The organism is Actinoplanes sp. KI2 (assembly GCF_025630775.1).
In the GTDB taxonomy this organism is placed as follows: Bacteria; Actinomycetota; Actinomycetes; order Mycobacteriales; family Micromonosporaceae; genus Actinoplanes.
In genome coordinates, this window is record NZ_JAOSZE010000003.1 from 224,112 (window position 1) to 281,782 (window position 57,671).

Annotated in this window: 52 protein-coding genes and 1 tRNA gene (1 of these 53 only partly in view); 41 read left to right on the top strand and 12 right to left on the bottom strand. The window is 71.8% G+C overall.

All coding sequences use genetic code 11. The annotated features are described in order from the left end of the window. The first annotated feature begins 141 nt into the window (after positions 1–141). Positions 142–861 (top strand): hypothetical protein, encoded by a 720-nt coding sequence (locus ODJ79_RS04420; RefSeq protein WP_263022008.1) that lies wholly within the window; start codon positions 142–144, stop codon positions 859–861. Positions 862–970: 109 nt separating this feature from the next. Here the strand turns inward: ODJ79_RS04420 and serA are convergent, their stop codons facing one another. Further along, positions 971–2,188, bottom strand: coding sequence for a phosphoglycerate dehydrogenase (gene serA / locus ODJ79_RS04425; protein ID WP_263022009.1), 1,218 nt, complete (start codon positions 2,186–2,188; stop codon positions 971–973). Positions 2,189–2,354: 166 nt separating this feature from the next. Next, the gene (locus tag ODJ79_RS04430) at positions 2,355–3,269 is read right to left on the bottom strand and encodes an aminoglycoside phosphotransferase family protein (RefSeq protein WP_263022010.1); all 915 of its coding nucleotides are present in this window, start codon (positions 3,267–3,269) and stop codon (positions 2,355–2,357) included. 207 nt (positions 3,270–3,476) lie between these two features. On the opposite strand from ODJ79_RS04430, the gene ODJ79_RS04435 reads away from it, so the two are divergent. Further along, on the top strand, positions 3,477–4,364 hold the full coding sequence (locus tag ODJ79_RS04435; protein ID WP_263022011.1) for a DMT family transporter: 888 nt from the start codon (positions 3,477–3,479) through the stop codon (positions 4,362–4,364). A gap of 17 nt (positions 4,365–4,381) precedes the next feature. Here ODJ79_RS04435 and ODJ79_RS04440 read toward each other — a convergent pair whose 3' ends face one another. Both ODJ79_RS04440 and ODJ79_RS04445 read right to left on the bottom strand, forming a co-directional pair. Beyond that, a complete protein-coding gene (locus tag ODJ79_RS04440; protein WP_263022012.1) occupies positions 4,382–5,518 on the bottom strand; it encodes a sensor histidine kinase in 1,137 nt (378 codons plus the stop codon). Further along, positions 5,515–6,171, bottom strand: a complete 657-nt coding sequence (locus tag ODJ79_RS04445) for a response regulator transcription factor (protein ID WP_263022013.1) — start codon at positions 6,169–6,171, stop codon at positions 5,515–5,517. The genes ODJ79_RS04440 and ODJ79_RS04445 overlap by 4 nt, the downstream gene beginning before the upstream one ends. Positions 6,172–6,283: 112 nt before the next feature. Here ODJ79_RS04445 and ODJ79_RS04450 point away from each other — a divergent pair, with 112 nt between their 5' ends. The 14 genes from ODJ79_RS04450 to ODJ79_RS04515 all read left to right on the top strand — a co-directional run bounded on the left by ODJ79_RS04450 (position 6,284) and on the right by ODJ79_RS04515 (position 24,608). Next, complete coding sequence (locus tag ODJ79_RS04450; protein WP_263022014.1) at positions 6,284–6,871, top strand: hypothetical protein; 588 nt, start codon at positions 6,284–6,286, stop codon at positions 6,869–6,871. Next, positions 6,868–7,920 (top strand): efflux RND transporter periplasmic adaptor subunit, encoded by a 1,053-nt coding sequence (locus tag ODJ79_RS04455; RefSeq protein ID WP_263022015.1) that lies wholly within the window; start codon positions 6,868–6,870, stop codon positions 7,918–7,920. Before ODJ79_RS04450 ends, ODJ79_RS04455 begins: the two co-directional genes overlap by 4 nt. Positions 7,921–8,014: 94 nt before the next feature. Beyond that, complete coding sequence (locus ODJ79_RS04460) at positions 8,015–8,674, top strand: ABC transporter ATP-binding protein (RefSeq protein WP_263022100.1); 660 nt, start codon at positions 8,015–8,017, stop codon at positions 8,672–8,674. Next, positions 8,667–9,860 carry an ABC transporter permease gene (locus ODJ79_RS04465; RefSeq protein ID WP_263022016.1) on the top strand — a complete coding sequence of 398 codons (1,194 nt, stop codon included), beginning with the start codon at positions 8,667–8,669 and terminating at the stop codon, positions 9,858–9,860. The genes ODJ79_RS04460 and ODJ79_RS04465 overlap by 8 nt, the downstream gene beginning before the upstream one ends. Before the next feature lie 133 nt (positions 9,861–9,993). Then, on the top strand, positions 9,994–10,644 hold the full coding sequence (locus ODJ79_RS04470; RefSeq protein WP_263022017.1) for a response regulator transcription factor: 651 nt from the start codon (positions 9,994–9,996) through the stop codon (positions 10,642–10,644). Then, on the top strand, positions 10,616–11,674 hold the full coding sequence (locus tag ODJ79_RS04475) for a sensor histidine kinase (protein ID WP_263022018.1): 1,059 nt from the start codon (positions 10,616–10,618) through the stop codon (positions 11,672–11,674). The genes ODJ79_RS04470 and ODJ79_RS04475 overlap by 29 nt, the downstream gene beginning before the upstream one ends. A gap of 86 nt (positions 11,675–11,760) precedes the next feature. Next, positions 11,761–16,872, top strand: coding sequence for a hypothetical protein (locus ODJ79_RS04480; RefSeq protein ID WP_263022019.1), 5,112 nt, complete (start codon positions 11,761–11,763; stop codon positions 16,870–16,872). Continuing rightward, the gene (locus ODJ79_RS04485) at positions 16,872–18,113 is read left to right on the top strand and encodes a multicopper oxidase domain-containing protein (protein WP_263022020.1); all 1,242 of its coding nucleotides are present in this window, start codon (positions 16,872–16,874) and stop codon (positions 18,111–18,113) included. The genes ODJ79_RS04480 and ODJ79_RS04485 overlap by 1 nt, the downstream gene beginning before the upstream one ends. A gap of 10 nt (positions 18,114–18,123) precedes the next feature. After that, positions 18,124–20,073, top strand: coding sequence for a multicopper oxidase domain-containing protein (locus ODJ79_RS04490; protein WP_263022021.1), 1,950 nt, complete (start codon positions 18,124–18,126; stop codon positions 20,071–20,073). Positions 20,074–20,082: 9 nt separating this feature from the next. Then, a complete protein-coding gene (locus ODJ79_RS04495) occupies positions 20,083–20,994 on the top strand; it encodes a multicopper oxidase domain-containing protein (protein ID WP_263022022.1) in 912 nt (303 codons plus the stop codon). An 8-nt stretch (positions 20,995–21,002) separates the two neighbouring features. Next, complete coding sequence (locus ODJ79_RS04500) at positions 21,003–21,470, top strand: hypothetical protein (RefSeq protein ID WP_263022023.1); 468 nt, start codon at positions 21,003–21,005, stop codon at positions 21,468–21,470. Next, positions 21,454–22,338: a hypothetical protein gene (locus ODJ79_RS04505; RefSeq protein WP_263022024.1), complete on the top strand. Its 885-nt coding sequence runs from the start codon at positions 21,454–21,456 to the stop codon at positions 22,336–22,338. Before ODJ79_RS04500 ends, ODJ79_RS04505 begins: the two co-directional genes overlap by 17 nt. A 35-nt stretch (positions 22,339–22,373) precedes the next feature. Next, complete coding sequence (locus ODJ79_RS04510) at positions 22,374–24,158, top strand: S8 family serine peptidase (protein WP_263022025.1); 1,785 nt, start codon at positions 22,374–22,376, stop codon at positions 24,156–24,158. Positions 24,159–24,200: 42 nt separating this feature from the next. Then, the gene (locus tag ODJ79_RS04515) at positions 24,201–24,608 is read left to right on the top strand and encodes a DUF3224 domain-containing protein (RefSeq protein ID WP_263022026.1); all 408 of its coding nucleotides are present in this window, start codon (positions 24,201–24,203) and stop codon (positions 24,606–24,608) included. A 91-nt stretch (positions 24,609–24,699) separates the two neighbouring features. On the opposite strand, the gene ODJ79_RS04520 is transcribed toward ODJ79_RS04515, so the two are convergent. Continuing rightward, the gene (locus tag ODJ79_RS04520) at positions 24,700–25,902 is read right to left on the bottom strand and encodes an MFS transporter (RefSeq protein WP_263022027.1); all 1,203 of its coding nucleotides are present in this window, start codon (positions 25,900–25,902) and stop codon (positions 24,700–24,702) included. A 61-nt stretch (positions 25,903–25,963) separates the two neighbouring features. On the opposite strand from ODJ79_RS04520, the gene ODJ79_RS04525 reads away from it, so the two are divergent. Both ODJ79_RS04525 and ODJ79_RS04530 read left to right on the top strand, forming a co-directional pair. Continuing rightward, positions 25,964–26,551: a sugar O-acetyltransferase gene (locus ODJ79_RS04525; RefSeq protein ID WP_263022028.1), complete on the top strand. Its 588-nt coding sequence runs from the start codon at positions 25,964–25,966 to the stop codon at positions 26,549–26,551. Positions 26,552–26,794: 243 nt separating this feature from the next. Then, a complete protein-coding gene (locus ODJ79_RS04530; protein ID WP_263022029.1) occupies positions 26,795–27,124 on the top strand; it encodes a hypothetical protein in 330 nt (109 codons plus the stop codon). A gap of 742 nt (positions 27,125–27,866) precedes the next feature. On the opposite strand, the gene ODJ79_RS04535 is transcribed toward ODJ79_RS04530, so the two are convergent. Continuing rightward, the gene (locus tag ODJ79_RS04535) at positions 27,867–28,553 is read right to left on the bottom strand and encodes a maleylpyruvate isomerase family mycothiol-dependent enzyme (protein ID WP_263022030.1); all 687 of its coding nucleotides are present in this window, start codon (positions 28,551–28,553) and stop codon (positions 27,867–27,869) included. Positions 28,554–28,671: 118 nt separating this feature from the next. Between ODJ79_RS04535 and ODJ79_RS04540 the strand changes: the two genes are divergently transcribed. The 3 genes from ODJ79_RS04540 (at position 28,672) to ODJ79_RS04550 (ending at position 29,855) form a co-directional block, all read left to right on the top strand. Then, complete coding sequence (locus tag ODJ79_RS04540) at positions 28,672–29,046, top strand: hypothetical protein (protein ID WP_263022031.1); 375 nt, start codon at positions 28,672–28,674, stop codon at positions 29,044–29,046. 210 nt (positions 29,047–29,256) lie between these two features. Continuing rightward, positions 29,257–29,550, top strand: coding sequence for a hypothetical protein (locus ODJ79_RS04545; RefSeq protein ID WP_263022032.1), 294 nt, complete (start codon positions 29,257–29,259; stop codon positions 29,548–29,550). A gap of 179 nt (positions 29,551–29,729) precedes the next feature. Then, positions 29,730–29,855, top strand: a complete 126-nt coding sequence (locus tag ODJ79_RS04550) for a hypothetical protein (RefSeq protein ID WP_263022033.1) — start codon at positions 29,730–29,732, stop codon at positions 29,853–29,855. A gap of 158 nt (positions 29,856–30,013) precedes the next feature. On the opposite strand, the gene ODJ79_RS04555 is transcribed toward ODJ79_RS04550, so the two are convergent. Next, positions 30,014–30,086, bottom strand: a tRNA-Arg gene (locus tag ODJ79_RS04555). A 14-nt stretch (positions 30,087–30,100) separates the two neighbouring features. Beyond that, on the bottom strand, positions 30,101–31,120 hold the full coding sequence (locus tag ODJ79_RS04560; protein WP_263022034.1) for an alpha/beta hydrolase: 1,020 nt from the start codon (positions 31,118–31,120) through the stop codon (positions 30,101–30,103). A 168-nt stretch (positions 31,121–31,288) separates the two neighbouring features. Between ODJ79_RS04560 and ssb the strand changes: the two genes are divergently transcribed. The 10 genes from ssb (at position 31,289) to ODJ79_RS04610 (ending at position 41,601) form a co-directional block, all read left to right on the top strand. Continuing rightward, entirely contained in the window at positions 31,289–32,035 is a 747-nt protein-coding gene (ssb, locus tag ODJ79_RS04565; protein ID WP_263022035.1) for a single-stranded DNA-binding protein, read from the top strand. Between the two features lie 91 nt (positions 32,036–32,126). Continuing rightward, positions 32,127–32,576 (top strand): hypothetical protein, encoded by a 450-nt coding sequence (locus ODJ79_RS04570; RefSeq protein WP_263022036.1) that lies wholly within the window; start codon positions 32,127–32,129, stop codon positions 32,574–32,576. A 35-nt stretch (positions 32,577–32,611) separates the two neighbouring features. Then, positions 32,612–33,553: a cobalamin biosynthesis protein gene (locus ODJ79_RS04575; protein WP_263022037.1), complete on the top strand. Its 942-nt coding sequence runs from the start codon at positions 32,612–32,614 to the stop codon at positions 33,551–33,553. Next, positions 33,550–35,079: a cobyric acid synthase gene (locus ODJ79_RS04580; protein WP_263022038.1), complete on the top strand. Its 1,530-nt coding sequence runs from the start codon at positions 33,550–33,552 to the stop codon at positions 35,077–35,079. Before ODJ79_RS04575 ends, ODJ79_RS04580 begins: the two co-directional genes overlap by 4 nt. A gap of 32 nt (positions 35,080–35,111) precedes the next feature. Next, positions 35,112–35,714, top strand: coding sequence for a uridine kinase (locus tag ODJ79_RS04585; protein ID WP_263022039.1), 603 nt, complete (start codon positions 35,112–35,114; stop codon positions 35,712–35,714). After that, positions 35,711–36,766: a M48 family metallopeptidase gene (locus ODJ79_RS04590; protein WP_263022040.1), complete on the top strand. Its 1,056-nt coding sequence runs from the start codon at positions 35,711–35,713 to the stop codon at positions 36,764–36,766. The genes ODJ79_RS04585 and ODJ79_RS04590 overlap by 4 nt, the downstream gene beginning before the upstream one ends. A gap of 24 nt (positions 36,767–36,790) precedes the next feature. Further along, the gene (locus ODJ79_RS04595) at positions 36,791–38,137 is read left to right on the top strand and encodes a dipeptidase (protein ID WP_263022101.1); all 1,347 of its coding nucleotides are present in this window, start codon (positions 36,791–36,793) and stop codon (positions 38,135–38,137) included. Between the two features lie 15 nt (positions 38,138–38,152). Continuing rightward, positions 38,153–39,631 carry an FAD-dependent monooxygenase gene (locus ODJ79_RS04600; RefSeq protein ID WP_263022041.1) on the top strand — a complete coding sequence of 493 codons (1,479 nt, stop codon included), beginning with the start codon at positions 38,153–38,155 and terminating at the stop codon, positions 39,629–39,631. Between the two features lie 100 nt (positions 39,632–39,731). Further along, complete coding sequence (locus ODJ79_RS04605; RefSeq protein ID WP_411267257.1) at positions 39,732–39,980, top strand: hypothetical protein; 249 nt, start codon at positions 39,732–39,734, stop codon at positions 39,978–39,980. 85 nt (positions 39,981–40,065) lie between these two features. Continuing rightward, positions 40,066–41,601: an ATP-dependent DNA ligase gene (locus tag ODJ79_RS04610; protein ID WP_263022042.1), complete on the top strand. Its 1,536-nt coding sequence runs from the start codon at positions 40,066–40,068 to the stop codon at positions 41,599–41,601. A 267-nt stretch (positions 41,602–41,868) separates the two neighbouring features. Here the strand turns inward: ODJ79_RS04610 and ODJ79_RS04615 are convergent, their stop codons facing one another. Together ODJ79_RS04615 and ODJ79_RS04620 are read right to left on the bottom strand one after the other, a co-directional pair. Beyond that, positions 41,869–42,366 (bottom strand): hypothetical protein, encoded by a 498-nt coding sequence (locus ODJ79_RS04615; protein WP_263022043.1) that lies wholly within the window; start codon positions 42,364–42,366, stop codon positions 41,869–41,871. 40 nt (positions 42,367–42,406) lie between these two features. Next, the gene (locus ODJ79_RS04620; protein WP_263022044.1) at positions 42,407–43,594 is read right to left on the bottom strand and encodes an SURF1 family protein; all 1,188 of its coding nucleotides are present in this window, start codon (positions 43,592–43,594) and stop codon (positions 42,407–42,409) included. Positions 43,595–43,714: 120 nt separating this feature from the next. Here ODJ79_RS04620 and ODJ79_RS04625 point away from each other — a divergent pair, with 120 nt between their 5' ends. Continuing rightward, a complete protein-coding gene (locus tag ODJ79_RS04625) occupies positions 43,715–45,415 on the top strand; it encodes a cobyrinate a,c-diamide synthase (protein WP_263022045.1) in 1,701 nt (566 codons plus the stop codon). A gap of 133 nt (positions 45,416–45,548) precedes the next feature. Continuing rightward, positions 45,549–46,139, top strand: a complete 591-nt coding sequence (locus ODJ79_RS04630; protein ID WP_263022046.1) for a TIGR03086 family metal-binding protein — start codon at positions 45,549–45,551, stop codon at positions 46,137–46,139. Between the two features lie 480 nt (positions 46,140–46,619). Here the strand turns inward: ODJ79_RS04630 and ODJ79_RS04635 are convergent, their stop codons facing one another. Continuing rightward, on the bottom strand, positions 46,620–48,752 hold the full coding sequence (locus tag ODJ79_RS04635; RefSeq protein ID WP_263022047.1) for a transglycosylase domain-containing protein: 2,133 nt from the start codon (positions 48,750–48,752) through the stop codon (positions 46,620–46,622). An 85-nt stretch (positions 48,753–48,837) separates the two neighbouring features. Here ODJ79_RS04635 and cobC point away from each other — a divergent pair, with 85 nt between their 5' ends. Genes cobC through cobA form a run of 3 tightly spaced genes read left to right on the top strand, consistent with a single transcriptional unit; the run spans position 48,838 to position 52,120 of the window. Next, complete coding sequence (gene cobC, locus ODJ79_RS04640) at positions 48,838–49,890, top strand: Rv2231c family pyridoxal phosphate-dependent protein CobC (RefSeq protein ID WP_263022048.1); 1,053 nt, start codon at positions 48,838–48,840, stop codon at positions 49,888–49,890. After that, entirely contained in the window at positions 49,887–50,939 is a 1,053-nt protein-coding gene (cobT, locus tag ODJ79_RS04645; protein ID WP_263022049.1) for a nicotinate-nucleotide--dimethylbenzimidazole phosphoribosyltransferase, read from the top strand. The genes cobC and cobT overlap by 4 nt, the downstream gene beginning before the upstream one ends. Then, complete coding sequence (gene cobA / locus ODJ79_RS04650; RefSeq protein WP_263022050.1) at positions 50,936–52,120, top strand: uroporphyrinogen-III C-methyltransferase; 1,185 nt, start codon at positions 50,936–50,938, stop codon at positions 52,118–52,120. The genes cobT and cobA overlap by 4 nt, the downstream gene beginning before the upstream one ends. On the opposite strand, the gene ODJ79_RS04655 is transcribed toward cobA, so the two are convergent. Beyond that, positions 52,115–53,542 (bottom strand): trehalose-6-phosphate synthase, encoded by a 1,428-nt coding sequence (locus ODJ79_RS04655; protein WP_263022051.1) that lies wholly within the window; start codon positions 53,540–53,542, stop codon positions 52,115–52,117. The two genes, cobA and ODJ79_RS04655, sit on opposite strands and share 6 nt — an antisense overlap. Before the next feature lie 125 nt (positions 53,543–53,667). On the opposite strand from ODJ79_RS04655, the gene ODJ79_RS04660 reads away from it, so the two are divergent. The 5 genes from ODJ79_RS04660 to ODJ79_RS04680 form a co-directional block, all read left to right on the top strand. Then, positions 53,668–54,225: a hypothetical protein gene (locus tag ODJ79_RS04660; RefSeq protein ID WP_263022052.1), complete on the top strand. Its 558-nt coding sequence runs from the start codon at positions 53,668–53,670 to the stop codon at positions 54,223–54,225. 158 nt (positions 54,226–54,383) lie between these two features. Beyond that, positions 54,384–56,060, top strand: a complete 1,677-nt coding sequence (ettA, locus tag ODJ79_RS04665) for an energy-dependent translational throttle protein EttA (protein ID WP_263022053.1) — start codon at positions 54,384–54,386, stop codon at positions 56,058–56,060. Continuing rightward, positions 56,053–56,460, top strand: coding sequence for an acyl-CoA thioesterase (locus tag ODJ79_RS04670; protein WP_263022054.1), 408 nt, complete (start codon positions 56,053–56,055; stop codon positions 56,458–56,460). Before ettA ends, ODJ79_RS04670 begins: the two co-directional genes overlap by 8 nt. Next, positions 56,457–57,119: a hypothetical protein gene (locus tag ODJ79_RS04675; protein ID WP_263022055.1), complete on the top strand. Its 663-nt coding sequence runs from the start codon at positions 56,457–56,459 to the stop codon at positions 57,117–57,119. Before ODJ79_RS04670 ends, ODJ79_RS04675 begins: the two co-directional genes overlap by 4 nt. A gap of 131 nt (positions 57,120–57,250) precedes the next feature. Continuing rightward, positions 57,251–57,671, top strand: partial view of a YbjN domain-containing protein gene (locus ODJ79_RS04680; protein WP_263022056.1) — the 5' portion only. Its footprint extends 161 nt past the window's final position; only the first 421 of its 582 coding nucleotides appear in the window; it begins with the start codon at positions 57,251–57,253; its stop codon lies beyond the right edge, outside the window.

The following is a 57,671-nucleotide window of genomic DNA, read 5'->3' on the forward strand; positions in this document are numbered from 1 at the left end:
TCGCCGTGGGGTGAGCATCGGGGTGGCGATCGTCCGCCGGCCTCGTCGATGCGCGCGCCGTCGCGTGAGCATCGCGTAGCCGAGCGCGCCGGGGCCGAGACGCCGCCGCCGCGACAGTCGCGCGCCGTCACCGTCGGTATCGTGCTGCTCAGCGCGCTCGTGCTGGTACTCGGCTCGATCGCCGGGGTCGCCTACTTCGCCGGCGACGACAAGGACCTCACCAGCGTGCTGCAACTCGGGGCCGGCGGCGCCAAGACCCGTACGGTCTCCGCGCCGCTGGACAACCGCAGCAAGGCCAGCTTCGAGCTGCTGGCCGGCGCGACCTCGGTGCACGTGACGATCGGCGAGCTCGGCGACGACCTCTACCGGATCTCCACACCGGACGACGCCGGCATCCGGCCGAGCCCCACGATCCGCGACGACGCCGTGAAGCTGCAGGTCAGCAAGGACGGCGACGGCACCGGCGGGGAGATCGAGGTGGTGCTGGCCGCGAAGGTGCGCTGGCAGCTGCGCTTCTCCGGGTACGCCGAGAAGCAGCTCATCGACGTCAGCGGCGGTCAGGTCAGCGGCGTCGAGATGGTCGCCGGAGCGAAGCAGGTGCAGCTCACGCTGGCCCGCCCGACCGGCACCGTGCCGCTGAAGTTCAACGGGGCGGTGGACAACCTGGTGCTCAAGTCGCCGGCCGACAACCCGATGCGGATCAAGTTGGGCGGGGGCGCGCAGACCGTGGTGGCCGGCAGCCGCACGCTCAAGGACATGGCGGCCGGTTCGACGCTGACCCCCAAGGGCTGGAACACCACCGACCGGTACGACGTGACGGCCGGCGCCCGGATCACGGCGCTCACCGTGGAGAACGCGTGACCCGGGCCTGACCGGCGCTACCTGCTCAGGGGCCCCGGCACCACGTGCTTAGGAGCCCCGGCACCACGTGCTTAGGAGCCCCGGCGCTACGTGCTTGGAGCCCCGGCGGCTACGAAAGGACGCGCAGCCGGACCGTCTGCTCCATGCTGCGCAGCTGCTCGAGCACGTCGTCGGCGTACCCGCCGCTGATGTCGGTGATCAGGTAGCCGTACTCGCCGCGGGTGCTCAGCAGCTGGCCCTCGACGTTGACCTCGTGCTGGGCCAGGATGCTGTTGACCTTGGCCAGCACCCCGGGCGTGTTGATGTGGACGTGCACGATCCGGCTCATGCCGCTCTGCTCGGGCAGCGCCACCCCCGGCAGGTTGACGCTCAGCGTGGTGTTGCCGTCCTTGACGAAATGGGCCAGCTTGTTGGCCACGAAGTCGCCGATGTCGGACTGCGCCTCCTCGGTCGAGCCGCCGATGTGCGGGGTGAGGATGACGTTCGGCAGGCCGCGCAGCTCGGAGAGGAACTCGTCGCCGCGGCCCTTCGGCTCCGTCGGGAAGACGTCGACCGCCGCGCCCGAGATGTGCCCGCTGGTCAGCGCGTCGCGCAGGGCCCTGTGGTCGATCACGATGCCGCGCGACAGGTTGAGGAACAGCGCGCCCGGCTTCATCCGCTTGAACTGCTCGGCGCCGAAGAAGCCGGCGTTGCCCGGCCGGCCGTCGACGTGCAGGGTCACCACGTCCGAGGTCTCCAGCAGTTCCTCGATCGAGGCGCAGCGGTGCGCGTTGCTCAGCGCGAGCTTGTCGGCCGTGTCGTAGAACGAGACGTGCATGCCCAGGTTTTCGGCGAGCACCGAGAGCTGTGTGCCGATGTTGCCGTACCCGACGATGCCCAGCCGGCGGCCGCGGATCTCGTGCGCGCCCTCGGCCGATTTGTCCCACACGCCCTCGTGCATGAGCGCGTTCTTCTCGGTGAGCCGGCGGGTCATCGCGATGATCTCGGCGATGGCCAGCTCGACCACCGAGCGGGTGTTGGAGAACGGTGCGTTGAAGACCGCGATCCCGGCCGCGGACGCCGCGTGCAGGTCGATCTGGTCGGTGCCGATGCAGAACGCGCCGACCGCGACCAGGCTGTCGGCCGCTTCGAGGACCTTGGCGGTCACCTTGGTCTTGGAGCGGATGCCCAGCAGGTGTACGCCACGGATGCGCTCGAGAAGCTCGGACTCGTCGAGGGCGTTGCGGACGGACTCGACGCTGTATCCCTCGGCCTCGAGCCGGGACACCGCGTCGCGGTGGATGCTCTCCAACAGCAGGACTCGCACCTTGGCCTGGTCGCTCATCATGTTCCGTTTCGTGAGAATTTTGGCCGGTCCGGGCCGCCACGCCGAAGCCCAGACCCCCCAGCCTAGTGCGCGGCCGGGCCCGGTCCGGGCGGGTGTGCCGGACCTCCCATCTGGGGAGATCGCCGTAACCGCCCGCGGGTGGTCACGGCTCCCGGCGGCGGTCGGATCAGAGACGCTCGCGCAGCCAGGGGCGGATGGCGTCGGCGGCGCCCCGCTGGAACGCGCGAACGGTGGGGATGCCGGGCGGCGGAGGGAGCCGGCACACGTATTCGAACATGCCGTCGATCCCGGCGATCACGTCGGTGACCACGCCCGGATCGATGCCCTCGAACACCCTGGCCGGGTCGCCGCCCTTGACCATCACATCCAGCCCGAGCAGCAGCCGGTCGAGCCAGGCCGGCCCGACGCAACCCCACGGCCAGTCGACGATCATGACCCGCCCGTCCGGCCGGATCAGCATGTTGTCCGCCCGGATGTCGAAGTGCACCAGCGTGTCGCCGGTCGCGATGGCGGCCACCCCACGGTCGGCCGCGGCCCACAGGTCGTCGAGTCGCTCGGCGAGCCAGGGGTCGAGGTCGCCCGGCGGGTCGGCGGCGATCCGGTGCCACCCGGCGAAGTCGCCCGCCGCGGCGTCGACCGCGGTGGGCACGCCGGGCACCGGGGACGGGGTGACCGCGGCCGCCAGCTCGGCGAGAGCGCGCACGGCCGCGTCGATCTCGCTCTCCACCCAGGGGGTACGCGGGTTGGCGCCGTCCACGTCCTCGAGGATCAGCACAACCCACTCGCCGTCGTCGAAGCCGCCCAGCATGCGCGGCACCGGGGCGTGCTCGGGCAGCGCTGCGGTGATCCGCATCTCCTGCCGGGCGAGCTCGGCGGAGCGTACGTTGATCGCCGGGGTCACCGCCTTGACGAAGGCGCGGCGGCCGGAGTCGGTGACCACCCGGTCGGCCGTGCCGGGGGAGAAGCCGCCGGCCTGCGAGACGGCCGACACCACCCGGCCGTCGCCGATGATCTCCTCGGACCGGGAGCGGACGGCCTCGGGCAGGTCGTGCCAGCCGATTCGCACCCTCGCCTCAGTCATGGGGCCGATCGTGGCAGAGCGTCCGGCGAACGGCGACCGGGTTTCGTCGCGGAAGACGTCGCGGGAAGATCAAGCCGAATGGCGGCGTTCGGGGTAGATACCACATCCGGCGTACGGATCTTTTACCTCTGGGGGATGACGCCTGAATCGTGGGAAATCGCGAGCATGAGTGGTGGGTCGCTGAGGCAAGCTCGAAGAGGGGTGTGCATGGGGTCGCTTGCGTGGGCTGTCGCTCTCTCCGTGCTGTCCGCCGCGAGCTACGCGGGCGCGGCCGTCGCCCAGGAGCGGCTGGCCTGGAACCGCCATCGCGGCCTGGGGCGCTGGGCGGTCGCACTGGTGCTCACCGCCGGCGGCGTCAGTCTGCACGTGCTCGCGCTCAACTTCGGCACGCTCGCCGTCGTGCAGGCGCTGGGCACCCTGACCCTGCTGTTCGCGCTGCCGATCTCGGCCCTGCGCTATCGGGCGCGGATCGGCCTGCCCGCCTGGATCGACGCCGCGCTCACCGTGGCCGGCCTGGCCCTGATTCTGTCGCTCTCGGTGGAGTCCACCGAGCCGGCCCTGCTCGCCGAGGACGCCGGCCGGTACGTCAGCTTCCTCACCCTGGCCGGCGTCGGGGTGCTCACCACCGCGGCCGCGATCACCCACTCCGCCCGCTGGCGGGCCATGCTGCTGGCCACCGCGGCCGGCGTCGCCTTCGGCATCTCGTCGGTGCTGTGCAAGGCCCTGCTCACCGCGTTCCTGGAGCACGGCGTCCGGGCGGTCTCGGTGTTCCTCACCGGCATGGTGGTGCTGCTCTCCGCCGGCGGCTACCTCTTGGGCCAGCTCTCCTATCGCGGCGCCGGCCTGGCGACGCCGCTGGCCACGGTGAGCGTGGCCAACCCGATCGTGGCGGCCATCGCCGGCATCCTGCTGTTCGACGAGAGCTTCCGCTTCGGCGCCGCCGGCCGGGTGGTGGTCGCGGTCGCCGCGGTCGTGATGACGCTCGGCGTGATCGGCCTGTCCCGCCGCACGGCCACGCCGGCCGCATCGGCGGCCCCGGCCGAGCCGCTGGACTTTCCGCACGGCAACCGGCTGCGCGAGGCCAGCGAGTACTGAATCGAGGCCGGCGAGTACTAAATCGCGCGGGGCAGGGCGACCCGTACGGTCAGGCCGCCCTCGTCGCGCGCCTCCGCCTCGACGGCGCCGCCGTGGGCCTTCGCGATCGCCCGGACGATGGACAGGCCCAGGCCGGCGCCGGGGGAGTGGACGCGTTCGGCGTTGTAGCGGCGGAACGGTTCGAACAGGCCGGGGACCTCGTAGCGGGGAATGACCGGGCCGGAGTTGCTGACCTCGACCACGGCCCATCCGTCGGGGCGGGAGAAGCTGCGGACCTGCACCCAGCCGTTCGCGGGGAGATTGTGCCGGACGCCGTTCTCCACCAGGTTTTGCACGAGGCGTTCCAGCAGCTCCGGATTGCCGGCGACGGTCGCCTCGGCGGGCTCGGCGATCACCTTTACCGTGTCCGACACCGCCACGTGGTCGACGATGTCGGCCAGGTCCACAAAGGAGCGCTCGTGTACCGGGCGATCGGACTGCGCCAGCAGCAGCAGGCCGTCGATCAGCCGGCCGTGCCGGTCGTTGATCGCCAGCAGCGTGGTGCCCAGCTGGCGTACCTCCTCGGACGGTGACTCGGCGGCGAGCGCGACCTCCAGCAGCGTGCGGTTGAGCGTCAGCGGCGTGCGCAGCTCGTGCGAGGCGCTCGCGATGAAGCGGCGCTGACCGTCGAAGGCGTGGTCGAGGCGGTCGAGCATGACGTCGAAGGTGTCGGCCAGCTCCTTGATCTCGTCCTTCGGGCCGGTCAGCGCGATCCGTTCGTGCAGGCCGCGGTCGGCGTCGGGCGGTGCCGCGGCGATCCGGCTGGCGGTTGCGGTGATCTGGTGCAGCGGCTGGAGCATGCGGCCGGCGACCAGCCAGCCCAGCGCGATCGCGGCGGCGCTGACCACGGCCAGCGCGATCAGGCCCTGGGTGAGCAGGGTGTGCAGCGCGGTGGTCTGGGTGCCGTCCACCACCCGCTGCACGAACTGCTGCGGCTGGGTCTCCAGCGCCACGCCGGGCAGCGAGTCGGGCGAGACGTCCCCGCCGACCCGGCCGGCCGCGATCGGCAGGCGCTGCTGCACCAGGATGTACGTGGCGCCGAGCAGCACCATGCCGGCCAGCACGAACAGGCCGCCGTAGACGAGGGTGAGCCGGGCGCGGACGGTCAGTCTCATGGAATGCGATACCCCACTCCCGGCTCGGTGAGCACCACGGGCGGCTCGCCCAGTTTGCGGCGCAGCTTGAGGATCGTCATGCGGACCGCGTGGGTGAACGGGTCGGCGTTCTCGTCCCAGGCCTTCTCCAGCAGGGTCTCGGCGGAGACCGCCGTGCCGTCCGCCCGCAGCAGCTCGGCCAGCACCGCGAACTCCTTGCGGGACAGCGGCACGTAGCGACCGTCCCGGTGCACCTCGCGGCGGTGCGGGTCGAGGCTGATGCCGGCCCGGCGCAGCACCGGCGGCGCGGCCGGGCGAGCGCGGCGGCCGAGCGCGTTGACCCGGGCGGAGAGCTCGCGGAAGGCGAACGGCTTGGGCAGGTAGTCGTCGGCGCCCAGGGCGAGGCCGTCGACCCGGTCGTCGACGCCGGCCGCGGCGGTGAGCATCAGGACGCGAGTTTCCGACCCTTTCTCCGCCAGCCGGCGGCACACGTCGTCGCCGTGCACCACCGGCAGGTCGCGGTCGAGCACCACCACGTCGTAGTCGTTGACGTCGGTGCGTTCGAGGGCGGCGGCGCCGTCGTACGCGACGTCCACCGCGTGCGCCTCGTGCCGCAGGCCCTGCGCCACCGCGTCGGCGAGCAGGGGCTCGTCCTCGACCACCAGGATCCGCATGCCTCCATCCTGCCCCGCGCGCGTGTCAACTCGGCGTCACCACATTCGCTGACGGCCAGGAAACGGGGCGATCGGTCTACTTCCCCCGAGACGACTGAGGAAGGAGAAACCGATGCGAACCCGAACGGTCGGTCTGGTCGTGGTGCTGGCGCTGGCGCCTGCCGCGTGCGCCCGCGGCGGGACCAACGACCCGCAGGTGGCCAGCGCGCAGAACGCCACGCCCAAGGCCAGTGCGAGCGCGACGGCGAGCGCGAAAGCGGACGATCCGGACGCCCCGCTGAAGTTCGCCCAGTGCATGCGGGCCCACGGCATCTCGTGGTTCCCGGATCCGAACAACGGAAAGAGCTCGATCATGATCCCGAAGGGCCAGGACCACACGAAGTTCGACGCGGCCCAGGAAGCCTGCAAGCAGTACATGCCCGACGGCGGCGAGATGCACAAGCCCACCGCCGAAGAGCTCCAGCAGGCGCGCGACATGGCCAAGTGCATGAGGGCGAACGGCATCCCGAACTTCCCGGACCCGAACCCGGACGGCGGGATCTCGATCGACTCGAAGAAGCTGGGCACCGGGCCGGACGACCCGCTCTGGAAGAAGGCCGAGGCGGCCTGCACGCAGTACATGCCCAAGGGCGCGCAGCAACACACCGAGCACCTGGGCGGCGGCAGCGGGGGCCTCACGACCCAGGGGCACGGGGCGTGAGCGCGCGACGGACCGCCGGCGTGGTCGCCGGGGTGGTGACGGTCGGTGCGGTGGCCGCCGCGGTCACCGTCTTCAACCTGCCGGACGCCGAGAGCAGCAGCGGCTCGAACGGCACCACCGCGACGGACACGGCCGACATCGTCAAGGAGACGCTGATCGACCGGGAGTCGCACGACGGGACCCTCGGCCACGGCAACACCACGACGCTCGCCTCGCGGGGCAGCGGCACGGTCACCTGGCTGCCCGCCACCGGCTCGACCGTGAGCCGGGGCAAGGCGCTCTACCGGCTCGACAACAAGCCGGTGGTGCTGCTGTACGGCAGCCTGCCGGCGTACCGGACGCTGCAGAGCGGGGTGAAGGGCGCGGACGTCCGGCAGTTCGAGAAGAACCTCTGGGCGCTCGGCTACCGCGGCTTCACGGTCGACGACAAATACACGGCGTCCACCGCCGCCGCGGTCAAGGACTGGCAGGACGACCTCGGCCTCAGCAAGACCGGCACGGTGGACACCAGCCAGATCCGGTACGCGCCGACCGCGGTCCGGATCGACTCGTTGAGCTCGGAGAACGGCGCGACCGTCCAGCCCGGCGCGGACATCCTCAAGTACACCGGCACCGCGCTGGTCGCCACCGTCGACCTGACGATGGACGCGCAGCGGCTGGCCAACCAGGGCGCCACCGTGCAGATCGAGATGCCGGACGGCAAGACGGTCCCCGGCCGGATCGTCAAGGTCGGCACCACCGTGCAGCAGGGTCAGGGCGACGAGCCGGACACCACGCTGATCGAGGTGACGATCGCGTTCTCCGGCGCGCCCAAGGGCCTGGACGACGCCTCGGTCTCGGTCGGCTTCACCGCCGCCGAGCGCAAGAACGTGCTGACCGTGCCGGTCGCGGCGCTGCTCGCGCTCGCCGAGGGCGGGTACGGCGTGCAGGTCGTCGACGGCACGACCACGAAGATCGTCGCGGTGCAGACCGGGCTCTTCGCCGACGGCAAGGTCGAAGTATCGGGGGACGGCCTGGCCGCTGGAATGAAGGTCGGGATGCCGGTATGACCGCCTGCACCGAGCGGCACTTGCGCGAGTTGCGCGCTCAGGCCGCAGGCGAGGGCCAGAAGGGCATGCCAAAGGAGGGCACAGCATGAGCGAGGTGATCGAGCTGGCCGGTGTTACCAAGACGTACCCGGGCGGGGTCACCGCGGTGCGTTCGGTCGACCTCGCCGTCGAGTACGGCGAGCTGGTCGCGATCGTCGGCCCGTCCGGCTCGGGCAAGTCCACGATGCTGCATCTGATCGGCACGCTGGACCGCCCGAGCCGGGGCACCGTGCGGATCGACGGGCACGACGTGGCGACGCTCTCCGACCGGCAGCTGTCGGCGTTGCGGGCGCGCCGGATCGGCTTCGTCTTCCAGCAGTTCCACCTGGCCCCGGGCCGGAGCGCGGTCGCCAACGTGGCCGACGGACTGCTGTACGCCGGCGTACCCAGGAAGGAGCGGGAGTGGCGCGCGGAGGCCGCGCTGGTCCGCGTCGGCCTGGGTGACCGGCTCACCCACCGCCCGCACCAGCTCTCCGGCGGCGAGCGTCAGCGAGTCGCCATCGCCCGCGCGGTGGCGGGCGACCCGGCCGTGCTGCTCGCCGACGAGCCGACCGGCAACCTGGACTCGGTCTCCGGGGCCGGGGTGGTCGAGCTGCTGCGCGAGCTGAACGACAGCGGCACCACGGTGCTGGTGATCACCCACGATCACGAGATCGCGGACAGCCTGCCGCGGCAGGTGCCGATGCGGGACGGCGCGGTGGTCCCACATGTCTGAGAAATCGGTTATGCGGCCGGCCCGCCTGCGGGGATCGGACCTGCTGCGGCTCGGCGGCACCGGACTGCGGGCCAGGCCGTTGCGCGCGGTGCTCTCCGCCCTCGGCATCGCGATCGGCATCGCGGCGATGACCGCGGTGGTCGGGATCTCGTCGTCCAGCCGGGCCGACCTCGATCGTGCGCTGGCCGCCCTCGGCACCAACATGCTGACCGCCGCCCCGGGCCAGACCATGTTCGGCAAGAGCGCGAAGCTGCCGGACACGGCGGTCGCGATGGTCCGGCGGATCGGTCCGGTGCTGTCCGCCACGGCGACCGGGTCGCTGGACGACGCGCACGTGTATCGCACCGACAAGATCCCGACCGGGCAGACCGGCGGGATCGGCGTGCTGGCCGCGCAGCTCGACCTGCTCAAGACGGTCGGGGCCAGGATGGCGAGCGGTACGTGGCTGAACGCGGCGACCGACCGCTATCCGGCGGTCGTGCTCGGCGCGGACACCGCCCGGCGGCTCGGGAACGTGCCGGCGGTCTGGATGCAGGGCCGGTGGTGGACCGTGATCGGCGTCCTCGCCCCGGTGCCGCTCGCCCCGGAGCTCAACTCCGCGGTCCTGGTCGGCTGGCCGGCGGCGGGCAGCTACCTGGGGTTCGACGGTCATCCGACGACGCTCTACACCCGGGCGGTCGAGTCCCAGGTCGAGTCGGTGCGGGCCGTGCTGGCCGCCACCGCGAACCCGGAGAATCCGAACGAGGTGAAGGTGTCCAAGCCGTCCGACGTGCTGGCCGCCAAGCGGACGACGAACGCGACCTTCACCGCCCTGCTGCTCGGCCTGGGCGCGGTGGCGCTGCTGGTCGGCGGCATCGGGGTGGCCAACACGATGGTCATCTCGGTGCTCGAACGGCGGGGCGAGATCGGCTTGCGGCGATCGCTCGGCGCCACCAAGAGCCAGATCCGGGTGCAGTTCGTCACCGAGGCGCTGCTGCTGTCGCTGCTCGGCGGCCTGGGCGGCGTGCTGCTGGGATATCTGGTGACCGGGGCGTACTCGACCACCCAGCGGTGGCCCACGGTCGTGCCGCTCTGGGCGCTGGCCGGCGGTGTCGGTGCGACGGTCGTGATCGGCGTGATCGCCGGCCTCTACCCGGCCATCCGCGCGGCCCGGCTGGCGCCCACGGAGGCGTTGGCCACCGCCTGAGGCAATTCGCCCATTGTGGACTTCGGCCGTTCGGTCGCCTGGTGCGGCCGAACGGTCGAATCACTCGTGTCGATACGCCTCGTATTTTCATCGTTATCACCAACGGAGGTGGCCCGTGGGGCGGGTGCTCGTGGTGGAAGACGATGACCGGATCGCCGGGCTGGTGGCGCGGGCGCTGCGGGCCGAGGGCCATGCCGTCGACCGGGCCGCGACCGGGACCGACGCGCTGGAAGCGGCGCTGACCACCGAGTTCGACCTGATCATGCTGGATCTCATGCTGCCCGACCTCGACGGCACGGTCGTCCTGGACAAGGTCGTCCGTGCCCGGCCCGAGCAGCGGGTGTTCGTCCTGTCCGCGGTGCCCGAGATCGGCGCCCGGGTGGCCTGCCTCGAAGCCGGCGCCACCGACTTCCTCGGCAAGCCGTTCGCGGTCGCCGAGCTGGTGGCCCGGGTGCGCACCCGGATGCGGGCGCCGGCGCCCGGCGCCCAGCGGCGCTGGCTCGCCATCGGCCTGGTCCGGCTGGACCTGCGGCTGCACCGGGTGCTGGTCGGCGGCCGCGAGATCGACCTGTCCCAGCGGGAATACCTGCTGCTCCGGCACCTGATGGAGCGGGTGGGTCAGGCGTGCACGAGGTCGGAGCTGCTCGCCGACGTGTGGGGCATGATGTTCGACCCGCGCAGCAACGTCGTCGACGTCTACGTACGCCGGCTGCGCAGCAAGCTCGACGATCCCGATCGAGTGGAGACGGTGCGCAATGTCGGCTATCGCTTCCTCCCGGGTTAGCCCGCTGCTCATTCCGCTGCTGGTGGTCGCCGGAGTGATCAACCTGGTGCTCATGTACCTGCTGCCCGGCGCCGAGACCATCCCGTTCCACCTGGTCTGGATCGGTCTCTCGGTGGCGTACGGCCTGGTCACCTGGCCGCTGCGGCCGATGCTCTGGGTGCTTGGCATGGTCGCCGTGACTACCGGCTACGTGCTGTTCCACCATGCCGCCGTCGGGGCGATCGGCTGGGAGGAGACCACCGAGGTCCCGCTGATGACCGCCGTCTTCGTGGTCATGGTCTGGCACGTCCGCCGCCGCCAGCAGACCAACGCCGAGCTGGCCCGGCTGGCCGAGGCCGAGCACCGGCGGGCCGAGGCCCGGGACCACTTCGTCCGGCTCGCCTCGCACGAGCTGCGCACCCCGATCACCGTCGCCCGCGGCTACGCCGAGCTGCTGCGATCGGTGGCGGTGGACCCCACGGTGATCGCCGACAGCACGATCGTGCTCGAGGAGCTCGACCGGCTCGCCGGCATCACCCATCGGCTGGTGACGCTGGTGCAGCTGGAGGGTGCCGACGTACGGGAGGTCGCAGACGTCGACGACGCGCTGGTCGCCATCGTGGAGCGCTGGAAGCCGGCCGCCGACCGGCGATGGCGGGTGTGCTCGTCGATCGGCCGGGCATCGTTCAACCCCGAGCGGCTCAAGGCCGCGGTCGACTGCCTCGTGGACAACGCCATCAAGTTCACCGACCTCGGCGACGCGATCTCGGTGGAGGGCACGGGCACCCCGGAAACCTGGACCATCACCGTCACCGACTCGGGGCCGGGCATCTCCCCGGAGAACCTCAACCGGATCGCCGCGCTGGGCGCCGACGGCCTGGGCGTCACCGCCTCCGGCACCGGCCTCGGGCTGGCCACGGTGAACGCCGTCGTCCGCTCCTGGAACGGCCGGCTGGACATCACCGTGCCCTCGTCCGGCGGCACGGTGGTCCGGATGGAATTTCCCCGCCAGGCGTCCTTCCATGACGGTCACATGACAGTCCTGTCATGATCGCGTTACTCCCCGTGCCGACGGAACCATCATCGGCCTGATGCCCGGCACACCGCCGGCGTGTCACGCGTGGGAGGTGGGGTCCGATGCGGGATCGACGGTGGCGCGGAATTGCCGGGATGTCGGTCGTTGCGGTCGTCGTCGCCCTGCTGCCCCCGGTGGTGTTGGCCCAACCCGCGGCGGCCGCGACCGCATGTCCCGCCGGCGGCTGCGCCGTGACGGTCGACGTGCGCGACTACCCGACCGGGCAGCCGCTCGCCAACTTCAACTACCTGATCAACCTGGACAACACCAGGCTGCCCGGTGATCCGCTCGCGCTCAGCACCGAGAGCAACAGCCCCATCGTGGCCGAGGGCAACCAGGATCGGACGACGGTGAACCTGCCGGCCGGCCGCTACCTGATCTCGGCGCGGGCCCTCGACCACAAGATGTGGGGCGCCTACCTCACGCTGCCGAACCCGGCCACCGCGGACGGCTCGGCCACCGCACGCGTCGACCTCACCGTGGCGAGCGACGACCACCCGCTGCCGCTCGGCAAGATCCGGGTCTTCGCCTTCGACGACAACGCCTGGACCAACGGGGCGCCGGACACCGAGGAGGGCGGCCTCAACGGCTTCACGGTTGACCTCAAGGAGCAGACCCAGAGCGACGTCACCGTGGACTACCACAACAAGCCGCTGTGCGGCGGGCAGTGTCTCACCGACAGCGACGGCTTCACCCAGATCAACGACCTCGGCCCGGCTACGTACTACATCGAGGTGCACCCGCCGGACAAGCCGTGCAACGCCAACCCGGACAGCCGGTGGCACCAGACCACGACCATCGACGGCGGCCTGCAGCTGCTGGCACCGGTCGAGGAGGGCAGCGACGGCACCGGCGCGCCCGGCGAGCAGCTGTGGGAACCGCCGAACGCGCGCACCGCGTACTGGTTCGGGTTCGCCTGCTCGCCGCAGCCGTTCGCGCGCAGCGGGACCGGCGAGATCACCGGGCAGGCCCGGAACTGGGTGGAGTGGGCGCCGTACACCACCGGCACCTACAACGACCCGGTCGAGAACCCGTTCGTGGCGCTCTCCGACTCGACCACCGACCAGACCGTCTACGTCGGGCAGGGCGACGGCGCCGGCAACTTCGACATCCAGAACGTCCCGGCCGGCACCTACAACCTGGCCATCTGGGACGAGCAGCTGAGCTACATCATGCGGTTCAAACCGGTGACGGTGACCGCCGGGCAGACCGTCGACGTGAACGACACCGGCGACGACGGGCAGACCGGGATCGGGGTGTCCCGCTGGTTCGGCTGGCTGGACGGGCACGTCTACAAGGACACCAACGGCAACGGCAAGCTCGACCCCGGTGAGCCGCTGATCGCCAACACCGACATGGACCAGCGCTGGCGGGACGGCTCGATCAAGGAGGCCACCTTCACCGACGCGCACGGGTACTACCAGTACCCGACCGCCGAGGGCGGGCCGCTCGGCCGGTGGATCATCAACGAGCAGGGCTTCGCGCGGTTCTCGGCGTACCCCGGACCGTCCGTGCACGACGAGCACACCGGCGCGGTCACGCCGTCCTGCTCGGCGACCGCGCCCGCGAACCCGTGCATCCCCACCGACCAGGGCGGCGGCCTGCTCACCAACCAGAAGCTGCTGGAGGGGCACCGGGCGACCGTCGACTGGGGCAAGCGCGACTACCCGGCCGGCACCCCCGGCCAGATCGTCGGGATCACCTACTTCGCCACCACCCGCAACGAGTTCGACGCCCGCTTCCAGAACCACGAGGACTACGAACCGGCCATCCCCGGCGTGACGGTCTACCTCGAGGGGCCCGGGCCGGACGGCGTGGCGAACACCGCCGACGACGTGGTGCTCAACAAGTACGTGACCGACAAGTGGCAGCAGCCGGACGCGAGCCAGGACCCGCAGCAGCCGGCCGGCAACACGTTCACCCAGAACTGCAACCCGATCCGGGACTTCGCCGGTACGGACATCACCAGCCAGTTCAACGCGCGGATCGGGCCGAACTGCCTCGAGGTGCCGCTGGCCGGCCAGCCCACCAAGGACGGCGCCTTCGACGGCGGCTACGCGTTCGCCGACTACTGCCCGGGCGGCTACGACCTGGCCGCCGACGACGGCACCTGCGTCGGCGGCGGAGATCCGCAGCCGCTGGCGGCCGGCACGTACATCACGCACGCGGTCATGCCGACCGAGGCGACCGACACCCGCGCGTGCGGCGCGGCGGTCAGCGCGGCCAAGGGCAGCGTGCCCGGCGGCGGCGCCGGCTGCCTCTACCGGCCGGTCCGCGAGGAGGACGTCAACGTCGACCTCGGCAACGTCTTCACCCCGGCCCTCCCGCCACCGCCGTGCGCCGGCGACGACCACGTCATCGACCAGTCGACCCTGACCCCGCGCAGCGTCTACTACGGCGTGGCCGGCGCGCACGCGCCGCTCTGCGACAAGCGGCTCGTGGTGCTCACCAACGGGCAGAACGCCAACGCCGACTTCCACCTGATGACGAACTTCCGGACCGACCCCAACGGCACCGACCCCGCCGACCGGCGGGTCGGGGACGTGGCCGAGCCGGGCCGCTTCGTCGGCCAGGTGTTCAACGACATCTACTTCGAGCGCAACCCGCAGTCGCCGTGGTACGGCGAGCCCCGCCCGATCGCCGGCATCCCAGTCGGCATCTACGCCCGGGTGGACACCACCCCGAACGCCAACGCCCCCTTCGACGAGAACAACTGGCGCCTGATCACCACCGTCACGACCAGCCCGGACGGCTCGTTCGAGGCTCTGCTGCCGTCGACCGAGACGTTCAACTGCCCGATCCCGCAGGGGCCGTGCCCCGGCATGTACCTGGTCAAGGTGGACGACCCGGGCAGCAAGGCGCACCCGAACGCGAAGTACAACCCGAACCTGCTGACCGCCACCACGCCGGCCGAGTCGTGGCCGGGCCTGACCACCCAGCTCGACCTGCCGCTGGACCCGATCTCCGGAACGGCGTGCGAGGACCCCGCCGTCCCGGCCCGGCCCGAACTGCTCCAGGTCTCCAGCCCGGTCGTGCCGGCCGGCGGCAGCCGGCAGATCACCGTGCAGGCGGACTTCATCGGCACGACCGGCACGGCGACCGGGACCACCGGCGTCCGCGCCACGCTCACCGACAACCGCGACGGCCAGGTGCAGACCCTGACCCGGGCCAACGGCGGCATCGTGAGCTGGACGCCGGGCAGCGGCAGCACGCCGGACACGATCGTGCTCAACGTCCCGGCGCTCAGCACGACCTTCCGGCCGGGGCCGAAGCAGCTGACCCTCACCACGGCCAACGCCAACGGCGGAGTGTCCACGGTCAACGGCCTCACGGTGCACGTGCTGGGCACGAACGGCACGATCTCGTACAACCCGCCGGTGGTGAACGTCCCGGCGCCGGCGACGAACCCGCACGCCCTGCAGAACGCGATCGACGCGGCGGCGGCCGGCAGTCTGCTGGTGCTCTCGCCCGGCGTCTACAACGAGAACCTCCTGCTCTGGAAGCCGCTCAAGCTCCAGGGCCGCGGACCGGGCGGGATCGTGGCGGCGCACGAGTTGCAGTCGCGCGACCCGGAGGACCCGCGCTTCAACATCCCCGGGACGGTCATCGACGGCCGCTACTTCCAGCAGAACGCCACCGACTACGACGCCGCGGTCGCCGCGCACGCCCCGTACGCCGGGGTGAGCGCCGCCCACCCGGTGCTGCGCGGGGCCGACATCACCGTGCTGGCCAAGAGCACCACGGCGTACGACATCGGCACCAGCGCGACCGCGTCGTTCAACCGGGCCCGGATCGACGGCATCGGCCTGAGCACCGGGCAGGGCGAGGGCGCCGGCGGCATCCAGCTCCAGGCGTCGATCAACAACATTCAGCTGACCAACAACGTGCTCGAGAACAACGGCGGCGTGGTCGCCGGCGGCATCGGGGTCGGCCAGCCGTACGACGACGGGGTCAACCACAACTACAACGTGCGGATCGCGAACGACCGGCTGATCGGCAACGGCGGGCTCACCCAGGCCGGCGGCGTCGGGATCTTCAACGGCGCCAACGCGTACGAGGTGGCCGGCAGCATCGTCTGCTCGAACTTCAGCGTGAACTACGGCGCGGGCGTCTCGCACATCGGGCTCAGCCCGGGCGGGCGCATCCACGACAACCAGATCTACTACAACGACTCGGTCGACTCGGGCGCCGGCCTGGCCATCGAGAGCGAGCTGCCGGTCGGCGGCGGGTCGCTCGGCGCCGGCACCGGACCGGTCGACGTGGACCGCAACCTGATCCAGAGCAACTACTCGGGCGACGACGGCGGCGGCATCTTCGTGCTGGACGCGCTCACCGCCGCGATCAACGTGCGGAACAACCTGATCGACAACAACGGCGCGGCCGACCTCGGTGGCGCGATCACCCTCGACGACGCGTCCAACGTCCGCCTGGTCAACAACACCGTGGCGAACAACGTGTCGACCGGGTCGTCCGAGGACTCGGACGGCAACCCGCACGCGGCCGGGCTCGCCTCCGAGGCCAACGACCCGCTGTTCCAGGCCATGTTGCCGACCGGCGCGCCGGACTTCTCCCGGCCCGCGGCGCTGTTCAACAACGTCTTCTGGGACAACGACGCGTTCACGCTGAGCTCGACCGGCCCGGGCGCGACGCTGGTCGACCGCGGGTTCATCGACTTCGAGGTGCACGGGACGCCGCGGAACGCCGACACCTTCACGCCGCGGTACTCCGACCTGACCAACGGGCAGAACCTCGGCCCGGACGGCGTGCTGCGCGCGGTGCCCGGCGGCCAGGGCAACCTGATCGGCGTCAACCCCGGCTTCGTGACGCCGTTCGTGGACGAGCTGACCGTGTCCGGCTCGCGGCTCGACCCGCAGACCGCGGCGGTCACCATCACCGGCCAGGACCCGCCGGTCGGGCTCACCGGCAACTACCACCTCGCGGCCGGCTCGGCCGTGGTGGACCGCGGCGTGCGCTGCTCGAACACCCCGGTGCCGGCCAACCTCAACGCCTGTGCGGCCACCGCGGTGGCGGCGCCCACCGTCGACGTCGACGGCCAGACCCGGCCGAACCTCAGCACGTTCCTGCTCTCCACGCCGTGGGACCTCGGCGCGGACGAGCGGCCCGGCCTGCCGCTGTTGCTGCCCACGCTGTCCGTCAGCCCTAGGAGGCCGTAGTGACCACCCGCCGGGACTTCCTTTACGGCGTGGCCGGCACGCTCGCCGCCGGCGTGCTCGTCGCCGACACCGGACCGGCCACCGCCGCCACCACCGGGCTGTCGCTGATCGCCACGGACGGATACATCACGGTGCCCGGCCGGGAGGGCAACCCGCTCTACATCTTCGGGTTCGTGCCGGTCAGCCCGTCGCTCACGATCGCCCAGCTGGCGAGCACGTACAAGGGGCACGCGCAGCACACCGCGCCGACCCTCGACTTCCGGCAGGACGACGACATCAAGATCACGCTGACCAACCTGGGCTTCGTGCAGCGGCCGGACCTCGCCGACTCGCACACCGTGCACTGGCACGGGTTCGACCTGCCGACCCCGCTCAACGACGGCGTACCCGAGGTGTCGATCGCGGTGCCGCCCGGCAAGCAGTTCACCTACTTCTACCGGCCGCACCGCGAGGGCACGTACATGTACCACTGCCACTTCGAGGACGTCGAGCATGTGCAGATGGGCATGACCGGGATCGTCTTCGTGCGGCCCCGGCAGGACGGCACCACGATCGGCGGGTTCAGCCGGTTCGCGTACAACGACGGCGACGGGTCGACCGGCTACCACCGGCACTTCGCCATCCTGCTGAACGAGCTGTGGAGCGACTTCCACGACGGGGACCGGGACATCCAGGAGACCATCCCGACCGACTACGACCCGCACTGGTTCACCCTCAACGGGCGCTGCTACCCGCAGACCGTGCTGCCCAACGACGACCCGGCGCTCCCGGCCGCGATGCGGATCGGCACGCCGAACCCGAACTACGACGGCGCGGTCGACCACAGCCAGCCGAACTCGGCGCTGGTCCAGCTCAACCCGGGGGAGCGGGCGCTGCTGCGGCTGGCCAACCTCGGCTACCAGCAGCACAGCATGCAGCTGCCGGGCATCCCGCTGCACGTGATCGGGCAGGACGCGTCCCCGCTGCGTACCGCCTCGTACTGGACCAACACCCTCTACCTCGGGCCCGGTGAGGCACGCGACGTGCTCTTCGACGCGCCCGCCTACGACCCGGCGCGCCCGTCCGGCACGGACTCCTGGGGCGCCTACAACGTCTACTTCCTCAAGAACCGGGACTGGCGAAAGCTGCAGAACTTCGCCTCCCCGGCGCCGGGACCGGGCGGCATGATGACCGAGGTCCGGGTGTACGCCCCGGCCCGCCCCCTGCCCGCACAGACCGTCGTGAGCCAGACCTATGTCTGAGGGGGCCACCATGAGGTTCGCGGCCGCATTGCTGCTCGCCGCCGCCGGCTGCCTGCTGGTACCGGGCCGGGCCGGCGCGATCCCGGCCGACGCGCCACCTACCGGCATGGTCTGCTCGCCGGGCGCCGTCTCCGGCACGACCCACACCTTCGACCTGGTGGCGCAGACCGGCTACATCGACACCCCGGACGGCAACAGCGTCTTCATGTGGAGCTACGCCGAGGCCGGCGGCCACTTCCAGAGCCCCGGCCCGGTGCTGTGCGTGACCCAGGGGCAGACGGTCGTGGTCAACCTGACCAACAACCTGGCCGAGCCCGCCTCGATCGTCTTCCCCGGCCAGGACGCGGCGGTCGCCGCCTCGGGCGGGAGCGCGGGCCTGCTGACCACCGAGGCGGCGGCGAACGGCGGCACGGTCAGCTACTCGTTCGTGGCCGGCAGCCCCGGCACGTACCTGTACGAGAGCGGCACCGACATCGCCAAGCAGATCGAGATGGGCCTGTACGGGGCGCTGATCGTGCGGCCCGCCGCGGGACCCGGCTACGCGTACGGGACGAGCACCGCCTTCGACTCGTCCCGGGAGTACCTGCTGCTGCTCAGCGAGATCGACTCCGACCTGCACCACGCCGTCGAGACCGGCGCCGCGTACGACGTGAACGCCCGCCGCGACCGGTACTTCGCGGTCAACGGCCGGGAGTTCCCGGACACCATCCAGGACAACGGCTCGTCGCTGCTGCCCAACCAGCCGTACGGTGCGCTGGTCCGGATCCAGCCGACCACCCCGACGTCGGCGCCCGCACTCATCCGCATGATCAACGTGGGTGCGCTGAACCACCCGTTCCACCCGCACGGCAACCACACGACGCAGATCGCCCAGGACGGCCGGCTGCTGCCGGCGGCCACCGAGCACTTCGGCGAGACCATCGCCTCCGGCCAGACCCTGGACTTCCTGCTCCGCTGGGACGACCAGGACAAGTGGGACGCGGCCACGAACCCGCTGCCGGTGCCGCCGCCGAACTACCGGGACGTCTTCTTCAAGGACAGCAACACCTGGTACGGCGGCAATCCGTACCTGGGTAGCAAGGGCATCCTGCCGAGCGGCGTGGTGAGCCAGAACATCTGCGGCGAGTGGTACTTCCCGTGGCACAGCCACGCGCTCAACGAGTTCACGAACTACGACCAGGGCTTCGGCGGCATGGCGACACTGCTGCGGGTCGACCCGCCCGGCGGCTGCTTCGCGGCGCCCGCCACGGCCACCCCGCTCGGCAGCGTGCTGAAGTCCGGCTCGGTCGCCGGGCTGGCCGCCGACGACACCAGCTATTACGCGGTCAACCCGCGGACCACCACCCGGCCGACCGCCACCACCGCGGCACAGACGTCGATCACGGTCGCCTCGGCCACCGGGTTCCCGGCGACCAACGGCTACTACGTACGGATCGACAACGAGGTCCTGCGGGTCACCGCGGGAGCGGGCACCGCGACGTGGACGGTGCAGCGCGGGCAACTCGGCACCACCGCGGCCACGCACGCCACCGGCGCCGTGGTCACCGCGCTGGCCACCGACTTCACCGCCGGGTTCACCGGCGTCCCGGCCGGATCGCAGCACCTCAAGGTGACCTACAAGGGTGCGAACTGCGCCACCACCACCGCCACCACATGTACGGCGCTGACCGCCAACCTGCCGCAGCAGACCGTGAAGATCTGCGACTGGACGGTCGGCGGCGCGGCCGGCTGCTCGACGCCGACCTCGCCCGGCTGGGTCACGCTGCCGCCGCCACCCGCGCAGCCGCAGGGCGTCGGCTCCACCGCCGTCGGCGCGACGTGGTCACTGCCGACCTCGGCCGCCTACCTCAACGCGGGGCAGGTCCGGGTGCTGGTGCACACCGAGCGGTACACGTCCCCCTCCCCGGCAGCGTTCTCCACCTGGGGAAATCTGCTGGCGCTCACCTACGACGCCCCTTAGGAGACGGTGATGCACGTACGCAAGGGCGCGCTGGTGCTGGCGCTCGTCGCCGCAGGGCTCTGCGCCCCGAGCCCGGCCTCGGCCGCACCCGTGGCGATCACCCTGTGCGCGCTGCCGGGCGCGGCCACCATGGCCGGCGGCGCAAGCGTCCCGATCTGGGGCTTCGCCACCGGCTGCGCGAACCCGGGCCTGCCCGGTCCGGTGCTGTCGGTCAACGTCGGCGACACGGTCGCGGTGACCGTCACCAACGCGCTGCCCGCGGGGCACACGCTGACCTTCGAGGCGCCCGGCATCACCTTCGACCCGGGCCCGGACTCGGCGCCGCCCGGCGGGACGGTGACCCGCACGTTCACCGCGAGCGCGCCCGGCACGTACCTCTATGAGAGTGGCGGTGACGCGGGCCGGCAGGAGGCCATGGGCCTGTACGGCGCGCTGATCGTCCGGCCGGCGACGCCGTCCTGGGACGTGGAGGCCCCGCTCGTGCTCAGCGCGATCGACCCCGCCTTCAACGCCGCCCCGGAGACCTTCGATCTGCACGCCTACCGGGCCACCTACTGGCTGATCAACGGGAAGTCCTATCCGGACACCGCGCCCGGCATCACCGCGGCCGGCGGCCAGCGGCTGCTGCTGCGATACCTCAACGCCGGGTACGACAACACCACGATGACCCTGCTCGGCATGCACGAGCGGGTGGTGGCGCGGGACGCCCGGCCGATCGACGGCACTCTCGACGTGACCGCCGAGACCCTGCCGGCCGGCGCCACCGAGGACGTCATCGTGACCGTGCCGGCCGGCGCGGGGCCGAGCCCGCACGGGTTCCCGCTCTACAACCGCCAGCAGCACCTCACCAACGGCGCGCAGACCGGCGTGAGCCCGGCCCCGGCCACCGGCGGCGGCATGTTGATCTTCATTCACCACTAGGAGGCGCTGTGAAACGCCTGGCTAGCGTCGTCGCCGGGGTGGTGGTCGCCGCGGCGGCCCTGTGGATCTGGCACGTGGCCCGGACGCCGGCCGGCTCGGTCGCCGCCGCCGTCCCGGTGCCGGTCGGCTGGGCCCGTCCGGCGGTGGCCCCCGACGACCTCGGCCAGGCCAGCGGCGTGACCATCACCCGGGTCGCGGTGACCGCCGGGGGCGGCCTGGTCGACCTGCGGTTCCGGGTGGTCGATCCGGACCGGGCGCACGCGCTGCACGACCCGGCCACCCCGCCGGCGGTCGTCGACGAGGCGTCCGGGCTGGTGGTGCACGACCTGCTGATGAACCACGAACACACCGGCGACTTCCGGGCCGGCGCCACCTACTACCTGGTGTTCACCAACCCCGGCAACTGGGTGCGGCGCGGCGCCCGGGTCACCGTGCTGCTGGGGAACGCGCAGGTCGAGCATGTCGCAGTGGTGTGAGGCAGCCCCCGGCGGGCGGGCCGCGGACCAGCTCGGCGACGTCGCGCCCCACGGCGTCGCCCTCAACTGGCTGTATCCGTGCCTGCTCGCCGGGCTCGTCGGCGGCATGCTGCTGGCGTTCGTCGCGCTGCCCCCGCGGGCGGCCCGCCGCGTGGTGCTCACCTACGCGGCGGGCTCGGGCGCGCTGGCCGCGGTGCTGGCAGCCGCTCTCGGCCGGCCGTGGCCGCTGGTCGCGGCGCTGGCCGTGCTGGCCGGCCTGGCCCGCGACCGGCGGTGGCGCTGGCTGCCGGCGGCCGCGGCCGTGCTGGCGGCGGTGCTCGCCGTGGTGGAGCCCGCCACGGTCTTCGCACCGCTGGGCGGCCTCGCGGCGTACGCGATGGCCCGCCACGAGGGCGCCGCGGTGCGGGACCACGCCGCGCCCCTCGTGGCGGTGGCCCTGATCCTGGTGGCCACCGCGGGTTTCCCGGCGCCGCCCGCGGCCACGCCCGCGCCGGTCGTGCGCGCCGGGGCGGTCGCCGATCTCACCGTCTCGGTGAACCAGACCGGCCGCGCGGTCACCGTCCGCACGGCCAGCGCCCGCCGGCCGCCGCCCGCGCCGATCGACGACGTCGGCCTGGAGCTCGACGGCCACCCGGTCGCGCTGCTGCCGGCCGTGGCCGGGCGGTACTCCGGCGTGGCGGACCTGCCGTCGGCCGGCACGAGGGTGCTGGCCGTCGTCACCGTGCGGCGCTCGGGGGAGCGGCTGACCGTCCCGCTGGCGTGGGTCGCGCCGGCCGCCCCCGCCTCACCCTCACGTCTGCCGGGCGCCGGCCTGCTGGTGCTCGCGGTGCTGATGCTCGCTGCCCTGCAACGGAAGGACCTGCGGTGAGGCGTACGGCTGGATTTGCCTTGGTAATTTTGTTGGTGGCCCCGGCCGTTCCCGCGTCGGCCGCGCCCGCCCTCGAATCGGTCGTCGTGCGGCTGCGCACCCAGGTCGACCCGAGCGGCATCCACGGGCGGTCCCGGCACGAGCGGCAGGCCGCGCTGGTCCGGGCCCTGCGCGCGCGGGCCGGCGCCGACCAGCCCGGTCTGCTCGGTCTTCTCCGCCGGCGAAAGGCGCAGCGGCTGGTCACCGACGTGACCCCGCTGTGGGTGGTCAACGCCGTCGCGGTCACCGCCGCGCCGTCGGTCGTCCGGGAGATGGCGGCCCGGCCCGAGGTCGCCCGGATCGACCCCGACGTCGTCGCGGCGACCGTGCCGGCCCAGCCGAACGTCGCGGCCGTCGGCGCGCCCGCCCTGTGGGAGCTCGGTCTCACCGGCCAGGGAGCGGTGGTGGGCATCATGGACACCGGCGTCGACGTCACCCACCCCGACCTGGCCGCGAGCTGGCGCGGTGGCGCCGACAGCTGGTACGACCCGAACGGCCAGCACCCCACCGATCCGACCGACGTCAGCGGGCACGGCACCGCCACGGCCGGCGTGATCGTCGGTGCCACGACCGGTGTCGCTCCCGGTGCGAGCTGGATCGGCGTGAAGGTCTTCAACGACCGCGGCACCGCCTCGACCTCGGCGATCCACAAGGGATTCCAGTGGCTGCTCGACCCGGACGGCAATCCCGCCACCGCGGACGCGCCCGACGTCGTGAACGCCTCCTGGACCGGCTCGGCGGCCGGGTGCAGCCTGGAGTTCCAGCCCGACCTGCGCAACCTGCGGGCGGCGGGCATCCTGCCGGTGTTCTCGGCCGGCAACTACGGCGGCGCGGCCGGCACCGTGCTGAGCCCCGCCAACCTGCCGGAAGCGCTCGCGGTCGGATCGGTCGACAACACCGGCCTGGTCGATCCGTCGAGCAGCCGCGGGCCGTCCGCCTGCGACCAGCGGGTCGAGCCCCGGGTCGTCGCCCCCGGGGTCGGCATACACACCACCGACCTCTACGGCGGCTACCTCGACGCGACCGGCACGTCGGTCGCGGCACCGCACGTCACCGGCGTCGCGGCGCTGCTGCTGGGCGCCTACCCGGACCTGAACGTCGACCGCCTGCAGTCGGCGCTGGAGAGCACCGCCGACGACCTGGGCGCGCCCGGCCCCGACAACGCCTACGGTTACGGCCGGGTCGACGCGCCCGCCGCGCTGCAATGGCTGGCCACCGCGCCCGACTTCACCGTCGCCGTCGCGCCGTCGGCCCCGGCGGTCGCGCCGGGCGGGTCGGCCACGCTGGCGGTCACCGTGACGCCGGTGAACGGCTTCGCCGCGGGCGTCACGCTCGCCCTGGCCGGCCTGCCGGCCCAGGCGTCCGCGACCATCACCGGCACGACCCGGATCGCGATCACCACGACCGCCGCGATCGCGCCCGGCACCTATCCGCTGATCCTGACCGCGACCGGCGGCGGCCTCACCCGCACGGCCTACGCTCGGCTGACCGTCACGACGCCGCCCGGCTTCGCGATGACCGCGTCCCCGGCGTCGGTGACCGTCACCCGCGGCCAGACCGCCACGTACACCGTCGCGACCAGCTCGATCGGCAACTTCACCGGCCCGGTGACCCTCAAGGTGACCGGCGCGACCGCCACCATCACCCCGAACCCGGTCGCCACCCCCGGCTCGGCCACGCTGCGGGTCACCACGACCACCCGCGGCACCTTCACACTCACGGTGACCGGCACCGCCGGCACGATCCAGCACCAGGCGACGGTGACCCTGACCGTGCGCTGATGCTGACCGTTTCTGTCAGCCTTTACCGTTACCGTCGCAACCATGCGAGCCACCGGAACCTTCGAGGTTGCCAACTTCACCCCCGCTGCCGTCCCGTCCGGCGATGTCAAGACCGCCGTGCCGGTCGGCGTCGCCACCATGACCAAGACCTTCGCCGGCGACATCTCCGGCCGGTCGAGCACGCTCTTCACCGCCGCCTACGACCAGACGACCGGCGTCGGCACCTATGTGGCGATGGAGTCCTTCGAGGGCTCGATCGACGGGCTCGAGGGCGCCTTCAACTTCGCGCACTCCGCGACGACTCTGGGCGACAATCGGGAGGCGGAGTTCTTTGTCATCGTCCCCGGCAGCGGGACGGGCGACCTGACCGGCATCACCGGCACCGGCGGCCTCTCCATCGAGGCGGATGGCACCCACACCCTGTGGCTCAACTACGAAAAAACCTCATAAGGTACTGGATTGGGCCGAGTCCCCGTCGTGGCGGACCGGGCCGTGGGTGGTCACCCTCCGCGCCCGGCTGCCGGGTTGTCCTGCATGGCCTTCAGACGACCTCGAGGGCGTCCGCTTCCCGGACGGCGGGCCTCGGGGCCGGCGGGCGGACCGCGCCGGCGATCAGCATGGCCATGGTGAGCAGGGCGGCGACCACGATCAGGGCGCGCAACACGGTCAGGTGGTCGCCGAGGAAGCCGATGGTGGGCGGCCCGGCCAGGAACGCGCAGTAGCCGATCGAGGCGATCACGCTGACCCGGCCGGCGGCCTTCCGCGGGTCGTCGCCGCCGGCGCTCATCCCGACCGGGAAGCCGAGCGACGCGCCCAGTCCCCAGAGGAGCGTGCCCGCGTACGCGTAGGCCGGCGACGGACCGAACACGAACAGCGCCACCCCGGCGATGCCGATCAGCGCGAGCACCCGGACCACCGGGGTGCGCCCGTAGCGGTCGAGCAGCCCCGGCCCGAACCAGCGCCCGGCGGTCATCGCGGTCAGGAACGCGGCGAACGCCAGCGTCCCGTACGCGGCAGACACGTGGTGCCCGTCGATGGCCGCGACGCTGATCCAGTCGTTGCCGACCCCCTCGGCGAACGCGAAGGCCAGCACGAACACCCCGACCAGCAGGGTCCGCGGCTCCCGCCAGGCGGCCAGCGCGCCGGTCTTCGGGGCGTCGTCGTCCGCGAGCGGGCCGGACTCGTCGTGGTCCGGGATGAACCGCCGGGCGTGCCAGGCCACCCCGAGCACCACCACGATCGCGACCCCGGTCAGGTGCGCGGCGACCGGCACGTGCAGGGCCACCATCGCCGCGCCGGCCAGCGCCCCGGCCACCGTCCCGAGGCTGAACCCGGCGTGGAAGCGCGACATGATCGAGCGGCCGAGGTGGCGTTCCACGACGGTGCCCTGCACATTCATCGCCACGTCCCAGGCGCCGTTGGCGAACCCGAGCAGAAACAGGCCGATCACCACCGGCACGACACCGGCGAGCGAGCCGAGCGCGGCGACGGTCAGCCCGACGCCGAGCAGGACCGCCATCGAGATCACCGTGCGGGACGAGCCGATCCGGGTGACCACCGGCCCGGAGAGCGGCAGGGCGAGCAGCGAGCCGGCCGCGATCGCGAGCAGCACCAGGCCGAGGGCGCCCGCGTCGAGCCCGAGGCTGTCCCGCACCTGCGGGATCCGCGATGCCCAACTGGCGAACGCGAAGCCGGAGCCGATGAAGGCGGCGTAGGTGGCCGTGGTGGCTGCTTTCACGTGCATGTGTACGAGCGTACGCATCGTCGGGACGCGCGCGCCAGTGTTAATGCGTACGCTCGTACACATGAGCACGGATGCGGACGAGCGCTCGATGCGCGACCGGATGCTCGCCGGCGACCTCTACCTCGCCGACGACCCGGAACTGCAGGAGGCCATGCTGCGGGCGATGGACCTGATGGACGCGTTCAACGCCACCTCGGCCCGCGAGCCCGCGGAGCAGCGCCGGCTGCTGACCGAGCTGCTGGGCGCGATCGGCGAGGACACGTACCTCCGGCCGCCGCTGCGCGTCGACTACGGCAGCCACCTCCGGATCGGCGCCCGCACCTTCGCCAACTTCGGGCTGGTCGCCCTGGACGTAGCCGACATCACCATCGGCGACGACGTGCAGATCGGCACCAACGTCCAGCTGCTCACCCCGACCCACCCGGTCGACCCGTCGCTACGGCGCCAGAAATGGGAAGCCGCCAAGCCGATCACCATCGGCGACAACGTCTGGCTCGGCAGCGGCGCCATCGTCCTGCCCGGCGTCACCATCGGCGAGAACACCGTGGTCGGCGCCGGCGCGGTGGTGACGCGTGACCTGCCGCCCAACGTCGTCGCGGTCGGCAACCCGGCCCGGATCCTCCGGACCATCGAGCCGGCGGCAGGCTAAGCTGCCTCATATATGATCAAAATGGCGGTAACCAGGTAAAACGCGTTTTCTTCACGTACTGGACACTGTTAGGTCACCCGATCGTCGTGCTGCGTAACCCGAACGGGTAGGGCAAACAGCCCTTTTCCCACTGTCGGGTCAACTTTTCGGGCTATAGCCGGAAATGCGGCATTTCTGCCATTTCATGACCCACACTGTTGGAGCGGTGCGCACGCGCCGCTTCATCTGAAAGGGATTTTTTCCATGCGCCGTACTCTCCTCTTCACCGCTGGCCTGATGGTGGCCGCTGGAACGAGCCTCGCCCTCGCCGGGCCCGCGTCCGCCGCGCCCGCGAGCTGCTGCTACTACCCGAGCTCGACGCACAACACCGGCATCCTGAGCCCGAACACCAACGTGCAGCTCGCGAACCTGTCGACGGTGGTCGCCAACACGAACCTGTCGAACATCGGCAACCCGACGACTTCCGTCTTCGGCAACGCCTACGGCAGCAGCGGTGGCTCGATCTACTCGAACACCTACCTCTCGCAGCACGTCAACCAGTACGCCAACGCCGGCCAGGGCAACGGCTGGTAAGTCGGCCAAGACCGGCCAGGCGCTACGCCTGGCCGGTCGCCGTCGGCGCGTATTTCACCACTAATAGGGGAATTTCCGGAGTATTTGCTCCGAAACAGCCCATATATGTGCCCTTTCCGGAGTCTGGTGGCCCAGACTCGCCGGAGCAGTGCGCCCGCACTGCTTTGGTCCGAAAGGAACATCTATGCGTCGCATACTCCTCTATCCGGCCGGCCTGCTGATGGCAGCCGGAGCGAGTCTCGCGCTCGCGGGCCCCGCGTCCGCCGCTCCCCAAGCCCCCGACAGCGCGGCGAATCACTGCTGCGGCTTCCGGAGTCAGGGGCCGGGCTTCCACGAAGGGCCTGGCTTCCGGGGTCACGGGCCGAGCTTCCGCGGTCACGGGCCGGGCTTCCACGGTCAGGGGCTGGGCTTCCGGGGACAGGGGCCGGGCTTCCGAGGACAGGGGCCGGGCTTCGGTAGCCAGGGGCCGGGCTTCCGAGGACAGGGACCGAGCTTCCGGGGTCAGGGACCGGGCCGCGGCTTCATGGGTCAGCTCGGAAATCGGGGCAACTTGAACAACCAGATCGCGAACCTGACCTCCATCACCAACCAGATCGTGTACAACTACGGCGGCAACGTCACCTTGAACAGCAGCACCTCGCAGGCAGTCGGCCAGTCCGCCGGCAACTGAGCCAAACGGGGCCGGCCAGGGATGCCTGGCCGGCCCCGGCTTTGTTTCCGCCGTTTCCGCCGATGTCTCGACTCAGGGCACCAGCGGCCCGGCCAGCACACCCCACCCCGCCGCGCGGTCCCCGGCCCAGGTCAGTGATCCAGCGTCCCGCGGCTTGCGTCCCCACAACATCAGCAGCAGATCCTCGGCCGTGCCCGACACCTCGGCCACCGGCTCACCGGCCCCATAGGTCCAGCAGCGGCCGTCGTCGGTGGCGATGATCCGTACGGCCCGCTCGGGATAGGTGGCGGCCCCCTTGGCGATCATGCGGGGCGCCATGGTGTCGAACACCTCGGCGACACCGTCGGCGGCGAGCGCCGGCTTCAACGCGTTTGCCGAACCGAGCGCGTGCTCGGCGTCCCACCGATGCATCAGCGTCTCCTGGCTGCGGCGCCGACGCCAGAACCCGACCGTGTGCGGCGGAAAGAACGTCCACGCCTCGGTCGAGGGATCAACCGACAGGGCCCGCACGAGCGCGTCCGCCGTCTCGGCATACCAGGCCTGCAGCCCGGCCCGGTCACGGGGCGCGGCACCCTCGTCGTAGCTCCTGCCGTGCCCCTCCCGTACGGCCGCGACGACCCACAGGTTCCCCGCTCCCATGTGGACGGCCAGATCCACCAGCCGCCAGCTGCCGCAGTGCTCAACCGGAGCCGACAGGTCCCCATCCAACACGGCCCCGAACGCATCCAGCTCACGCCGAAGCTCAACCAGGTAATCCACGGTGCCAAGCTACCGCCCGCGGCTGCCCGCGCCGCCGCCCGGGAAGCGACGGAGGCCGGGTTCGCATAACACGCCGGAAACATGATCGTCATGGCCGCGCAAAATGCAACATGCAGATATGCCACTTGCGGGTCAAACTCCCGACCACGTGCCGGAAATGCAGATTTTCGGATGTTTCGTGATCCAAGATCATGGCGGCGATGCGGTCGCATCGCTTGTTCTGAAAGGGAGTTTCATGCGTCGTACCATTTTGTTCACGACTGGCCTGCTGGTCGCCGCGGGCACCAGCCTCGCGCTTGCCGGCCCCGCCGTTGCCGCGCCGGGGACTTACACCCCGCCGGTCTACTACACGCCGCCCCTCCAGTCGGGGTTCCAGAACAACTACAGCAACCAGTGGGTCGGGTCGGTTAGCGGCACCAGCTTTGGTACCAACAGCCCGGTCGGCGTTTTCAACCAGCAGTCGAACAGCTACTGCGTGTTGTACCCCTGCTAAGCAGGACAGCGACCGGCCAGGCTTCGCCTGGCCGGTCGTGCCGGCTGAGTCGAGTGCGACCCCGGCCACCTGGCGGTCCGCCGGCTCGCTTCCGCCGGCAACGAAACCCTAGGCTCCTCGCCCGAAATAACGCATATGTCGCCCGCTGGCCCGGCGCCCAGACTCGTGGGAGCGGTGCCTCCGCACAGCGTTGGCCTGAAAGGAAATCTCATGCGTCGTACGGTCCTCTACTCGGCCGGCCTGCTGGTCGCCGCAGGCGCGAGCCTCGCGCTCGCGGGGCCTGCGTCCGCAGCCCCCAGCGTCGCGGGGCCGTGCTGCAACGCCGGCAGTGCTTACGGGGGCTTCAGTAGCGTCCCGTACCCGATGCAGATCAACGTCAGCAACCAGATCGCGCTGTCCAATATCGGCGTCACGCAGCTCGGTTCTGGCAACTCCCTCGGTGGTGGCAGCCTCTACTTGACGAACCACCAAACAAATCTTGGCGGCCCGTACGGCGGCTCCTGAGCCGAATGTGGACCGGCTGGGCGAGACCCAGCCGGTCCACTGAGGACGCGAAGCCGATTCGATTCAGGGGCGGAGGAAAGCTTGGGCGGATAGCGGCCCGTATTCATCCGTGAAGACGGGGAATGGGTCGAGCCGGATTGGCTGCCGGACCATTTGACCGGCTCGCGCGGCGCAGCGGCTTGCCGTCCATCCGGTTCCACGACCCCCGCCTTGGCGCCGCGACCGTCGCCCTTGCGGCCGGCGTGGAGAAGGTCGTGCAAGAGATGCTCGGCCACTCGTCGCACACGCTGACCTCCGCCACCTAACACCAGCGTCCGGCCCGAGGTCGCCCGCGAAGCGGCGGAGGCCGCGCCGGACGCGAGCGCGAACCGCCGGGCTCACGGGCCCTTAGGGCATCGACGGAGATAAATGAGAATCGCCGCGCCGATGAAGAGAAACAGCAGGTCAATGCCGTTTTGTAAGGCGCGCCCGGCAGGATTCGAACCTGCGACCGACGGATTAGAAGTCCGTTGCTCTATCCGCTGAGCTACGAGCGCTGGCCAGGCACATACTAGGCGGTCGCCTGGGTCTTGTCGTCCGTCCGGTCTTCCGGGGGTGGCGGGACGTCGATCTCGGGCGTGCCCGGGGCCGGCAGGAAGGCGTCCACCCAGCGTGCCAGCTCGCGGAACACCTCCGCCCGCACCTCCTTCCCGGACAGGGTCAGGTCGTGGATGCCGCCGTCGAAACGGGCGATCGTCACCCGCGGCCCGAGGCGGGGCGCCCAGCGCACGATGTGTTCGACGTCCAGCACCACGTCGCTGATCCGGACGTCCTCCGACCAGGCCCGCCCCCGGAACGTACGCGTGGAGCACGCCACCATCACCGGCGCGTCGATGGACAGGCCGGCGCGCAGGCGTCGCTGGCCGCGCCGGATCGCGTTGAGCCAGCCGGTGGTCACCGGGAAGCCGGCGATCGGCTTCCAGGCCAGGTCGTATGTCCACTCGCCACGGTGGTCGGTGTGCAGGCTCTCGCCGTAGAGGCCCAGCGACGCCGTCGGGATCCTCCGGTACGGGGTGCGGCCGCTGACGCCGACCACCGCCGCCATCAGCGGGCGTTTCACCACCCACGGCACGTTGAAGTCGAAGAACGGGCTGTTCAGGAACAGGCCGTCGATCACGCCCTGGCCCTGCCGCGCATGCGACCACAGCGACGTGATCAGGCCGCCGGTGGAGTGGCCGCTGACCAGCATCTGGTCGTGGCCGTCCTCCTCGCGGATGATCCGGGCCGCCTCGTCCAGCTCGGGGAAGTAGTCGGTGAGGCTGCGGGCGAAGTTCGGGGTCTGGTGCGGCAGCAGGCTGCGGCCGTACTTGCGCAGGTCGAGGGCGTAGAAGTCCCAGCCGCGCTCGACGAAGAAGTCCGCCAGGTGCGTCTGGAAGAAGTAGTCCACGAAGCCGTGCACGTAGAGGACGGCACGGCGAGAGGGCCGGTCGGCGCGGCGACGCACGAGGGTGGCCACGACCGGGCCCTCGTCGTCGGTGCCCAGGTCGATCGTGTGCCGCTCGTAGGGCGGTCCCAAGACGTCGATCTCCACGCCGCAAGGTTACCCACCGGTATGCGTTCGCCGTATCAGATCCACGGGCCGAAACGGCGAAATTCACATGTCGGCTTTCGTCCCCAACCCAAAGATCAAAATCAGCGCCGCGTACGGGATCAGGCGCATGCTCTCGGCCTCACAGGTAACCGCCTCAGGAGGGCACAAGTGTTCGAAACCAACCTGGTCATCGTGGGAAACGTCCTCGTCGCGCCGGAATGGCGCCGCATCCCGAGCACGGGCGCGCTCGTGGCCAACTTCCGGGTCGCCTCGACGGCCCGGCGCTTCGACCGCGAGAACGACCGCTGGGTCGACGGTCACAGCGTGCGGGTTCGGGTGGTCGCCTGGCGGCGGCTGGCCGAGAACGTCGCCTCGTCGGTAGCCGTCGGCGATCCGGTCATCGTCTCGGGGCGGCTCTACACCCGGGACTGGAAGGACGAGAACGGCAACCCCCGGATCTCGTACGAGATGGAGGCCTATGCCATCGGTCACGATCTGGCCCGTGGCCGGAGCCGGTTCTACCGGAGCAAGGCCGGTCAGGGCGTCGCGCTGCTCGAGGACGGCGCGGCCGACGCGATGGTAGCCGGCCTGTCGTCACTCCCGGTGACCGACGAGGAGGCGCCGATCTCGTTCGGTGACGGCCTGCCCGACGGTGGCGAGCCGACCTTCGTCGAGCCCGCGCCGATCGTCGTCGGCGAGTCCGGGTCCGAGCCCGGACCCGAGCGCGAGTTTGAATCCGAGCCCGAGTCCGAACGCGGACACGAGCGCGAGGTCGAGCCGATGCTCGCCGGAGCGAAGGAGCCCGCAGCCGAACCGGACGAGGATTTGGCGATCGAGGTGGAACGCCTGGTCGCGGATCATCCGCCGACCGTCCGGCGCACCCGCCGCACCAAGCGGGAGCCGGTCGCGGCCTGACCCGGGTGGCCCCTGTTCGGATTAGGTCGTCCGAACAGGGGCGGCCCGCCCGGTTGGCCCGCGCGGGGGTTCTCCGGGCAGACTGGGGCCCGTGTTGTTGAAGGAGATCCGCGCGATCGCGGGCGAGACCCTGGTGCTCTCGCCCCACGACCGGGACGCCGAGCGCGCCAACACGAGCTGGTTCGGCGCACCACCGCACGAGCGCATGGGCATGTCCGCCGACGAGGTGGTCACCGCCTTCGAGGAGACCGCCGAGCTGTTGCGCACCCAGGTGGCCATGTTGCCGTACGCGGGGCCGGCCACCTTCTACGTCTGGCACGACGAGGACGCCGGGCAGCTGCGGTGCTCGACCGTCTCGTGCGGATACGACGCCCTGCCGTTCGACGCGCCCTACCAGGCGACGAGCAACCTGCACGGCATCGTCAAGGAGTTCCTGGAGGACCGGGCGCCCGGCGCCCTCGTCTGGGGCGAGCAGGTGCCGGTTCCGTTCCCCGCGGGGGACGCGGAGCGGGCAGTCTGGGTGTGCAGCCTTTGCCCATGACCGGCATGACAGCTGAACGGGGGGAGTGACCGCAGATGGCGGGCGCGGACGCGGCCGGCCTGGTGGCCGGCTATCTGCTCGACGCGGCGCTCGGCGACCCACGACGGTTCCACCCGGTGGCCGGCTTCGGCACGGCCGCCGGTGCGCTCGAACGCCGCCTCTACCGGCCCGATCGCCGGTCGGGCGTGGCGTTCGCCGCGCTGGCGGTGGGTGGGCCGGCGCTGGCCGGCCTGGCCGCGGCCCGTGCCACCCGGCGCCACCCTGTCGCGCGGGCGACCCTGGTGGCCGCCGCGACCTGGACGGTGCTGGGCGGCCGTGGGCTGCGCCGCGAGTCCCGGATCATGGCGGGTCACCTGGACCACGGCGACCTGCCGGCGGCCCGCGAGCGACTCAGCCACCTCTGCGGGCGCGATCCGTCGACCTTGGACGGTCCCGAACTGGCCCGCGCCACGGTCGAGTCGGTCGCCGAGAACACGTCGGACGCGGTCGTGGCCCCGCTGGTGTGGGGCGGCCTGCTCGGGCTGCCCGGCCTGCTGGCCTACCGGGCGGCCAACACGCTGGACGCCATGGTCGGCCACCGCTCGGCACGGTACGAGCGGTTCGGCACCGCCTCGGCCCGGCTCGACGACGCGCTCAACCTGCTGCCGTCCCGCCTGACCGGCCTGCTCACGATCGCGGCGTCCCCGCTGGCCGGCGGCTCGCCGGGGGAGACGTTGCGGGTCTGGCGGCGGGACCGCAACGATCACCCCTCGCCGAACGCCGGGCAGTGCGAGTCGGCCATGGCCGGCGCGCTCGGCGTGCGCCTGGGCGGCCGCAACATCTACTTCGGACGCAGCGAGGTGCGGCCGCTCCTCGGCGACGGCCCGCGCCCCTCGGCCGTGCACCTGCGGCGCGCGGCCCGGCTTTCCGGCGCGGTGGGCGTGGCCGCCACCGCGATCGCCGCCACCCTGGCCCTGGCCCGCCGGAGCCGGCGATGACCGGCGGGCTGCTTGTCGCCGGCACCACGTCCGATGCGGGCAAGAGCGTCGTCACCGCCGGCATCTGTCGCTGGCTGCACCGTCGCGGGGTCAAGGTCGCGCCGTTCAAGGCACAGAACATGTCGAACAACTCGGCGGTGGTGGTCGGGCCGGACGGCCGCGGCGGCGAGCTCGGCCGGGCGCAGGCGATGCAGGCCGCGGCGTGCGGCCTGCCGCCCGACATCCGGTTCAACCCGGTGCTGCTCAAGCCGGGCAGCGACCGGTCCAGCCAGGTCGTCCTGCTCGGCGAGGCGGTCGGCACGGTCACCGGCGGTAACTACCGATCGATGCGCGAGCGGCTGGCCGCCACCGCGTGGGCCACCCTCGACGAGTTGCGCGCCGAGTACGACGCGGTGATCTGCGAGGGCGCCGGCAGCCCCACCGAGATCAACCTGCGGGACGGCGACTTCGTGAACATGGGCCTGGCCCGGCACGCCGGCCTGCCCACGATCGTGGTCGGTGACATCGACCGGGGCGGCGTCTTCGCCGCGTTCCACGGCACCCTCGCGCTGCTGAGCCGCGCGGACCAGGCGCTGGTCAGCGGCTTCGTGATCAACAAGTTCCGCGGCGACGCCGGCCTGCTGCGGCCGGGCCTCGACATGATCACCGAGGCGACCGGCCGGCCCGTGTACGGCGTCCTCCCGTTCCACCTCGACGTCTGGCTGGACGCCGAGGACTCGCTGGCCTACGGCCGCACCCTCGGGCGGCCCGGCCCACCGCGCGGCGACCAGTGGCTGCGGGTGGCCGTGGTACGTCTGCCGCGCATCTCGAACGCCACCGACGCCGAGGCGCTGGCCGCCGAGCCCGGGGTCCGGGTGCAGCTGACCGTCGAGCCCGCCGACATCGCGGACGCCGACCTGGTCGTCCTGCCCGGCTCGAAGTCCACCGTCGGCGACCTTGCTTGGCTGCGCGAGTCCGGCCTGGCCGAGGCGATCGGCCGGCACGCAGCCGCCGGCAAGCCGCTGCTGGGCATCTGCGGCGGCTTCCAGATGCTCGCCGAAACCATCGACGACGAGGTGGAGAGCGGCCGCGGCCGGGTACCCGGGCTGGGCCTGCTGCCGGTCGGCATCACGTTCGGCCCGCGCAAGATCCTCGCCCGGCCGGTGGGTGAGGGGTTCGGCGCCCCGGTGCGCGGCTACGAGATCCACCACGGCTTCGTGTCCCGCGGCGAGCCCGCGCCGCTGCTGCGGTACGCCGACGGCCGGCCCGAGGGCGCGGTGGTCGGCAACGTCAGCGGCACGCACTGGCACGGTGCGTTCGAGAACGACGAGTTCCGCCGCCGCTTCCTGACCGAGGCGGCGCGGCAGGCCGGCCGGCACGGCTTCGCGGTGGCGCCGGACACCCGGTTCGCCGCGGTCCGGGAGCGGGCCCTCGACGTGCTCGGCGACCTGGTCGAGGAGCACGTCGACACGGACGCGCTGTGGCGCCTGATCGAACGAGGCCCGTCCGCGCGGCTGCCGTTCGTGCCGCCCGGGGCCCCGACATGAGATACGCCGATTTAGCCGCAGAAGTCGAGCAAATGCCGCCCAGGTTCGGTGGCTCGCGGCTCATCGCCGTCGACGGACCGAGCGGGGCCGGCAAGACGTCCTTCGCGCTGCGGCTGGCCAAGCAGCTGGACGCCCCGGTCGTGCACACCGACGATCTGCTCGACGGCTGGGACGACCAGTTCACCTTCTGGGAGCGCCTGGAACGCGAGGTGCTCGGCCCGCTGCGGCGCGGCGAGACCGCCACCTACCTGCGCTACCAATGGCACCTCGGGAAGTTCGCCGGGCCGCCGCTCACCGTCGACCCGGCTGCCGCCGTACTGCTGGAAGGTGTCAGCGCCGCGCGGCGCGAGATTCGTCCTGAGCTGTCCCTCGCGGTGTTCGTGACCGCACCCGCCGATCTGCGCCTGCGGCGGGCGGTGGCACGCGACGGTGACGACAGCGTTGCGTTCCGGGCGTACCTTGAGCGGTGGCGTGCTGCCGAAAATCGGCACTTCGCCGAGGACGAGACGGCCGAGGCCGCCGACCTGATCGTCGACGGCGCGGCCACGACCGACGACGACCGCTTCACGCGCCTGCATGAGCGGTTACACCAGCGCGAAAGCCGGCGCAGTGGACAGGACGGGGTGGATTCATGACCGACGAGGAGAGCCGTCCGGTACGCCGGCGGGTCACGCTGACCGGGATCAGCTCCCGGGCCTGGGAGCATCCCGCCGACCGCGGCGCGCTGACCGCCCTGCGGGAGCTGCGCGGCTTCGACGATCTGATCAAGGCATTCTTCGGGATGTGGAACGAGCGCGGCTTCCGTCTGCAGTTCCTGTCCAGCGCGATCCGCGTCGACCATCGGCAGTACCCGCGGATCTACCAGCGCTTCACCGAGGCCGCCGCCACGCTCGACGTGACCGAGTTGCCCGAGCTCTACGTGGCGCAGGACCCGATCATCAACGGCTCGGCGATCGGCCTGGACAAGCCATTCATCGTGATCACCACGGGGGCGGTGGAGCGGCTCGACGACGACGAGTTGCGCGCCATGCTGGGCCACGAGCTGGGTCACGTGCGCAGCGGCCACGCGGTCTACCGCACGATCATGATGATCCTGACCCGGTGGACCGTCTCGCTGGCCTGGTTGCCGATCGGCGCGATCGCGCTGCGGGCGATCATCGCGGCGATGTTCGAGTGGTGGCGCAAGGCTGAGCTCTCCGCCGACCGTGCCGGCCTGCTCGCCGGCCAGGACCCGGCCGCCTCGACCCGGCTGCTGATGAAGCTGGCCGGCGGCGGCGACCTGTCGCAGATCGACACCGCCGCGTTCCTCGAGCAGGCCGGCGAGTACGAGAGCGGCGGCGACCTCCGGGACAGCATCCACAAGATCGGCATGACCGTCTGGAGCACCCACCCGGTGCCCGTCGCGCGCGCCGCCGACCTGCGCAAGTGGATCGACTCGGGGGAGTACGCGAGGATCCTCTCCGGCGAGTACCCGCGGCGCGACTCGGACGGCGACGCCTCGGTCGCCGATGAGGTGAAGGCGGCCGCCAACTCGTACCGGGAAACCTTCACCACCTCCCAGGACCCGCTGATCAACGTGCTGCGCAAGGTCGGCGACGGGGCCGGCGACCTGGCCGGCTCGGCCGTCCGCGGCGCCCGCTCCTGGGCCTCCGGCCGAGGCCGCAGCGACGGGGAAACCCCGAGCTAGACCGGTAGGGTCTGGTTCATGAGCTTGAGCGAAACCGACCTGCGCGGCGCGATCGCGCGGGAGATGCCCGGAGTCCGTGCCGACCTGGAGCGGCTTGTCCGGATTCCGGGCATCGCTTTCGAGGGCTTCGACCACTCTCAGGTCGAGCGGTCCGCCGAGGCGGTGGCCGAGCTGCTCCGCGGCTGTGGCCTCGACGTGCAGATCGTGCGGCACGGCGGCCAGCCCGCGGTGATCGGCCGCAAGGCGGCGCCGGCCGGCGCCCCGACGGTGCTGCTCTACGCGCACCACGACGTGCAGCCGGTGGGCGACCCGGCGCTCTGGACCAGCGACCCGTTCGAGCCGGTCGAGCGGGACGGCCGGCTCTACGCCCGCGGCGCCGCCGACGACAAGGCCGGCGTGCTGGCGCACGTCGCCGCCCTGCGCGCGTTCGGCGACGACCTGCCGGTCGGCGTGGTCGTGTTCGTCGAGGGCGAGGAGGAGTACGGCTCCGACTCGCTCAACGACATCATCGCGGCGCACACCGACGAGCTGCGCTCGGACGTGATCGTCATCGCCGACTCCGGCAACTGGGACATCGGCCGGCCCGCGCTGACCACCTCGCTGCGCGGCCTGGTCAACCTGTTCGCCGAGGTCAAGGTGCTCAAGAGCGCCGTGCACAGCGGCATGTTCGGCGGCCCGATCCCGGATGCGCTGATGGTCCTCGCCCGCCTGCTGACCAGCCTGCACGACGACGACGGCGAGGTCGCGGTCGACGGCCTGGTCGGGCGCGAGGGCGCCAGCGTGGACTACCCGGAGGACCGCTACCGCCACGAGGGCGGCGTGCTCGACGGCGTCCGGCTGATCGGCCACGGCACGATCACCGATCGCATCTGGACGAAGCCGGCGATCTCCGTCCTCGGCGTCGACGCGCCGCGCACCCTCGAGGCGGCGAACGCGCTGCAACCCGCCGCCAAAGCCAAGATCAGCGTACGGCTCGCGCCCGGCGACGACCCCAAGTCGGCGTACGCGGCGGTCCGCGCCCACCTGGAGAAGCACGTGCCGTGGGGCGCGCAGGTCGAGGTCACGCTGGAGAGCGACGGCTCGCCCTGCGTGATCGACGCGACCGGACCGGCCTTCGAGGCCGCCCGCGCCGCCTTCACCAGCGCCTGGGACGGCGCGAAGCCGGTCGACATGGGCGTCGGCGGATCGATCCCGTTCATCGCGACCTTCCAGGAGCTTTTCCCGAAGGCGTCCATTCTGGTCACCGGCGTCGAGGACCCTTATTCCGGAGCGCACGGCCCGGACGAGAGCCTGCACCTCGCCGAGTTCGAGCGGGCGTGCCTGGCCGAGGCGCTGTTGCTCAAGAACGTGGCGGAGGCCCTCACGACCTGAGGAGGCTGGTCGCCGATGGCCGACCTGACGTGCGACGTGCTGGTGGTGGGCGCCGGGCCGACCGGGCTGATGCTGGCGAACTGGCTGGTCAAGCTCGGGGTCGACGTGATCATCGTGGATGGCAAGGACGGGCCCACCCGGGAGTCCCGGGCGCTCGTCGTGCAGGCCCGCAGTCTGGAGATCTACGACCAGCTCGGCCTCGGCGACCTCGTGCTGGCCGCGGCGCAGCGGGCCGACGCGCTCGCGCCCGGCTACCTCGACCGTGCCTTCGGCCGGGTGCCGCTGGGCCCGCTCGGCCGGGGCGTGACGCCGTACCCGTACCTGGAGGTTCTCGAGCAGAGCCGGAACGAGGAGATCCTCCACGAGAACCTGCAGAAGCTCGGCCTCGACGTGCGCTGGGAGACCGCGGTCACCGCGGTCCGGCAGACCGAGGCCGGCGTCGAGGCCAAGGTCGGCAACGACACCGTACGGGCGCGGTTCTGCGTCGGCTGCGACGGCGCGAACTCGGCGATCCGCAAGCATCGCCGCATCGCGTTCGAGGGCATGACGAACCCGCACCGCTTCTACGTCCTCGACGCGGTCGCGGCCGGCGGCCTGGTCGAAGGCGCGATCAACGTCCGCCCCGGCACCGACGACTTCCTGCTCGCCTTCCCGATGCGCGGCCGCGGCTCGTGGCGGCTGATCGGCCTGGTCCGCGACGAGGACGGCGACGGCGAGCTGGCCGAGGAGGACGTGCGCCCCCGCCTGCGCAAGTTCGCCGTCACCTATGACCGGTCCCGCTGGTTCGCCACCTACCGCGTGCACCATCGGATCGCCGCGGCCTTCCGCGACGGCCCCTTCTTCCTGGCCGGCGACGCCGCGCACGTGCACTCCCCGGTCGGCGGCCAGGGGATGAACACCGGTCTGCAGGACGCGCACAACCTCGCCTTCAAGCTGGCCGACGTGCTCCAGGGCCGCCGGCGCGACAAGTGGCTCGACCGTTACGAGGCCGAACGCCGCCCGGTCGCGAAGCGCCTGGTCGGCACCACCGACCGGATCTTTGCCGGCGTCACCTCACAAACCCCCCTTTCCCGTGCGATGCGGCGGCTGATCGTTCCGCTCATCGCACCCATCGGCGTCCGCGTGCTGCCGAACACCCGCGGCGGCTCGCGGCTCTTCCAATACGTCTCCCAGACCCGCATCCACTACTGGATGACCCCCGGCGCCGAGCAGGCGTCGGGCGGCCACCGAGACGCCGTGGTCGGCCGCCGCCTCCCGTGGACCGGCGACAACTACCTGCCGCTGCGCTCCCTCCAGTGGCAGATCCACGCCTACGGCGGGGTCCGGGTCACCGACATCCCCGACCTCGGCGTCCCGGTCCACATCTTCCCCGAGGCCCCCGACACTTTTCTCCGCCCGGCCCACCTCTACCTGATCCGCCCCGACGGCTTCGTGGCCGCAGCCGCCCTTCCCGCCGATGCCTTGCAGCAGTTCCCGCCGCTGATGACCGGATAAGGATTTTGGAGTCGGTCCTCAGTGGTCTCAACCGGGAGCGGACCGGTAGACTTCGAACATGCGTTCGAATGATGCCTCGGTAACTGTCCTGGTGCGGCCGATGCCTGTCGGGCCGCGTAACACCATCGATCGGCTCCGTTCCCATGATCGGATCGAGTCCATCGCGCGGCTGCGAGCGGCCGCGCTGGCGCTCGATCATGTCGATGTCGAGGGGTGGGACGATTCCGCCCTGACCGAACACCTCGAGGAGATCTCGGCCTCGCTCTGCGCGCTCGATGCGCAGGTCACGCGGGTCGCCGATGCGGTGCGGGCGCGTGGCTTCCGCATCGCCGAGCCGCTCGCCGCCTGATCCGCGGTGCTCCCAGCTCAGCGGTCCGGGGGTCGGACCACCCGAGCGGGCGAAAATTGTCAGAGGTGGCTGCCAGGATGGGGCCGTGCGGTTCCTTGACCTGGCGGCCACCTCGGCCGCCGTGACAGCCACCTCCGGGCGCAAGGCGAAGGTCGAGCTCCTGGCCGATGCGCTGCGCCGGCTCGATCCCGGCGAGATCGCGGCCGGTTCCGCGTTCCTCGCCGGCGAGCTGCGGCAGCGGCAGACCGGCGTGGGCTATGCCGGGCTGCGCGATCGTCCGCCGCCCGCCGCCGAGGCCACGCTCACCGTCGGCGCGGTCGACGCGGCGATCGCCGAGATCTCGGTGGTGTCGGGGGCCGGCTCCCAGGCGCGCCGGCGTGACCTGCTCGGTGCGCTGTTCGGCGCGGCGACCGCCGACGAGCAGCGGCTGCTGATCGGGCTGTTCGGCGGCGAGCTGCGGCAGGGCGCCCAGGCGGGCCTGCTCGCCGACGCGATCGCGAGGGCCGCCGAGGTGCCACTCACCGCGGTCCGGCGGGCGCTGCTGCTCTCCGGCGATCTCAAGCAGGTGGCGGTCGCCGCCCTGACCGGTGGCGCGGCCGCGCTCGCCGAGATCCATCTGCGGGTCGGCACCCCGCTGACCCCGATGCTCGCGCAGAGCGCCCCCGACGTCGCCGCCGCGTTGCTCGCCACCGGCGCACCGGCCACGGTCGACGTGAAGCTCGACGGCATCCGCATCCAGGTGCACCGCTCCGGCGACGAGGTGGCCGTCTTCACCCGCAGCCTCGACGACATCACCGCCCGGATGCCCGAGGTGGTGGCGATGGTCCGCAAGCTTCCGGTGCGCGAGGCGGTGCTCGACGGCGAGGCGATGACCCTCGACACGACCGGTCGCCCCCGCCCGTTCCAGGAGACGTCGAGTCGCGCCGCCACCCGGGGTGCGGGCAAGGCGCCGCTCGCCCTGGTGCCATATTTCTTCGATCTGCTCCACCTCGACGGCACCGACCTGCTCGACGAGCCGGGCCGGGTCCGCTGGGCCGCTCTCGACGACGCGCTGCCGCCCGAGCTGATCGTCGGCCGCACCACCGCGACCAGCGAGGAGCAGGCCGCGGCCGCGTTCGCCGCGGCCCTCGCCGACGGGCAGGAGGGCGTGGTCGTGAAGGCCACCGATGCGCCCTACGACGTCGGCCGCCGCGGCTCCGCCTGGGTCAAGGTCAAACCCCGGCACACGCTCGACCTGGTGGTGCTCGCGGTCGAGTGGGGTCACGGCCGGCGCAAGGGCTGGCTGTCCAACCTGCACCTCGGCGCACTCGACCCGGCGACGGGCGGCTTCGTGATGCTCGGCAAGACCTTCAAGGGCCTCACCGACGAGTTGCTGCGCTGGCAGACGACCCGCTTCCAGGAGTTGGCCGTCAGCGACAACGGCTGGGTGGTCCAGGTGCGCCCCGAGCAGGTGGTCGAGATCGCCTTCGACGGCGTGCAGACGTCCCCGCGCTATCCCGGCGGCGTGGCCCTGCGCTTCGCCCGGGTGCTGCGCTATCGCGACGACAAGCCGCCCACCGAGGCCGACACGATCGACACGGTCCGCACGCTCGGCGCCCGCCCCGCCGGCCCGGCCGACTAGCGACCTGCTGGGTGGGCGGCGCGCTGCGTGGGGTGGTGCGCTGCGTGGGGTGGTGCGCTGCGTGGGGTGGTGCGCTGCGTGGGGCGGTGCGCTGCGTGGGGCGGTGCGCTGCGTGGGGCGGTGCGCTGCGTGGGGCGGTGCGCTGCGTGGGGCGGTGCGCTGCGTGGGGCGGTGCGCTGCGTGGGGCGGTGCGCTGCGGGGGTGGCGCGCTGCATGAGTGGCGCACTGCGTGGGCGGCCAGGGGCTGGCGGGACGGGGGCTGACGGTCTACAGGGCGGCGAGCGTGCGGACGTAGTTGACCTGCTGGTTGATGCTGGTCACGGTCGCCTGGTCGGTGACCGGGATGCGGGCGACGTACTGGAGTGAGCCGTTGGTCACCGTCACCTGCACCGTGCCCTGCATCACCGTTTCCTTGACCAGCAGGAAGAGCAGGCTGAAGACGGTCAGCACGCAGAAGCCCGCAATCGCCACGATGATCGCCCATCGGGGGATGCGCTGCTGGCTGAACCAGTAGTCGTTGACCTGCCAGTGCGACCCGGCCAGCGGCAGGTTGCCGGTCGGCGTGAGGACCGTCGTCGAGGTGACCGAGATCTCCGCGATCTGCACGATCACGGGGCCGGGGTCGGGTGCCGCCTGGACGGGCGGATTGCCGCCGGGCGGAGTCGTGGGCGAGTAGCCGCCGGGCGGAGTCGCGGGCGGAACGCTCCACGGATCGTCCGGCCGCGGGGCCGAACCGCCCCAGGGATCGCTCGGCGAGGAGGTCATGACGCGACCCTAGTCGTGGCCGATGATCGCCGCGACCTGCCTACTCGGCGGATTCGGTCGCGCCGGCGGCCTGCCGGGCGGCCTCGCGTTTGCGGTCGGACTCCGCGACCCGGTCCGCCCCTGCCGCCCGGTCCGCCCCTGCCGCCCGGTCCGCCCCTGCCGCCCGGTCCGCCCCTGCGACCCGGTCCGCCCCTGCGACCCGGTCCGCCCCTGCCGCCCGGTCCGCCCCTGCCGCCCGGTCCGCCCTCGCCGCCCGGTCCGCCCCTGCCACCCGATCCGCCTCCGCGACGGGGTCCGCCGGTTCGCGCAGGGCGGCTTGGCGGGCGGCCTCGCGCTGGTCCGCCTCCGCGACCCGGTCCACCGGTTCGCGCAAGGCGGCCAGGCGGGCGGCCTCGCGCCGGCGGTCCGCCTCGGCCACCCGGTCCTTCAGCTTCACCTTCGGCTTCCGAGCGGGCTCGCCCTCGCCGGCCGGGCGGGACTCGCCCTGCGCTTCCTTGCGGGCCTGCCAGACGAAGGTGAACAGCGCCATGCAGGCGAACAGCCACCATTGGACGGCGTAGCCGCCGTTCTGCCAGGAGTCCTCGTGGTCGATCGGGATCTTCGTGAACGCCTGGTCGTTTGCCGGGGTCTGGGACGTGAGCAGCAGATATGCGCCGTACACCGGATAGGGCATTTCATGCGCCAGCCGGGGCACGGAGATCCGCCGGGTGTCCAGCCGGCCGTCCCGATGTTCGATCGGCGTCGGTCGGCTTTCCGACAGGTGGATCTGCCCCACGACCGTGATGTCGCCGCTCGGGGCGGCCGGCACGACGGGCGGCGCGGCCGCGCCGAGATCCGGCGTCGGCACCCAGCCGCGGTCGACCAGCAGCGCCGTCCCATCCGCTAGCACGAGCGGCGTGACGATCTCGTAGCCGACGTCGCCGTTGACCGTGCGGGCCCGTGCCTGGATCTCCTTGGCGGAGTCGTACCGGCCGGTGGCGGTGACCTTTGTCCAGGCCACGCGCTTGCCGGGGTCGGCGCCGACGGTACCGGCGCCGGTCGGAGCGGCCATGATCGAGGTCAGCGGGACGGCCTGGGTCGAATCAGCGGCGTCGATGCGATGGTTGATCGCGCTGCGCTCCTGGTACCGGTGCAGCTGCCAGTTGCCGAGCATGACCATGATCACGGCGGCGACGATGGTCAACAGGGCGGCGCCGAGCCATCGCGGCGTCAGCAGGAACCGGTACACCCCCCGAGGCTACCCGGCGTCCGGGCGGCGGACGGCGAGGCCGGGTACTGTGCCTGACCGGCAGTACTTCTTCGGCATGACTGCCTGGGGAAACGCCGTAGGGTCCTGGGGGGAACACAGATGAGCGCCCTGCCTCGCCTGGTCGTGAGCGCGCCGTCATCGGGGCACGGCAAGACCGCGATCGCTGTCGGTCTGCTCGCCGCCTGCGCGGCGCGCGGCATCCCGGCGGCGGGCTTCAAGGTCGGACCGGACCACACCGACGCCGCGTACCTCGGTCTGGCGGCCGGTCGGCCGGGCCGCAACCTCGATCCCCGCCTGGTGGGCGCGCAGCGCATCGCGCCGCTGTTCGCGCACGGCGCATCGGGCGCGCAGCTGTCGGTGATCGAGGGCGCGATGGGCCTGTTCGACTCGCTGACCGGGCAGCCGGAGATCGACGGGACCGCCGCGGTCGCCGCGACCCTGCGCGCGCCGGTCGTGCTGGTGGTCGACGTGGCGGCGATGGGCCACTCGCTGGCCGCGCTGGTGCACGGCTTCCGGATGTTCGACGAGATGGTCCACCTGGGCGGCGTGATCCTGAACCGGGTCGCCTCGCCGCGCCACGAGCAGATGCTGCGCACCGCGCTCGACGACATCGGCATGCCGGTGCTGGGCGCGCTGCGCCGCGGCGACCTGCCGAACGCGTTGCCGGCCCGCTCGCACGGCCCGGTGCCGGTCGCCCACCGTACGGTCGAGGCCGGCCGGGCGGTGCGCCGGCTGGGCGAGGCGGTGCTCGGCGGACTCGACCTCGATCGGCTGATGGCGCTGGCCACCGCCGCGCCGCAGCTGCCGGGACCGATCTGGACGCCGGGAGACGCGGTCGGCGGCGAGACGTTCGACCAGCGCCCGATCGTCGCGCTGGCGGGCGGCCCGGGCGCACCGTACACGTACGTGGAGACGGCGGAGTTGCTCACCGCGGCCGGCGCCGAGGTGGCGGTGGTGGATCCGCTGCGCGACGAGTCGCTGCCGGCCGGGACGCGCGCGCTGGTCGTGGGTGCGGGCCTGCCCGAGGGGTACGCCGAGGAGCTCTCCGCCAACCGGCGGCTGTGCAACGCGGTCGCCAAATTCGCGCACGACGGCTGGCCGGTCGTGGCCGAGGGCGTGGCCCTGCCCTGGCTGGGTCGCGACTTCGACGGCCGGCCGATGTGCGCCGTGCTGGACGCGTCGGCGGCGACCGGCGACCAGACGGTAGCCGGCTACCGCGAGGCGACCGCGCCGACGGCGTCCTATCTCGCCCCGGCCGGCGCCCGCATCACCGGCTACAAGCAACACCGGGCGATCGTCACGCCTCGGGCCGGGTCGGTGCCGGCCTGGACCTGGTCGGGCGGAAACCCGGAGGGCTTCGTCTGGCGGCAGGTGCACGCCTCGCAGCTCGGGCTGCACTGGGCCGCCGCGCCGGAGATCGCCAAGCGGGTGGTGGCGGCCGCGATCGCCGGTCCGGTCCCGATGTCGCAGCCGGTTCCCATGCCGCAGCCGGTCCCGATGGCGCAGCCGGTCTCCATGGCGCAGCCGGTCTCCATGGCGCAGCCGGTCCCGATGTCGCAGCCGATTCCGATGGCGCAGCCCGTGCCGGTGTCGCAGCCGGCGCCGATGCCGATTTCCCTGCCGGTGGCCGGGCCGGGTTTGCGGTCGCACGACGAGCCGCCGACGGTGTCGATGCCGACGTCGGCGCTGGCGGCGCACGGCCAGCCGGCCTCGCCCGCCCCGCCGCCCGAGCAGCTGTCCTCCCCGGTCGCGGCGGGCGTGCCCGACCTGTCTGATACGGCGGACATCACGGCGTCCTGACCGGCCGCCCCGATCGCTGGAAGATCTTGGGCGGAAACCCGCTCAGCCGCGAAAACGCCCTTCCTCGGACGCGAAAGTGTCGTACCCCACCCGTAACGTGGGGTTAACAGCGACGACCCGAAGGAGGACGACCGTGGCCGATCGTGTGCCGCTGGATTTCGACCCGCCGGTTCGTAAACTGCGAGCGCTGCTGCTGGGCATCGACAACGCCGAGCTGACCCATCCCACCCCGTGCCCGGACTGGACCGTCGCCGTCCTCCTCGATCATGTGATGGTCCTCTCCCACGCGTTCGCCCAGGCGGCTCGCAAGCGCACCGATGCCCCCGGCACCGCCGAGCCGCCGCCTCCGCCGTCCGCGCAGCACCTGTCTCGTCACTGGCGCAGTCGCCTGCCCGTCCTGCTGGAGGAGCTGGCCACCGCTTGGAAAGATCCGGCCTCCTGGACGGGCACGTCCCAGGTCGGCGGCGTGACCATGCCCGCCACCACCGTCGGCACCGTCGCCATGAACGAGTTGATCATGCATAGCTGGGACCTGGCCCGAGCCACCGGCCAGGAGTATTTCGCCGACCCGCGCACCCTCGAGGTGTTGATCGAATTCCTGGCCCAAGGCCCGGTCGCCTCGGCCGCCGACGAGGCGTCCCTGCTCGACCAGGCACTCGTGCTGGCCGGCCGCGACCCGGCATGGCGCCCGCCTCGCCGCCGCCGCTCGGCCCCGGCGGCCTGATCGCTCAGCCGCCGGCGTCCTCCACGGTGGTGTGACCGGTTGGCGCGGTCTTCCGGGGCGTCGTGCGGCTGGCCCGGTCCGCCGGGCCGGCGTGGGCGGTTGGCGTGGGCGTGCAGGGCGGCGTGGGCGGTTGGCGCGGGGTGCGGGGCGGCGCGGGCGGTTGGTGCGGGGTGCGGGGCGGCGCGGGCGTGCGGGGCGGCGCGAGCGGCGGGGGTGGGGTCCTGCGGGTCGGCGCGAGCGGCGTGCGTGGGGTCCTGCGGGTCGGCGTGAGCGGCGGGGGTGGGGTCCTGCGGGTCGGCGCGAGCGATGTGGGTGGGGTCCTGCGGGGCGGCGCGAGCGGGTGGCGCGAGCGGTTGCCGCACTCCTGCGGGGCGGCGCGAGCGGTTGCCGCAATCCTGCACGGGGTCGTGAGCGGTTGCCGCAGTCCTGCACGGGGGCGTGAGTGGTCGGTCGCGGGCGACCTCCCGGCGGCCCGAGCGGTCAGTCGCCGGTGTCCCACTCGGCGTCGACGCGGTCGCCGTACCAGGCGATTCGCTTGGAGGGCGGGGTGAACTTCAGCTTCGGCCGGCCCTTGAGGGCGTCCCGCAGCGTCTCGGCGAAGGTGTATTTCGAGATCGTCGAGCGTCCCGACCCCACGTAGTCGTTCGGGTCGTCCGGGTCGGCGACGAAGGCCGCCCCGGCCAGTTGCGGAGTGAACCCGCAGAACCACGCCGTCCGGTTGTTGTCCGTCGTCCCGCTCTTGCCCGCGACCGGCCGGCGCAGCGTCCCGTACACCATCGGCGAGGTCGACCACCCGTCGCAGCTGCCGCGCGCCGACCCGTATCCGGTCACGCACCGGGCCGCGTCGGTCGCCGCCCGGGCGACGTCCACGCTGATCACTCGGTGGCAGCGCGGCCCGGCGGCCAGCTGTCCTCGGTACTTGACCCGCGACCCGTCCGGATTCAGGATCGCCTGGACCGGCAGCGGCTCGCAGTAGGTACCCTCGGCCGCCAGCGTCGCGAAGACGTTCGCCATCTCGATCGGCGTCACGTCGGTGACCCCGAGCGTGAAGGCACCCCACTGGGCGGCGCGTTCCGGCGACGCGAGCTGCCGGTCGACGCTCGTGCGCCAGGTCAGCCCGAGCCGCTCGGCCATCGCCACCGCCCGGTCCGCGCCGACCTTCTCCTCCAGTTGCACCCAGTAGGTGTTCACCGATTTGCCGAACCCGCTCCACATGGTCTGCCGCCCGGTCATCGACTTGCTGGAGTTCTTCGGGCACCAGAAGTGTTCCTCGCAGGTCGCCGGCCCCGGCGCGGTGATGTACTCCGACACGTACCGCTCGGGCGCGTAGATCTGGGTGTCCAGCGGCATGCCGGAGTCGAGCGCGGCCAGCATCGTGAAGATCTTGAAGGTGGAGCCCGCCTGGTAGCCGGCCATGGTGCCGCCGCCGAGCAGCGGGTTCACCGTGTTCGGGTAGTTGCGGTCCGTCGAGTTCGGCTCGAGCGAGTAGGTCCGGTTCACCGCCATGCTCAGGATCCGGCCGGTGTTCGGCTCGATGATGACCTGCCCGTGCGCGTACCGGCTGCGCTTCTTCTCCTTGTCGAGGACGTGCTTCATCGCCGACAGCTGAATGTGTGGATCGATGGAGGCGACGATCCGGTAGCCGCCCCGGCGCAGGTTCTCCAGCCGCTCGTCGGGGGTCCGCCCGAACGCCGGCTGCTCCTCCCACCAGGACTTCAGGTAGTCGCAGAAGAAGCCCCAGTCGTTGTACTTCGGCGGGATCGAGATGCAGTCGTTCGGCGGGGTGCTCAGCCGCAGCTGGATTCTGGTGGCCTTGGCGTCGGCGGCCTCGGCCGGCGTGATCGTGCGCATCTTGAGCATCTGGTCGATCACATAGTTGCGCCGCTCGGTGGCCGCCTTCTGGTCGCCGGCCGCCGGGTCGTACGCCGAGGGCGCCTTCACCAGGCCGGCCAGCAGCGCCGCCTCGGTGAGGTCGAGCTGCTGCGGCGTCTCGGAGAAGAAGATCTGCGAGGCGGCGTAGATCCCGTACGCCATGTGCCCGAAGTAGGCCGAGTTCAGGTAGCGCTCGAGGATCTCCTGCTTCGACAGCTTCTTCTCGAGCTCGATCGCGAGCCGCATCTCCCGAAGCTTCCGCTGGGTGGTCTGCTCGGTCGCCTCCAGCGCCTGCTGCGGCGTCTTCGCGCTGTCCCGCAGCGCCATCCGCACGTACTGCATGGTCAGCGTGGACGCACCCTGGGAGACCCCACCGGCCTGCCGGTTCGCCACGAACGCCCGGGCCACGCCCTTCACGTCCACGCCGTGGTGTTCGTAGAAGCGGGCGTCCTCGGACGCGACGATCGCCTCGGTGATGTACGGCGACATGTCCTCGATCGAGACCGGCTTGCGGTACTCCTCGTAGAACGTGGTGAGCAGCGTCTTGCCGTCGCTGGCATACACGTAGCTGGTTTGTGCCGTCGGAACCTCGATGAGCTCCTCCGGCATGGACGCCAGGGCCTTGGCGCCGGCCTTGACGCCGATGCCGGCGAGGGCGGCGAGTGGGTAGCCGAGGCCGGCGATCACGAGTCCCGCGATCAGGCCGGCTCGGACGAGGGGAGCGATCTTTCCGGCTGCCACACCTCGACGCTAGGTATAAAAAGGCTCATGTACTCCCGAAACGGCCGAAGTGAGACGGGGAAAACCGTCCGGCATGCTGATGGGCATGACGATCGACCTGGGGCACCACGGCGACACGGAGGTGGGCGCCGGGCTGATCGACCTGGCCGTGAACGTGCGGCACGAGCCGATGCCGGGGTGGCTGGCCGATCCGATCCGGGACTCGTTGACGCGGCTCCGGGCGTACCCGAACGATGGTGAAGCCACCGCGGCGGTGGCCCGCCGGCACCGCCGGGAGATCGACGAGGTGCTGCTCACCGCCGGCGCGGCCCAGGCGTTCGTGCTGCTCGCCCAGGCCCTGCGGGGCGCGAAGCACCCGGTCGTGGTGCATCCGCAGTTCACCGAGCCGGAAGCGGCCCTGCGTCACGCCGGGCACGAGGTCGACCGGGTGCTGCTGCGCGCGGAGGACGGCTTCCGGCTCGACCCGCGACTCGTCCCGGACGACGCCGATCTGGTCTTCGTCGGGAACCCGACCAACCCGACCTCGGTGCTGCACCCGGCCGCGGAGATCGCCCGGCTGGCCCGGCCGGGACGGGTGCTGGTGGTCGACGAGGCGTTCGCCGACACCACGTTCCGTGATGGCGTCGACGGTGAGCCCGAGTCGCTCAGCGAGCGCCGAGACATCGAGGGGCTCGTCGTGCTGCGCAGCCTCACCAAGACGTGGGGGCTCGCGGGCCTGCGCATCGGTTATCTGCTGGCCGCCTCCGACCTGGTGGCTCGGCTGGCCGCCGCCCAGCCGCTGTGGGCCGTCTCGACCCCCGCGCTGGCCGCCGCGACCGCCTGTGCGTCACCCACCGCGATCGCCGCCGAGCGCGAGATCGCGGCGCGCGTCGCGGCCGAGCGGGACCACCTGCTCCGGCGACTCGCGCACGTGCCGAACCTCACGGTCGCCGGCACACCGGCGAGTGCCTTCGTGACCGTACGCCTGCCGTCCGCCGACAAAATAAGGCTTGAGCTGCGGGAACGTGGATACGCGGTGCGCCGCGGCGACACCTTCCCGGGGCTGGGCTCCGACTGGCTGCGGATCGCGGTGCGCGACACTGCGATCACCGACGCTTTCGTGGCGACCCTGACCGACCTGATCGAGGAGCGACCGTGACCCTGGAGACGACCGTGGCGGCGATCCGGCCCGCCGATGAGCCGGCCATGGCCGCCGCTCGCGAGATGCAGGCCCGGCTGACCAAGCCGGCCGGCTCGCTCGGCGATCTCGAGCCGCTGTCGGTGCGCCTGGCCGGGCTGTTCGGTGCCTGCCCGCCGCCGCTGCCCGAGCCGGCCGCGCTCGCGGTGTTCGCCGGTGACCACGGCGTGCACGCGCAGGGGGTCAGCCCGTGGCCGCAGGAGGTGACCGCCCAGATGGTGGCGAACTTCCTGGCCGGGGGAGCGGTGGTGAACGCGTTCGCCCGCCAGGTCGGCGCCTCGGTCACCGTGGTCGACGTCGGCGTGGCGACCCCGCCGCCCGAGGGAACCGGCCTGATCGCCGCGAACGTCCGCCGCGGCACCCGGGACATGACCGTCGAGCCGGCCCTCACCCGCGACGAGGCCCGCGCCGCCGTCGAGACCGGCATCCGGCTGGCCGAGCAGCTCGTCGCCGAGGGCGCGAAGTGCCTGCTCACCGGAGACATGGGGATCGCCAACACGACACCGGCGGCCGCCTTGATCGCGGCGTTCACCGGTGCGGCCTCGGCCCAGGTGACCGGCCGGGGGACCGGCATCGACGACACGACGTACGCCCACAAGACCGAGACGGTCGCGCTCGCGCTGGCGAAGCACACTCCCGACCCGGCCGATCCGCTGGGCGTGCTGGCCACGGTCGGCGGCCTCGAGCACGCCGCGCTGGCCGGCTTCGTCCTCGGCGCCGCCGCCCACCGGGTCCCGGTGATCATCGATGGCGTGATCGCCGCGTCCGGCGCACTGGCCGCCGCCGCGTTCGCTCCGGACGCGGTCGACGCCATGGTCGCCGGGCACCGCTCGGTCGAGCCGGGCGCCACCGTCGCGCTCGCGCACCTGGGCCTCACCCCGCTGCTCGACCTGGGCATGCGGCTCGGCGAGGGCAGCGGCGCGGTGCTCGCCCTGCCGGTCGTCGCCGCCGCCGTCCGGGTGCTGCACGAGGTCGCCACCTTCGACTCGGCCGGAGTGTCGGAGAAATGAGCCTCTATCCGTTGGCGCTGCGGCTGACCGGCCGCCGGGTGCTGGTGGTCGGCGGCGGCGCGGTGGCGACCCGGCGGGTGCCGGCGCTGATCGCGGCGGGCGCGCAGATCGAGATCGTGGCGCCCGAGCTCACCCCCGCGCTGCGGGCGCACGTCGACGCCGGTCGCGCCGCCTGGACGGCCCGCCGGTTCCAGCCGGCCGACGTCGAGGGCGCCTGGCTGGTGCAGGTCGCGATCGACGACCCGGCGGCCGCGGCCCAGGTCAGTGCGGCCGCGGAAGAGCACAACATCTTTTGCGTACGAGCGGACGACCGCGAAGCGGCCACCGCGTGGACGCCGGCCGTCACCCGGCACGGGCCGGTCACCGTGGCGGTCACCGACGGCGGCGACCGGCGGCGGGCCATGGCCGTACGCGATCTGGTCGCCAACGCTCTGGAGACGGACCCGGTCGCCCTGCCGGAGTACAAGGGGGTTGCCCTGGTCGGCGCCGGGCCCGGCGACCCGGAGCTGATCACCGTGAAGGGCCGTCGCCTGCTCGCCGCCGCCGACGTGGTGGTGGCCGACCGGCTGGTACCCGGACTGCTGCTGGGCGACCTGCGGCCGGACGTCGAGTTCGTGGACGCCGCCAAGATCCCGTACGGCCCGTCCAAGGCCCAGGAGGAGATCAACCGGATCCTGGTGGAGCGCGCGCTCGACGGGAAGTTCGTGGTCCGGCTCAAGGGCGGCGACCCGTACGTCTTCGGCCGCGGCGGCGAGGAGGCCCTGGCCTGCGCCGCGGCCGGCGTCCCGGTGCTGGTCGTGCCCGGCGTGACCAGCTCGATCGCCGCGCCCGCCCTGGCCGGCATCCCGGTCACCCACCGCGGCGTCGCGCACGAGTTCACGGTGGTCTCCGGCCACGTCGCGCCGGACAGCCCGCAGTCGCTGGTCGACTGGCCGGCGCTGGGCCGGCTGCGCGGCACGATCGTGGTGATGATGGGCCTGAAGAACCTTCCGGCCATCGCGGACCGGCTGATCGCCGAGGGCCGCCCCGGTGACACCCCGGTCGCCGTCGTGCAGGAGGGCTCGACCGCCCACCAGCGCTCGCTGCGCAGCACGCTCGGTGCGGTGGCGGCGGACGTCGCCGAGGCCGGCCTGCGCCCGCCCGCCACCGTGGTGATCGGGGACGTCGTCGGGCTGCTATGACGCCTCGGACGCGCCGGCCACGTCGGACGCGCCCGAGGCCGAGGCCAGCTCGTCGAGGAACGACCGGGCCCACTCGGCGACGTCGTGCGTGCGCAGGTGCCGCTGCATGACCCGCATCCGGCGGCGGAGCTCGCCCGGCTCGGCCGCGACCGCCCGCAGCAGCGCGTCCTTCACCCCGTCCGGGTCGTGCGGGTTGCACAGGAACGCCTGCCGCAGCTCGGTGGCCGCACCGGCGAACTCGCTGAGCACCAGCGCGCCGCCGGTGTCGGCCCGGCAGGACACGTACTCCTTGGCCACCAGGTTCATGCCGTCGCGCAGCGGGGTCACCATCATGACGTCGGCCGCCACGTACATCGCGGCCAGCTCCTGCCGGCTGTACGACTGGTGCAGGTAGTGCACCGCCGGCACGCCGACCCGGCCGAACTCCCCGTTGATCCGCCCGACCTCGCGCTCCACTTTGACCCGGAGCGCCTGGTAGTGCTCGACCCGCTCGCGGCTCGGGGTGGCCACCTGCACCATCACCGCGTCGCCGACCTTCAGCTTGCCGTCGGCGAGCAGCTCGCGGAACGCCTTGAGGCGTAGCTCGATGCCCTTGGTGTAGTCGAGCCGGTCGACGCCCAGGATGACCGTCTCGGGGTCGCCCAGCTCGGCGCGGATCTGCTTGGCCCGGGCCTGCACCTGCGGGTCGGCGGCCATCCGCTCCATCTCGCGGGTGTCGATGCTGATCGGGAACGCGCCGGCCTTCACCTTGCGGCCGTCCACCTGGATCGACTGGCCCTCGTAGCGCAGCCCGAGCAGGTGCCGGGCGAGCCGTACGAAGTTCTGCGCGGCCAGCCGCTGCTGGAAACCGACCAGGTCGGCGCCGAGCAGGCCGCGCAGCACCTCGGCCCGGAACGGCATCTGCATGAACAGCTCGATCGGCGGGAACGGGATGTGCAGGAAGAACCCGATCTTGAGGTCCGGCCGCAGGTCGCGCAGCATGGCCGGGACCAGCTGGAGCTGGTAGTCCTGGACCCAGACGGTCGCGCCGTCGTCGGCCACCTTGGCGGCCGCCTCGGCGAACCGCTGGTTGACCACCCGGTACGCCTCGCGCCAGCGCCGCTTGTAGACCGGCGTCTCGACGGCGTCGTGATAGAGCGGCCAGATCGTCGCGTTGGACTGGCCCTCGTAGTAGCGCTCCAACTCGTCGGCGCTCAGCGGCACCGGATGGATGTTGATGCCCTCCAGCTCGAACGGCTCCGGCGCCTCACCGGTGCCGCCGGCCCAGCCGATCCAGGTGCCGCCGTGCTGGGTGAGCACGGGATGCAGGGCAGTGACCAGGCCACCCGGACTCGTGCGCCACTGGCGCTCCCCGTCCGGGGTAGTGACCTCATCGACGGGCAGACGATTGGCGACAACGACGAAGGAACTTCGTTCGGCCACGCTGAGTGCACCTCCGGGTCGTTTCTGTTCCCACCCCGAGCCTACTTTGCGTAGCTGCCCGCGGCTCGCCCAGTCTGCCGCAGCCTCGATGGACCGGGGTGGCTGCCGGGTGCCATCCTGGGCCTGTGACACCGTCCGACGATCTATTCCCGCCCCGGCGGCCGATCTTCTTCCCTGTGGTCATTGCCACTGTCTTTCTCACGATCATCGCGGGGACCGTGGGGTTCATGCTCGGCGAGCGGCACCGGAGCGACGGCCGCGGCGCCGGGCCGGGGGAGACGAACGAGACGCAGGGTGTGTCGAATACGTCTGCGTCGTCGGCGCCGTCCGAGCCGGCCTGCCCGGAGGCGGTGATCCAAACCGCGGACCGGCTCGGACTGCCGACCGACCTGCGGCAGGTCTTCAAGATCGTCACGGAGAGGCGCACCGTCGTGTGGATCTGCCAGGACGGTGGCGGCAAGCTGTACTTCCAGTCCAAGACCCCCAAGACCCAAGACGCCGACGAACCGCTCATCCAGGGCAAGAACGCGCTCTTCCTGAACGGGGTGCAAGAGGTCGGCAACGACGAGTACACGGCCGTCGCGTCCGACGGGAACAGCTTCGAGGTGAACCGCCGGCAGCTCGTCGTGCACTTCGTCAGCGGCAAGGACGACGACGTGCAAGCGGTCGTATCGGCCGAATAAGGGAATCAGGACGCGTCCGGCGGGGTTGACATCTGTGGCCGGGGGCCGACCTGGAAAGATGCATTCGGCAACTCATCCGGCACCCATCCGACCGCCCCACCCGCCACCCATGTGCGGACTGAAGGCAGAACCAAACGATCACGGAGGTAGGGCGCACCGTGGCCCAGTTCATCTACGTCCTGGAGAAGGCGCGCAAGGCGCACGGCGACAAGGTCGTGCTCGACAACGTGACGCTGAACTTCCTGCCGGGCGCCAAGATCGGCGTTGTCGGCCCCAACGGCGCGGGTAAGTCGACCCTGCTGAAGGTCATGGCCGGCGTCGAGACCCTGAGCAACGGCGAGGCCCGGCTCATGCCCGGCTACACCGTCGGCATGCTCGCACAGGAGCCGCCGCTCAACGACGCCAAGACCGTCCTCGGCAACATCGAGGAGGCGGTGGCCGAGACCAAGGCCAAGCTCGAACGGTTCAACAAGATCGCCGAGCAGATGGCGACCGACTACACCGACGAGCTGATGGACGAGATGGGCAAGCTCCAGGAGGAGCTCGACAACGTCAACGCCTGGGATCTCGACTCGCAGCTCGAGCTGGCGATGGACGCGCTGCGCTGCCCGCCGGCGGACGCCGACGTCACCCAGCTCTCCGGTGGTGAGCGCCGCCGGGTCGCGCTCTGCAAGCTGCTGCTCGAGGCCCCCGACCTGCTGCTGCTCGACGAGCCCACCAACCACCTCGACGCCGAGAGCGTGAACTGGCTGGAGCAGCACCTGGCGAAGTACGCCGGCACCGTCATCGCGATCACCCACGACCGGTACTTCCTGGACAACGTGGCCAACTGGATCCTGGAGCTGGACCGCGGGCGCACCTACCCGTACGAGGGCAACTACTCGACGTACCTGGACAAGAAGGCGCAGCGCCTCGCGGTCGAGGGCCGCAAGGACGCCAAGCTCAAGCGGCGCCTCACCGAGGAGCTCGAGTGGGTGCGGTCCAACGCGAAGGCCCGCCAGACCAAGAGCAAGGCCCGCCTCGACCGGTATGAGGAGATGGCCAGCGAGGCCGAGAAGACCCGCAAGCTCGACTTCGAGGAGATCCAGATCCCGCCGGGCCCGCGCCTGGGCAACACGGTGATCGAGGCGAACGGCCTGACCAAGGGCTTCGACGGGCGCACGCTCATCGAGAACCTGTCGTTCTCGCTGCCGCGCAACGGCATCGTCGGCATCATCGGCCCGAACGGCGTCGGCAAGACCACGCTGTTCAAGACCATCGTCGGCCTGGAGAACCCGGACCAGGGCTCGGTGCGGGTCGGTGACACGGTCAAGCTGTCCTACGTGGACCAGAACCGCGCCGGTCTCGGCGGCGACCAGACGGTGTGGGAGGTCGTCTCGGACGGGCTCGACCACCTGATGGTCGGCAAGGTCGAGATGCCGTCCCGGGCGTACGTGGCGGCCTTCGGCTTCAAGGGCCCGGACCAGCAGAAACCGGTCAAGGTTCTGTCCGGCGGCGAGCGCAACCGGCTCAACCTCGCGCTGACGCTGAAGATCGGCGGCAACGTGATCCTGCTCGACGAGCCGACCAACGACCTCGACGTGGAGACGCTCTCCAGCCTGGAGAACGCGCTGCTCGAGTTCCCCGGCTGCGCCGTGGTCATCTCCCACGACCGGATGTTCCTCGACCGGGTCGCCACCCACATGCTCGCCTGGGAGGGCACCGACGAGGAGCCGGACAAGTGGTTCTGGTTCGAGGGCAACTTCGAGGCGTACGAGAAGAACAAGATCGACCGCCTCGGCGCGGAGGCTGCCCGGCCGCACCGGGTCACCTACCGCAAGCTCACCCGTGACTGAGAAATTCGTCTATGACGCGTCCGTGCGCTGGTCCGACATGGACGCGTACGGGCACGTCAACAACGCGCGCTTCCTCACCCTGTACGAGGAGGCGCGCGTTGCCATGTTCTTCGTCGGCGCGCGCGAGCACGGCCTCGGCTCGTTCGAGGAGGGCATCGTGATCGCCCGGCACGAGATCGATTACCTGCGCCCGGTCGACTACGGCGAGCCGGTCCGCATCGAGATGTGGATCTCGGAGCAGCGGGCGGCGTCGTTCACCGTGTCCTACGAGCTGTTCGACAACGGGGTGCTGGCCAGCCGGGCGAAATCGGTCTGTGTGCCGTACAGCCTGGCCAACGGCCATCCGCGCCGGCTCACCCCGGAAGAGCGCGAGTTCCTGCGTCCCTACCTGGCGTCATGACCGCCGCACACGGCCTGACCGGGGTCCCCGACGCCGGCGCCTTCCTTGCCCGGCTCACCCGGCTCGATCCCGGTGCGGCGGTCCGGCTGCGCGGCTCGGGCGGGCGGACCGCGCTCTGGGCCCGGCTGCCCTGGGACGCGCTGGTCACCCGCGAGGTCGCCGGTCGCGGTCCGGACGACGCCACGGTCTCGGCCGCCGAGCTGCTGGCGGTGCTGGCCGGCGGTGGCGATCAGCTGCCCGAGCGGCGGGACGCGCAGTGGCGCTGGCCGTTGCCGCCGGCCGCGAGCGAGACGGTCGAGACGGTCGCCGCGGCCGAACTGTCCCGCCTGGCCGCCGCGGCGGCCGGCACGCTGCGCGAGGTGTCGGCGGGCGGGCTCGCCGGGCGGGCGGTGGGTCAGCGAGCCGTACGCGACGCGCTCCTCGATCATGTGGCCCTGGTCGTCACGCCGACCGGCGGCGGGCCCGTCGAGGTCTCCCAGAGACTTGTTCAGGCGATCTCCCGAATGGGTTTTCTTGGTCCGCAGGGCGTTTCCGTCCCAGACATCCGAGTTAGGGTCGCAGGACGGTGGGTGGGTCTTTCTGCACCATATGGAGTTGCCTGGCTACAGAAAGTCAGCAAATTGACCGTTATGCCTATAGGTGGTCACCCGAAAGGGTGATGCCGCATCGTACGTCCGGTCGCGCCCTCCCGTTGGGGGGATGACCTCCGCGACCTGTACGGGTACCGTCGGCCCTCGGATCCACTCGCTACGTCCGGCGATGGGTCTGCTGGGGAGTGAGGTGCTCAACGATGCCGTGGTGGTCATGGCGTCCGGGTTCGGCCGCGGGCAACCCGCCGGATACCGACGGCGATTCTTCGGTGCGGAGCACCGTTCGGGTCGGGGTTCCGGCGCAGCGTGAGCCGAGCCGGGTGACGATTCCGGCCGAGGCGACCAAGACCGAGGAGTGCGAGCAGATCTCGCAGGTGACGCTCGCGCGCATCGGCAAGGCGCTCGACCTGCTCGACATCAGGTTCCTGGCGGACGGCGGCGGCAGCCTGCTGGCGATGTGGGAACGGCACGCCGTGCTGTTCACCCTCGAGGGGCCCGACGACGAGATCCTCGTGATGCGTGCCCGTCCGCATTCGACGGTGCCGCCGGACTGGGCCGACCGGGCCTACCGGGTGGTCAACGAGTGGAACCACACGCGCCGCTTCTGCAAGGCGTACGTGG

What these genes read in the sequence shown, in the direction of transcription:
- ODJ79_RS04590 (WP_263022040.1), top strand. Translation starts at nt 35,711, where the DNA reads ATGACCGACGAGGAGAGCCGTCCGGTACGCCGGCGGGTCACGCTGACC.
- ODJ79_RS04520 (WP_263022027.1), bottom strand. Translation starts at nt 25,902, where the DNA reads ATGCACGTGAAAGCAGCCACCACGGCCACCTACGCCGCCTTCATCGGC.
- ODJ79_RS04505 (WP_263022024.1), top strand. Translation starts at nt 21,454, where the DNA reads ATGTCGCAGTGGTGTGAGGCAGCCCCCGGCGGGCGGGCCGCGGACCAG.
- ODJ79_RS04490 (WP_263022021.1), top strand. Translation starts at nt 18,124, where the DNA reads ATGAGGTTCGCGGCCGCATTGCTGCTCGCCGCCGCCGGCTGCCTGCTG.
- ODJ79_RS04540 (WP_263022031.1), top strand. Translation starts at nt 28,672, where the DNA reads ATGCCACTTGCGGGTCAAACTCCCGACCACGTGCCGGAAATGCAGATT.
- ODJ79_RS04430 (WP_263022010.1), bottom strand. Translation starts at nt 3,269, where the DNA reads ATGACTGAGGCGAGGGTGCGAATCGGCTGGCACGACCTGCCCGAGGCC.
- ODJ79_RS04580 (WP_263022038.1), top strand. Translation starts at nt 33,550, where the DNA reads ATGACCGGCGGGCTGCTTGTCGCCGGCACCACGTCCGATGCGGGCAAG.
- ODJ79_RS04495 (WP_263022022.1), top strand. Translation starts at nt 20,083, where the DNA reads ATGCACGTACGCAAGGGCGCGCTGGTGCTGGCGCTCGTCGCCGCAGGG.
- ODJ79_RS04445 (WP_263022013.1), bottom strand. Translation starts at nt 6,171, where the DNA reads ATGCGGATCCTGGTGGTCGAGGACGAGCCCCTGCTCGCCGACGCGGTG.
- ODJ79_RS04545 (WP_263022032.1), top strand. Translation starts at nt 29,257, where the DNA reads ATGCGTCGTACGGTCCTCTACTCGGCCGGCCTGCTGGTCGCCGCAGGC.
- ODJ79_RS04475 (WP_263022018.1), top strand. Translation starts at nt 10,616, where the DNA reads ATGTCGGCTATCGCTTCCTCCCGGGTTAGCCCGCTGCTCATTCCGCTG.
- ODJ79_RS04600 (WP_263022041.1), top strand. Translation starts at nt 38,153, where the DNA reads ATGGCCGACCTGACGTGCGACGTGCTGGTGGTGGGCGCCGGGCCGACC.
- ODJ79_RS04530 (WP_263022029.1), top strand. Translation starts at nt 26,795, where the DNA reads ATGCGCCGTACTCTCCTCTTCACCGCTGGCCTGATGGTGGCCGCTGGA.
- ODJ79_RS04585 (WP_263022039.1), top strand. Translation starts at nt 35,112, where the DNA reads ATGCCGCCCAGGTTCGGTGGCTCGCGGCTCATCGCCGTCGACGGACCG.
- ODJ79_RS04450 (WP_263022014.1), top strand. Translation starts at nt 6,284, where the DNA reads ATGCGAACCCGAACGGTCGGTCTGGTCGTGGTGCTGGCGCTGGCGCCT.
- ODJ79_RS04465 (WP_263022016.1), top strand. Translation starts at nt 8,667, where the DNA reads ATGTCTGAGAAATCGGTTATGCGGCCGGCCCGCCTGCGGGGATCGGAC.
- ODJ79_RS04675 (WP_263022055.1), top strand. Translation starts at nt 56,457, where the DNA reads ATGACCGCCGCACACGGCCTGACCGGGGTCCCCGACGCCGGCGCCTTC.
- ODJ79_RS04605 (WP_411267257.1), top strand. Translation starts at nt 39,732, where the DNA reads ATGCCTGTCGGGCCGCGTAACACCATCGATCGGCTCCGTTCCCATGAT.
- ODJ79_RS04440 (WP_263022012.1), bottom strand. Translation starts at nt 5,518, where the DNA reads ATGAGACTGACCGTCCGCGCCCGGCTCACCCTCGTCTACGGCGGCCTG.
- ODJ79_RS04625 (WP_263022045.1), top strand. Translation starts at nt 43,715, where the DNA reads ATGAGCGCCCTGCCTCGCCTGGTCGTGAGCGCGCCGTCATCGGGGCAC.
- ODJ79_RS04615 (WP_263022043.1), bottom strand. Translation starts at nt 42,366, where the DNA reads ATGACCTCCTCGCCGAGCGATCCCTGGGGCGGTTCGGCCCCGCGGCCG.
- serA (WP_263022009.1), bottom strand. Translation starts at nt 2,188, where the DNA reads ATGATGAGCGACCAGGCCAAGGTGCGAGTCCTGCTGTTGGAGAGCATC.
- cobC (WP_263022048.1), top strand. Translation starts at nt 48,838, where the DNA reads ATGACGATCGACCTGGGGCACCACGGCGACACGGAGGTGGGCGCCGGG.
- ODJ79_RS04525 (WP_263022028.1), top strand. Translation starts at nt 25,964, where the DNA reads ATGAGCACGGATGCGGACGAGCGCTCGATGCGCGACCGGATGCTCGCC.
- cobA (WP_263022050.1), top strand. Translation starts at nt 50,936, where the DNA reads ATGAGCCTCTATCCGTTGGCGCTGCGGCTGACCGGCCGCCGGGTGCTG.
- ODJ79_RS04480 (WP_263022019.1), top strand. Translation starts at nt 11,761, where the DNA reads ATGCGGGATCGACGGTGGCGCGGAATTGCCGGGATGTCGGTCGTTGCG.
- ODJ79_RS04575 (WP_263022037.1), top strand. Translation starts at nt 32,612, where the DNA reads ATGGCGGGCGCGGACGCGGCCGGCCTGGTGGCCGGCTATCTGCTCGAC.
- ODJ79_RS04515 (WP_263022026.1), top strand. Translation starts at nt 24,201, where the DNA reads ATGCGAGCCACCGGAACCTTCGAGGTTGCCAACTTCACCCCCGCTGCC.
- ODJ79_RS04435 (WP_263022011.1), top strand. Translation starts at nt 3,477, where the DNA reads ATGGGGTCGCTTGCGTGGGCTGTCGCTCTCTCCGTGCTGTCCGCCGCG.